General features: G+C 56.7%; 54 protein-coding genes, 1 tRNA gene and 1 pseudogene (1 of these 56 cut by a window edge). 36 read left to right on the top strand and 20 right to left on the bottom strand.

Translation table 11 applies throughout. From position 1 onward, the window contains the following. The 10 genes in view from AC2FLJ_RS17435 to radC are tightly spaced (at most 35 nt apart) and all read left to right on the top strand, a layout consistent with a single transcriptional unit that may run on beyond the window. A protein-coding gene (locus AC2FLJ_RS17435; protein ID WP_496706947.1) for an FAD-dependent oxidoreductase crosses the window boundary here: on the top strand, positions 1 to 618 show its 3' portion. 360 nt of this gene lie to the left of the window's left edge; 618 of the gene's 978 nt are visible here — the last part of the coding sequence; its start codon lies beyond the left edge, outside the window; the stop codon is at positions 616 to 618. After that, the gene (thiS, locus tag AC2FLJ_RS17430) at positions 602 to 796 is read left to right on the top strand and encodes a sulfur carrier protein ThiS (RefSeq protein WP_282170615.1); all 195 of its coding nucleotides are present in this window, start codon (positions 602 to 604) and stop codon (positions 794 to 796) included. Before AC2FLJ_RS17435 ends, thiS begins: the two co-directional genes overlap by 17 nt. A gap of 3 nt (positions 797 to 799) precedes the next feature. Next, positions 800 to 1,564, top strand: coding sequence for a thiazole synthase (locus tag AC2FLJ_RS17425; RefSeq protein WP_496697529.1), 765 nt, complete (start codon positions 800 to 802; stop codon positions 1,562 to 1,564). Next, positions 1,561 to 2,157 carry a thiamine phosphate synthase gene (locus AC2FLJ_RS17420; protein WP_496697527.1) on the top strand — a complete coding sequence of 199 codons (597 nt, stop codon included), beginning with the start codon at positions 1,561 to 1,563 and terminating at the stop codon, positions 2,155 to 2,157. The genes AC2FLJ_RS17425 and AC2FLJ_RS17420 overlap by 4 nt, the downstream gene beginning before the upstream one ends. Continuing rightward, positions 2,154 to 3,116: a HesA/MoeB/ThiF family protein gene (locus AC2FLJ_RS17415; protein ID WP_496706944.1), complete on the top strand. Its 963-nt coding sequence runs from the start codon at positions 2,154 to 2,156 to the stop codon at positions 3,114 to 3,116. Before AC2FLJ_RS17420 ends, AC2FLJ_RS17415 begins: the two co-directional genes overlap by 4 nt. 20 nt (positions 3,117 to 3,136) lie before the next feature. Beyond that, a complete protein-coding gene (locus AC2FLJ_RS17410) occupies positions 3,137 to 4,072 on the top strand; it encodes an ABC transporter substrate-binding protein (protein ID WP_108860560.1) in 936 nt (311 codons plus the stop codon). After that, on the top strand, positions 4,069 to 4,743 hold the full coding sequence (tenA, locus tag AC2FLJ_RS17405) for a thiaminase II (protein WP_496697523.1): 675 nt from the start codon (positions 4,069 to 4,071) through the stop codon (positions 4,741 to 4,743). Before AC2FLJ_RS17410 ends, tenA begins: the two co-directional genes overlap by 4 nt. Next, complete coding sequence (locus tag AC2FLJ_RS17400; protein ID WP_496697521.1) at positions 4,740 to 5,468, top strand: ABC transporter ATP-binding protein; 729 nt, start codon at positions 4,740 to 4,742, stop codon at positions 5,466 to 5,468. Before tenA ends, AC2FLJ_RS17400 begins: the two co-directional genes overlap by 4 nt. Further along, positions 5,465 to 6,199 (top strand): ABC transporter permease, encoded by a 735-nt coding sequence (locus AC2FLJ_RS17395; protein WP_496706941.1) that lies wholly within the window; start codon positions 5,465 to 5,467, stop codon positions 6,197 to 6,199. The genes AC2FLJ_RS17400 and AC2FLJ_RS17395 overlap by 4 nt, the downstream gene beginning before the upstream one ends. A gap of 35 nt (positions 6,200 to 6,234) precedes the next feature. Beyond that, positions 6,235 to 6,990 carry a RadC family protein gene (gene radC, locus AC2FLJ_RS17390; protein ID WP_496706940.1) on the top strand — a complete coding sequence of 252 codons (756 nt, stop codon included), beginning with the start codon at positions 6,235 to 6,237 and terminating at the stop codon, positions 6,988 to 6,990. Positions 6,991 to 6,993: 3 nt separating this feature from the next. Here the strand turns inward: radC and AC2FLJ_RS17385 are convergent, their stop codons facing one another. From AC2FLJ_RS17385 to secA, 3 genes are all read right to left on the bottom strand, one after another. Next, the gene (locus AC2FLJ_RS17385) at positions 6,994 to 8,550 is read right to left on the bottom strand and encodes a phosphate ABC transporter substrate-binding/OmpA family protein (protein WP_496706938.1); all 1,557 of its coding nucleotides are present in this window, start codon (positions 8,548 to 8,550) and stop codon (positions 6,994 to 6,996) included. A 24-nt stretch (positions 8,551 to 8,574) separates the two neighbouring features. Then, the gene (locus AC2FLJ_RS17380) at positions 8,575 to 9,501 is read right to left on the bottom strand and encodes a hypothetical protein (protein ID WP_472722539.1); all 927 of its coding nucleotides are present in this window, start codon (positions 9,499 to 9,501) and stop codon (positions 8,575 to 8,577) included. Positions 9,502 to 9,601: 100 nt separating this feature from the next. After that, positions 9,602 to 12,319: a preprotein translocase subunit SecA gene (secA, locus tag AC2FLJ_RS17375; protein ID WP_496706936.1), complete on the bottom strand. Its 2,718-nt coding sequence runs from the start codon at positions 12,317 to 12,319 to the stop codon at positions 9,602 to 9,604. Positions 12,320 to 12,495: 176 nt separating this feature from the next. Here secA and AC2FLJ_RS17370 point away from each other — a divergent pair, with 176 nt between their 5' ends. The 13 genes from AC2FLJ_RS17370 (at position 12,496) to AC2FLJ_RS17310 (ending at position 26,778) form a co-directional block, all read left to right on the top strand. Next, the gene (locus tag AC2FLJ_RS17370) at positions 12,496 to 13,344 is read left to right on the top strand and encodes a peptidylprolyl isomerase (RefSeq protein WP_496706934.1); all 849 of its coding nucleotides are present in this window, start codon (positions 12,496 to 12,498) and stop codon (positions 13,342 to 13,344) included. A gap of 5 nt (positions 13,345 to 13,349) precedes the next feature. Next, complete coding sequence (gene argJ, locus AC2FLJ_RS17365; protein ID WP_496706932.1) at positions 13,350 to 14,576, top strand: bifunctional glutamate N-acetyltransferase/amino-acid acetyltransferase ArgJ; 1,227 nt, start codon at positions 13,350 to 13,352, stop codon at positions 14,574 to 14,576. After that, the gene (locus tag AC2FLJ_RS17360; RefSeq protein WP_496706930.1) at positions 14,573 to 14,971 is read left to right on the top strand and encodes a (deoxy)nucleoside triphosphate pyrophosphohydrolase; all 399 of its coding nucleotides are present in this window, start codon (positions 14,573 to 14,575) and stop codon (positions 14,969 to 14,971) included. Before argJ ends, AC2FLJ_RS17360 begins: the two co-directional genes overlap by 4 nt. A gap of 895 nt (positions 14,972 to 15,866) precedes the next feature. Continuing rightward, positions 15,867 to 17,810, top strand: a complete 1,944-nt coding sequence (locus AC2FLJ_RS17355; RefSeq protein ID WP_496706995.1) for an AMP-binding protein — start codon at positions 15,867 to 15,869, stop codon at positions 17,808 to 17,810. Between the two features lie 78 nt (positions 17,811 to 17,888). Further along, positions 17,889 to 18,707, top strand: coding sequence for an ABC transporter ATP-binding protein (locus AC2FLJ_RS17350; protein ID WP_058275088.1), 819 nt, complete (start codon positions 17,889 to 17,891; stop codon positions 18,705 to 18,707). Between the two features lie 29 nt (positions 18,708 to 18,736). Next, a complete protein-coding gene (locus AC2FLJ_RS17345; protein ID WP_496706928.1) occupies positions 18,737 to 19,723 on the top strand; it encodes a branched-chain amino acid ABC transporter permease in 987 nt (328 codons plus the stop codon). 4 nt (positions 19,724 to 19,727) lie between these two features. Further along, on the top strand, positions 19,728 to 19,985 hold the full coding sequence (locus AC2FLJ_RS17340; RefSeq protein WP_108860572.1) for a hypothetical protein: 258 nt from the start codon (positions 19,728 to 19,730) through the stop codon (positions 19,983 to 19,985). Positions 19,986 to 19,988: 3 nt separating this feature from the next. Further along, positions 19,989 to 21,065, top strand: coding sequence for a branched-chain amino acid ABC transporter permease (locus AC2FLJ_RS17335; protein ID WP_058275085.1), 1,077 nt, complete (start codon positions 19,989 to 19,991; stop codon positions 21,063 to 21,065). A gap of 75 nt (positions 21,066 to 21,140) precedes the next feature. Continuing rightward, positions 21,141 to 22,421, top strand: coding sequence for an ABC transporter substrate-binding protein (locus tag AC2FLJ_RS17330; protein WP_058275084.1), 1,281 nt, complete (start codon positions 21,141 to 21,143; stop codon positions 22,419 to 22,421). Between the two features lie 75 nt (positions 22,422 to 22,496). Further along, positions 22,497 to 23,330 carry an ABC transporter ATP-binding protein gene (locus AC2FLJ_RS17325; protein WP_058275083.1) on the top strand — a complete coding sequence of 278 codons (834 nt, stop codon included), beginning with the start codon at positions 22,497 to 22,499 and terminating at the stop codon, positions 23,328 to 23,330. Positions 23,331 to 23,349: 19 nt separating this feature from the next. Beyond that, positions 23,350 to 24,567, top strand: coding sequence for a phenylacetate--CoA ligase family protein (locus AC2FLJ_RS17320; protein WP_496706925.1), 1,218 nt, complete (start codon positions 23,350 to 23,352; stop codon positions 24,565 to 24,567). 119 nt (positions 24,568 to 24,686) lie between these two features. Further along, positions 24,687 to 26,351 (top strand): ABC transporter permease, encoded by a 1,665-nt coding sequence (locus tag AC2FLJ_RS17315; RefSeq protein ID WP_496706923.1) that lies wholly within the window; start codon positions 24,687 to 24,689, stop codon positions 26,349 to 26,351. Between the two features lie 76 nt (positions 26,352 to 26,427). Then, positions 26,428 to 26,778, top strand: a complete 351-nt coding sequence (locus AC2FLJ_RS17310) for a DUF2794 domain-containing protein (RefSeq protein ID WP_058275250.1) — start codon at positions 26,428 to 26,430, stop codon at positions 26,776 to 26,778. On the opposite strand, the gene AC2FLJ_RS17305 is transcribed toward AC2FLJ_RS17310, so the two are convergent. The 3 genes from AC2FLJ_RS17305 to AC2FLJ_RS17295 all read right to left on the bottom strand — a co-directional run bounded on the left by AC2FLJ_RS17305 (position 26,775) and on the right by AC2FLJ_RS17295 (position 29,335). After that, entirely contained in the window at positions 26,775 to 27,512 is a 738-nt protein-coding gene (locus tag AC2FLJ_RS17305) for a C40 family peptidase (RefSeq protein WP_496706921.1), read from the bottom strand. The two genes, AC2FLJ_RS17310 and AC2FLJ_RS17305, sit on opposite strands and share 4 nt — an antisense overlap. Beyond that, on the bottom strand, positions 27,509 to 28,891 hold the full coding sequence (locus AC2FLJ_RS17300) for a leucyl aminopeptidase family protein (protein WP_496706919.1): 1,383 nt from the start codon (positions 28,889 to 28,891) through the stop codon (positions 27,509 to 27,511). Before AC2FLJ_RS17300 ends, AC2FLJ_RS17305 begins: the two co-directional genes overlap by 4 nt. A 63-nt stretch (positions 28,892 to 28,954) precedes the next feature. Then, complete coding sequence (locus AC2FLJ_RS17295; RefSeq protein WP_472722548.1) at positions 28,955 to 29,335, bottom strand: hypothetical protein; 381 nt, start codon at positions 29,333 to 29,335, stop codon at positions 28,955 to 28,957. Between the two features lie 153 nt (positions 29,336 to 29,488). On the opposite strand from AC2FLJ_RS17295, the gene AC2FLJ_RS17290 reads away from it, so the two are divergent. After that, positions 29,489 to 30,139, top strand: a complete 651-nt coding sequence (locus tag AC2FLJ_RS17290; RefSeq protein ID WP_282119743.1) for a carbonic anhydrase — start codon at positions 29,489 to 29,491, stop codon at positions 30,137 to 30,139. Positions 30,140 to 30,243: 104 nt separating this feature from the next. Then, positions 30,244 to 30,780 (top strand): SRPBCC family protein, encoded by a 537-nt coding sequence (locus tag AC2FLJ_RS17285; RefSeq protein ID WP_472722549.1) that lies wholly within the window; start codon positions 30,244 to 30,246, stop codon positions 30,778 to 30,780. 48 nt (positions 30,781 to 30,828) lie between these two features. On the opposite strand, the gene AC2FLJ_RS17280 is transcribed toward AC2FLJ_RS17285, so the two are convergent. The 4 genes from AC2FLJ_RS17280 to AC2FLJ_RS17265 form a co-directional block, all read right to left on the bottom strand. Then, entirely contained in the window at positions 30,829 to 31,647 is an 819-nt protein-coding gene (locus AC2FLJ_RS17280) for a DUF2189 domain-containing protein (protein WP_496706917.1), read from the bottom strand. Positions 31,648 to 31,876: 229 nt separating this feature from the next. After that, the gene (locus tag AC2FLJ_RS17275; protein WP_058275078.1) at positions 31,877 to 32,899 is read right to left on the bottom strand and encodes an aspartate-semialdehyde dehydrogenase; all 1,023 of its coding nucleotides are present in this window, start codon (positions 32,897 to 32,899) and stop codon (positions 31,877 to 31,879) included. A 111-nt stretch (positions 32,900 to 33,010) separates the two neighbouring features. Next, entirely contained in the window at positions 33,011 to 34,045 is a 1,035-nt protein-coding gene (locus AC2FLJ_RS17270) for a glycosyltransferase family 4 protein (RefSeq protein ID WP_496706915.1), read from the bottom strand. A gap of 23 nt (positions 34,046 to 34,068) precedes the next feature. Next, on the bottom strand, positions 34,069 to 35,241 hold the full coding sequence (locus AC2FLJ_RS17265) for an MFS transporter (protein WP_496706913.1): 1,173 nt from the start codon (positions 35,239 to 35,241) through the stop codon (positions 34,069 to 34,071). Positions 35,242 to 35,380: 139 nt separating this feature from the next. Between AC2FLJ_RS17265 and AC2FLJ_RS17260 the strand changes: the two genes are divergently transcribed. Continuing rightward, positions 35,381 to 36,523: a DUF3095 domain-containing protein gene (locus AC2FLJ_RS17260; RefSeq protein ID WP_496706911.1), complete on the top strand. Its 1,143-nt coding sequence runs from the start codon at positions 35,381 to 35,383 to the stop codon at positions 36,521 to 36,523. Positions 36,524 to 36,527: 4 nt separating this feature from the next. Here AC2FLJ_RS17260 and AC2FLJ_RS17255 read toward each other — a convergent pair whose 3' ends face one another. Further along, positions 36,528 to 37,298 (bottom strand): HpcH/HpaI aldolase family protein, encoded by a 771-nt coding sequence (locus tag AC2FLJ_RS17255; protein ID WP_496706909.1) that lies wholly within the window; start codon positions 37,296 to 37,298, stop codon positions 36,528 to 36,530. Positions 37,299 to 37,313: 15 nt separating this feature from the next. Further along, positions 37,314 to 38,726, bottom strand: coding sequence for a pyridoxal phosphate-dependent decarboxylase family protein (locus AC2FLJ_RS17250; RefSeq protein ID WP_496706908.1), 1,413 nt, complete (start codon positions 38,724 to 38,726; stop codon positions 37,314 to 37,316). 240 nt (positions 38,727 to 38,966) lie between these two features. Between AC2FLJ_RS17250 and hpaR the strand changes: the two genes are divergently transcribed. Together hpaR and AC2FLJ_RS17240 are read left to right on the top strand one after the other, a co-directional pair. Next, the gene (hpaR, locus tag AC2FLJ_RS17245) at positions 38,967 to 39,401 is read left to right on the top strand and encodes a homoprotocatechuate degradation operon regulator HpaR (RefSeq protein WP_058275072.1); all 435 of its coding nucleotides are present in this window, start codon (positions 38,967 to 38,969) and stop codon (positions 39,399 to 39,401) included. Positions 39,402 to 39,889: 488 nt separating this feature from the next. Beyond that, a pseudogene (locus AC2FLJ_RS17240) lies at positions 39,890 to 40,579 on the top strand (fumarylacetoacetate hydrolase family protein). A 10-nt stretch (positions 40,580 to 40,589) separates the two neighbouring features. Here AC2FLJ_RS17240 and AC2FLJ_RS17235 read toward each other — a convergent pair. Then, positions 40,590 to 41,804 (bottom strand): winged helix-turn-helix domain-containing protein, encoded by a 1,215-nt coding sequence (locus tag AC2FLJ_RS17235; protein ID WP_496706906.1) that lies wholly within the window; start codon positions 41,802 to 41,804, stop codon positions 40,590 to 40,592. Positions 41,805 to 41,808: 4 nt separating this feature from the next. After that, positions 41,809 to 42,834, bottom strand: coding sequence for a LacI family DNA-binding transcriptional regulator (locus AC2FLJ_RS17230; RefSeq protein ID WP_108860587.1), 1,026 nt, complete (start codon positions 42,832 to 42,834; stop codon positions 41,809 to 41,811). A gap of 114 nt (positions 42,835 to 42,948) precedes the next feature. On the opposite strand from AC2FLJ_RS17230, the gene AC2FLJ_RS17225 reads away from it, so the two are divergent. From AC2FLJ_RS17225 to AC2FLJ_RS17210, 4 genes are all read left to right on the top strand, one after another. Then, a tRNA-Arg gene (locus AC2FLJ_RS17225) sits at positions 42,949 to 43,025 on the top strand. Between the two features lie 155 nt (positions 43,026 to 43,180). Beyond that, the gene (locus AC2FLJ_RS17220; protein ID WP_496706905.1) at positions 43,181 to 44,038 is read left to right on the top strand and encodes a hypothetical protein; all 858 of its coding nucleotides are present in this window, start codon (positions 43,181 to 43,183) and stop codon (positions 44,036 to 44,038) included. Next, positions 44,035 to 44,508 carry a plasmid mobilization protein gene (locus AC2FLJ_RS17215; protein WP_496706903.1) on the top strand — a complete coding sequence of 158 codons (474 nt, stop codon included), beginning with the start codon at positions 44,035 to 44,037 and terminating at the stop codon, positions 44,506 to 44,508. The genes AC2FLJ_RS17220 and AC2FLJ_RS17215 overlap by 4 nt, the downstream gene beginning before the upstream one ends. Then, entirely contained in the window at positions 44,505 to 46,058 is a 1,554-nt protein-coding gene (locus tag AC2FLJ_RS17210; RefSeq protein WP_496706901.1) for a relaxase family protein, read from the top strand. Before AC2FLJ_RS17215 ends, AC2FLJ_RS17210 begins: the two co-directional genes overlap by 4 nt. A 390-nt stretch (positions 46,059 to 46,448) precedes the next feature. Here AC2FLJ_RS17210 and AC2FLJ_RS17205 read toward each other — a convergent pair whose 3' ends face one another. The 6 genes from AC2FLJ_RS17205 to AC2FLJ_RS17180 form a co-directional block, all read right to left on the bottom strand. Next, entirely contained in the window at positions 46,449 to 49,460 is a 3,012-nt protein-coding gene (locus AC2FLJ_RS17205) for an autotransporter family protein (protein WP_496706899.1), read from the bottom strand. Positions 49,461 to 49,688: 228 nt separating this feature from the next. Next, entirely contained in the window at positions 49,689 to 50,441 is a 753-nt protein-coding gene (locus AC2FLJ_RS17200) for a hypothetical protein (protein WP_496706898.1), read from the bottom strand. A gap of 225 nt (positions 50,442 to 50,666) precedes the next feature. Next, a complete protein-coding gene (locus AC2FLJ_RS17195; protein WP_496706897.1) occupies positions 50,667 to 51,920 on the bottom strand; it encodes a serine hydrolase domain-containing protein in 1,254 nt (417 codons plus the stop codon). A 213-nt stretch (positions 51,921 to 52,133) separates the two neighbouring features. After that, positions 52,134 to 52,334 (bottom strand): DUF3955 domain-containing protein, encoded by a 201-nt coding sequence (locus AC2FLJ_RS17190; protein ID WP_496706895.1) that lies wholly within the window; start codon positions 52,332 to 52,334, stop codon positions 52,134 to 52,136. Positions 52,335 to 52,399: 65 nt separating this feature from the next. Next, positions 52,400 to 52,864 carry a SecDF P1 head subdomain-containing protein gene (locus AC2FLJ_RS17185; protein WP_496706894.1) on the bottom strand — a complete coding sequence of 155 codons (465 nt, stop codon included), beginning with the start codon at positions 52,862 to 52,864 and terminating at the stop codon, positions 52,400 to 52,402. A 90-nt stretch (positions 52,865 to 52,954) separates the two neighbouring features. Beyond that, positions 52,955 to 53,722 carry a DUF1835 domain-containing protein gene (locus AC2FLJ_RS17180; protein ID WP_496706893.1) on the bottom strand — a complete coding sequence of 256 codons (768 nt, stop codon included), beginning with the start codon at positions 53,720 to 53,722 and terminating at the stop codon, positions 52,955 to 52,957. Positions 53,723 to 53,928: 206 nt separating this feature from the next. On the opposite strand from AC2FLJ_RS17180, the gene AC2FLJ_RS17175 reads away from it, so the two are divergent. The 4 genes from AC2FLJ_RS17175 (at position 53,929) to AC2FLJ_RS17160 (ending at position 56,692) form a co-directional block, all read left to right on the top strand. After that, positions 53,929 to 54,441, top strand: a complete 513-nt coding sequence (locus AC2FLJ_RS17175; RefSeq protein ID WP_496706892.1) for a DUF805 domain-containing protein — start codon at positions 53,929 to 53,931, stop codon at positions 54,439 to 54,441. 78 nt (positions 54,442 to 54,519) lie between these two features. Beyond that, the gene (locus AC2FLJ_RS17170) at positions 54,520 to 55,293 is read left to right on the top strand and encodes a hypothetical protein (protein WP_496706891.1); all 774 of its coding nucleotides are present in this window, start codon (positions 54,520 to 54,522) and stop codon (positions 55,291 to 55,293) included. A 425-nt stretch (positions 55,294 to 55,718) separates the two neighbouring features. Beyond that, the gene (locus AC2FLJ_RS17165; RefSeq protein WP_496706889.1) at positions 55,719 to 56,363 is read left to right on the top strand and encodes a hypothetical protein; all 645 of its coding nucleotides are present in this window, start codon (positions 55,719 to 55,721) and stop codon (positions 56,361 to 56,363) included. 2 nt (positions 56,364 to 56,365) lie between these two features. After that, positions 56,366 to 56,692 (top strand): hypothetical protein, encoded by a 327-nt coding sequence (locus AC2FLJ_RS17160; protein ID WP_496706887.1) that lies wholly within the window; start codon positions 56,366 to 56,368, stop codon positions 56,690 to 56,692. Positions 56,693 to 57,094: the final 402 nt, after the last annotated feature.

The following is a 57,094-nucleotide window of genomic DNA, read 5'->3' as shown; positions in this document are numbered from 1 at the left end:
CTTCACGGTTTCGGAAAGGGTCTCTACTTTGATGCCGAGGCCCATTTGAACCCGCGTCAGGCCTTGTTGGATCTGTCACACCAGCTTCAGGATCACGGTGTTGAATTCCATCATGCGCGCGCGCCGACGGAATTGGACAACGCCATTGATTGCCGTGGTCTACACGCGCGCGAATACCTGCAGGACTTGCGCGGCGTGAAGGGTGAGATGCTGGTGATCCGGTGCCCAGACGTGACACTGACCCGGCCTATACGCCTGCTTCATCCACGCGTGCCGCTGTATATCGTTCCACGCGGCGACGGCGTCTACATGCTGGGCGCAACAATGATCGAATCCGAGGACAGCAGCCGAATTACCGCACGCTCGATGCTTGAGTTGCTGAGCGCAGCCTACGCCCTGAACCCCGCCTTTGGTGAGGCTGAAGTGTTGGAAATCGGTGTCGATCTGCGCCCCGCTTTCCCCGACAACCTGCCGCGTATTCGACGACTGGGACCGACAATCTACGCCAACGGCCTCTACCGCCACGGCTACCTGCTGGCCCCTGCACTGGCAAAGGGCGTGGCTGACCTGGCGTTGGACAACAAACATTCGGAGATGGTTGATGAAGATCGTACTTAATGGCGAGATGCGCGAGGTGCAGGCCGGAACTCTTGCCGATCTTTTGCAGGAATGTGGGTTTTCGGGCCGGGTGGCGACGGCTGTGAACGAGGGTTTTGTGCCCTCAAGCTTGCGCAAAGCTCGCAATATCAAGGATGGCGATCGGATCGAAGTCGTCGCCCCGATGCAGGGGGGCTGAACGATGAAGACGTTCTATGGCACACCTCTGTCGAACCCGTTGATGCTGGGCACAGCGCAATATTCAAGCCCTGCAATCTTGGAACAGGCATTTCGGGACAGCGGGGCCGGGGTGGCCACCGTATCTTTGCGACGCGAAGCAGGCGCAGGACAAACCTTTTGGCAGATGGTCCGCGATCTGAGCGTTCTTGTCCTGCCCAACACAGCAGGTTGCCATACGGTGAAAGAGGCTGTGACCACCGCTCATATGGCGCGAGAGGTGTTTGACACCAAATGGATCAAGCTGGAACTGATCGGGCATACCGACAGCCTGCAGCCCGACGTGTTCCAATTAGTCGAGGCCGCGCGCATTCTGAGCGAAGACGGGTTCGAGGTGTTTCCGTACACCACGGACGACCTGATCGTGGGTGAGCGCCTTTTGGCGGCAGGGTGTGAAGTTCTGATGCCTTGGGGGGCCCCGATTGGTTCGGGCCGCGGTCTGAACAACGAATACGCCCTGCGCGCAATGCGCGCTGAGTTTCCCGAAATACCACTGGTGATTGACGCTGGTATCGGCCTGCCCAGCCACGCCGCACATGCGATGGAGCTTGGGTATGATGCCGTTCTGCTGAACACCGCGGTGGCACGGGCCGGCGATCCCGCCGCAATGGCCAAGGCGATGAAGCTGGCCATCGAGGCCGGGCGATTGGCCTATCAGGCCGACCCGATCGAAGCGCGCGATATGGCCGAACCCTCGACCCCTGTTATTGGAAAGGCGTTTTTGTCATGAACCTCGACCGGTTTTATCCAATCTTCGACCATTCCGACTGGCTGCGCCGGATGCTGCCCTTGGGCGTGAAGCTGGTTCAGCTCCGGATCAAGGACCAGCCGGACAAGGTCGTACGCGAACAGATCGCGGTTTCGCGGGATCTGTGCCGTGCGCATGACGCTGTTCTGGTGGTGAATGACCATTGGCAGGTTGCCATCGACGCAGGCTGCGACTGGATTCATTTGGGACAAGAGGATCTGGATGACGCAGATCTGAAGGCGATCCGACGCGCAGGGCTGAAACTGGGTGTCTCGACCCATGACGATGACGAGCTTGAGCGTGTTCTGGCCATGAGCCCCGACTATGTTGCGCTTGGGCCGGTCTACCCAACGATCCTGAAAAAGATGAAATGGAAACAACAGGGCCTGCCGCGTGTCACTGAATGGAAAGCGCGCGTGGGGGAAGTCCCTTTGGTCGGTATTGGCGGGATGAGTGTCGAGCGCGTGCCGGGTGTGTTGCAGGCCGGGGCGGACATTGTCTCAGTCGTGACAGACATCACCTTGAATGCAGACCCAGAAGCCCGCGTACGTGCGTGGATCGAGGTCACCACATGAGCCGCTACGCCCGTCAGATGATCTTGCCGGAGGTCGACGCGCGTGGACAAGCCCGCTTATCCGACGCACGGGTTCTTGTGGTGGGGGCCGGGGGGCTGGCAGCGCCGGTTTTGCCTTTGCTTGCTGGGGCCGGGGTCGGGCATTTGACCATCATGGATCGCGATGAGGTCGCCCTGTCGAACCTCCATCGCCAGACCTTGTTTGCGGAGGGGGACTGTGGTCGCCCCAAAGCCGAAGTCGCGGCTGAGCGGTGTCAGGCCTTAAACTCTGAAATTACAATCTCCACGAAAAATCAGGCTCTAACCAACTTAAATTCGCAACGCTTTGTCTCACAAGCCGACGTCATTCTCGATTGCGCAGACAGTTATGCTGCAAGCTATTCGTTGTCGGACACGTGTCGCGCGCTTGGCAAACCGTTGATAAGCGCCTCGGTCCTGGGGTTGTCCGGTTATGTCGCCGGTTTCTGCGGCGGTGCCCCATCTTTGCGGGCGGTTTTTCCCGACGCGCCGGGCAGTGGTGCAAGCTGTGCCACCGCCGGTGTGTTGGGTCCCGTCGTCGGAATGATTGGCGCAATGCAGGCGCAAATGGCGCTGAGCGTTATTCTCGGGCTGGACCCTTCGCCCTTGGGGCAGATGGTACAGTTCGATGCCCGAACGATGCGAAGCACAACGTTCCGCTTTGACGATGCGCCCGAGCCCAACCATCACTTCCCGTTTGTGTCGGTCTGCCAACTGACCACGGATGATCTGATCATCGAGTTGCGCAGCCCGGATGAGGCCCCTGAACCCATTCATCCCAAAGCGTTCCGCGGGTCTTCTGAATTGGTAAAAATAGAGCCTAATAAAGGGAAAAGGCTGGCACTTTGCTGTTCAACCGGCCTGCGTGCGTGGCGTGCTGCCGAAAAATTGCAACCGGATTGGCCGGGCGAGATCGTTCTCGTCGCGGCCTCAACCTCGTGAACGAAAAGGATACGCGAGATATGAAAAAGCTGATGACAGCAATTGCCCTGCTGGCCGCTGCGCCGGCCTGGGCCGAAGACAAGATGACCGTTCTGCTGGACTGGTTCGTTAACCCCGACCACGGGCCCATCATCGTGGCGCAAGAGAACGGATACTTTGCCGACGAGGGGCTGGAGATTGAGATTGTGCCACCCGCGGATCCATCGGCCCCTCCGCGTCTGGTTGCCGCCGGTCAAGCCGATCTGGCGGTCTCCTACCAGCCGCAACTTCACCTGCAAATCCATGAGGGTCTGCCGCTTAAGCGCGTCGGCACCTTGGTCGCGACGCCGTTGAACTGCCTGCTGGTGCTACAGGACGGTCCGATCAAAACGCTCGCCGACCTCAAGGGCAAAAAAATCGGCTTCTCGGTCGCGGGCGTTGAAGAGGCCGTTCTGGGCGCCATGCTGAACGCCCATGATGTCGCGCTGGATGATATTGAGATGGTCAACGTCAATTTCTCGCTGTCGCCCTCGCTGATGACGGGACAGGTGGATGCGGTGATCGGTGCCTTCCGGAACTTTGAGCTGAACCAGATGGACATCGAAGGCGTCGCGGGCCGTTGTTTCTACATCGAGGAAGAAGGGGTACCGTCTTATGATGAGCTGATCTATGTCGCCAATCCCGACACGATGGATGCCGACAAGGTCGCCCGTTTCCTGGCTGCGACCGAAAAGGCGACCCAGTTCATCGTTAACAACCCGGAAAAAAGCTGGGATATCTTTGCCGCCACCTCACCCGAACTGCAGGATGAACTGAACGCGCGCGCTTGGGTGGATACACTGCCCCGCTTCGCGCTGCGCCCGGCGGGCTTTGATGCAGGTCGCTATGCCCGTTTCGAGGCGTTCCTGAAAGACAGCGGCATGATCGACAGCATCAATCCGGTCAGCGACATCTCAGTAGATGTGACCGTGCAATGAGCGACTATGGCAAAGCATTCGCGCTGATGCGTGAGGCGGCGCAGGGGCCGTGGCAGGATTACACCTGCCACGCTTTTGTCGAAGGGATGAAGGACGGCTCACTGCCGCGCGCGGCGTTTCTGCACTATCTGCGGCAAGACTATGTGTTCCTGATTCATTTCTCTCGCGCATGGGCGCTGGCGGTTGTGAAGTCGGAAACGCATGAGGAAATGCTGGCAGCCTCGCGCACCGTGAACGGGTTGATCAGCGAAGAGATGAAGCTGCATATCGGGATCTGCGAGGCCGAAGGCATCCCGCAGGACCAGCTGTTTGCCACGCCGGAACGTGCCGGGAACTTGGCATATACGCGTTTCGTGCTAGAGGCTGGGTACAGCGGCGATCTACTTGATCTGCTGGCGGCTTTGGTACCTTGTGTGATGGGCTATGGTGAGATTGGCACAAGACTGGCGACCGAGGCGACGTCTGACACCTATCGCGATTGGATCGCCACCTATGCCAGCGATGACTACCAAGATGCTTGCGTGGCGGTTGGAGAATTGTTGGATATGGCTCTAACGAGGCGTATTGGCGAGAATTTCGAAGCATCCCCGCGTTGGACTCGTCTGTGCCACACCTTCCGTACCGCGACCGAGTTAGAGGTCAATTTTTGGCAAATGGGCCTGACCCCATGACCTCAGCCCCCGATCTGACCGTCCGTGGTTCGGCTGCGATTGGCGACGCGTTATTGTTCGCGCGGTTGACCCTGACGCTTGCAGCAGGGCGGTGGACGTGTCTGCTGGGTGGATCGGGGGTCGGCAAAACCACCATTCTGCGCCTGATTGCTGGCTTGGACACTGGCGCAGAGTTCACCGGTCAGATTACCGCCAGTGACGGGCAATCTGTGCGGGAGCGGGTAGCCTACATGGCGCAGGACGATCTGTTGTTGCCTTGGGCGACCGTGGCGCAGAACGTCCTGCTGGGTGCGCGGTTGCGCGGAGAAAAGCCAGATTTGCGCCGCCGTGATCAGCTGATCGAACGGATGCGCCTGCAGGATCATATGGCCAAGAAGCCTGGCGAACTCTCTGGTGGGCAACGTCAGCGCGTGGCTCTGGCCCGCACGTTGATGGAGGATCGGCCCATCGTTCTGCTGGACGAGCCGTTCTCGGCCCTGGACGCCCGCACCCGCGCGGATATGCAGGACCTTGCGGCCGAAGCGTTACAGGGCCGAACTGTTCTGCTGGTCACCCATGATCCGGGCGAGGCTGCGCGGTTGGGTCAATCCATCGTGGTCATGACGCAGAACGGCATAACGCCCTGCCAGCCCCCACATGCACCGGCCCCGCGCAAGGTGGACGATCTGGAAACGCTGGAAACGCAAGGCGCGCTACTGCTGCTGTTGCGGGAGGAGGCGGCATGAAACTGCTGTCGGGCCTTGCCGCCACTCTGTTCGCGTTGGCAATCTGGCAGGCAATCGTCTCGGCAACCGGCCTTCCGAAATTCATCCTTCCGGGCCCCGCTTTGGTGGCTGAGACCTGGTGGCAAAACCGCTGGATCATTGCTGAACACACATGGGTCACGGCCGTTGAGGTCATAATCGGCCTGGCCTGCGGGACGGTATTGGGGGTCGTTACCGCGCTGCAACTGGCCAATTCCCGCGCCACGCGGGTGCTGGTGCAGCCGATGCTGGTGTTCACGCAGGCGTTGCCGGTCTTCGCGCTGGCGCCCTTGCTGACCCTTTGGTTGGGTTACGGTCTATGGTCCAAGGTCGCGATGGCGGTATTGATTATTTATTTCCCGATCACTTCGTCCTTCTTTGACGGCTTGATGCGGACCCCACCCGGATATCTGGACCTTGCGCGCACGATGCAGGTTGGCCCGCGAGCGGTGTTGTGGCACATTCGTATTCCCGCAGCCTTGCCGTCGCTGGCCTCGGGCATGCGGCTGGCGGCCGTCTATGCCCCGATCGGAGCGGTGATCGGCGAATGGGTCGGGTCGTCGCAAGGATTGGGGTACCTAATGCTGCTAGCCAATGGGCGGGCCAAAACCGATTTGATGTTTGCGGCGATGCTGACTCTGGGGGTGTTTTCGATCCTGTTGCACATGGTTGTCCGACGGGCAACTGCAGGCATTGCGGGTGAGATGCGTTAACTATTCAGAAACCGATTCTGCGGCACGGTGGTCCCATGACTCAGGACGCCTTTGCCGAAGCCCCGATGCTGTTTGAAACCGACGAAGCCCCGGTGCAACCGCTGCCGTCTGGTCGCTTGCCGTCGTATATCAAAGATCACCGCAAACGTTTGCGCGAACGGTTCATGTCTGGTGGGTCGGCGGCAATGCCGGATTACGAATTGTTGGAACTTGCCCTGTTCCGCTCGATCCCCCGGCAGGATGTCAAACCCCTGGCCCGTGCGCTGATGGATACGTTTGGCGACTTTAACCGCGTGCTGACCGCACCCGAAGAACGGCTGCGGCAAATCAAAGGCGTAGGCGATACGGTGATCACCGACCTGAAAATCCTTGAAGCGTGTGCCCATCGGATGACCCGCTCGCGGGTCATGCAACGGCACGTCGTATCAGGCTGGGACGCGCTGCTGGATTATTGCCATACGACGATGGCGCATCGCGAGACTGAGCAGTTTCGCGTGTTCTACCTTGACCGCAAGAACGTACTTATCGCGGATGAAGAACAGGCCAAAGGCACTGTCGACCACGTTCCCGTCTATCCGCGTGAGGTAGCCAAACGCGCGCTGGAGCTGAATGCCTCGGCGCTAATCTTGGTACACAATCACCCATCGGGCGATCCGACACCTTCGCAATCGGATATCGATATGACCAACCGAATTCAGGATGCCTGCGTCGCGCTGGGCCTGACGCTGCATGACCATCTGATTATTGGCAAATCGAATGAGTTGAGCTTTCGGTCCGAGGGCTATTTGTAAGGGTTACTGAACCCAGACCTCGACCCTACGATTGACTTTGCGACCCCAGTCCGTGTCATCACAGGCCATAGGCATCGCCTCGCCAAATGCGTCCACGGCGATCTCGACGCTATCCGGAATGGCTGTTTCTACCGCCGATAGCACCGCGTTGCGCACGGTTTTTGCCCGCAGCAATGCGATCCTTGCATTGGCTGTGGCCGCGCCTTCGCCGTCGCTAAAGCCCACAAAAGTGAGCTTACGGGCGTCGATAGCCCCGGTTTCGAGGGCGTGGGCCAACTGCCGGATGTTGGAACGTGACTGCGCGTCGGGTCTGGAGGAACCGGCCTCGAAACGGAACGACAGAGACAGGCGCGATTGTGGGCGCAGCGTGTCGATCATGCGCTGTAACTCTTCCAACCCGACCTCGGCACCACCTGAAACCACTGCGTTGGCCAGACGATCCCCTTGCAACCCCATCCGCATGGTTTCGGGTTCTTGATCCACAAATCCGGCATCGCGGATCGCCATCTGTGCCTCGGCGCTTTGCGAATAGGCCAGGAATTGCCGTGCGATGCGGGGCAGGCGGATTTCCGGCAGATACAGGAACATCGGCGATGTCAGCGGATAGTCTTCGGTCTTGATGGATTGCCGCGTTGCGGTCAGCGCGTGACCGCAACCGCCGGTCAAAGGCAGGCCCCGGGCAGGCCCGACCTCGGCATGGCTGGCGATACCGATGGCAAAAGGGTCATCAGCAACAGCGCGAACCAGATCGCTGCTACGGGTGTGACGGACGATTCCCTCGGCCAGCGTGGATTGAGCGGGGGCCAGCAACCGATCCTCAACCCCTTGCGCCAAACCTGAACCGGCGTCTGGTAAGTGCAGGGAAACGGGCGCATCGGGTCCTCCTAATTCAGACCAGTTTTGGATCTCGCCGGAAAACACGCTCATCAGTTCCGCGGGCGAAATTTGCCGCGCCGGGTTTTCCCGGGCCACAATTGGGACCAGCGCGTCCAGCGCGATGACCCGGGAACGCCTTGCATCTGCCAAATCACCCAGACCAGCGGTCTGCGCAGCCTCCTGTTCCGATGGGCGAATTTCACGCAGTGCCATGACGATATCGGTCTCATCGGCGATCAGATCCGCAAAGCCGCTACCTGTGTTGTTGGGGGCGAAATAGAACCGTCCCAAAGGAGCATCGCGCCCGGTCTGGTGAAGCTCGTAGGTGAATGCGCCCGAATCCAAACGCTGCGGCGTCGCCGACATCCCCTCTTGCTGGGCGAAACCAACGATCAGGGCCGGCAGTACCTTTTCCGCCATGACGGAGGAACCAGAGAACCGAACCTCGGCCACGAAATCCGTAAGGTTGGGGCAGGCGGGTCCTTCGCAGGTCACACCCGACCCATCCACTGTCAGCTCACCGAACTGCGTATCCACGCGATAGAACTCGCCATCAAAGCTCAGCAGGTTGCCTGTGACCTCGACCTTGCCGTCTTGCGAGGTCAGCGTGATATCCTGTGCGTGCACATATGACGCCAGAGTCACCGAAATCAGTGTGGCCACTGCCACACGAAAAAATGTCATAAGAAAGTCGAGCCTGCCTGCGGTTTAATTTGCCGCGATTGTCAGGTCTTGGAGCAGATTATTCAACACCAGAAAATCACCGTCCTGCGTGCAATCCGGCATGGGCAGCGTCAAATCGCGCGACCGCAGGCGGCGATCGCCACGCAGCTCGAGTGATTGAACGGCCAAATCCCGGCCGCAATTTGCCTCGGTCACTTCGGCCTCCACCGTCAGTTCGATCGAACCGGTCTGGCTGGCTTCGCCTGCAGGGAAGGAATAAATTTCGATATTCTGCGCGTCGCCGAACGCCTGTTGGCCCAGATGCACGACCTTACCCGCACCTTTCGCGTCAGGGTTCGACGATACATGTCCGGCGGTTCCATAGCTGGCCCCAAATTCCAGCGCATGGATCTGCAGGTCTGTCTCACCCTGCCATTGCAGTGCGATGCGGTTGTAGTTGGCCAGGTCGGGGATGTGAGTGGTGGCTACGGTCCCGGTCTGATCATCTACCGAGATCAGAAAGATCGCATATTCCGACAGGGCCGGGATCGTCAGATCCAAAGCGCCGTTTTTGTCCGTTCGTTGGGTAACTGTTAGTCCGCTGTGATGGATTTCGATCCGTTCATTGCCGTGGCAGGGGGCTTTGACGGTCAGGCGCGCCGCAGCGCCGGGGACGGATTTTGCGCGGGCACTGAGAGTGCAGCTTTTCTGATCAGAGGGGGTCGATCGGGCGGGTTGCAGGGCTCGCCGCGATGCCTTGATGTCGGTGGTTGCATCAGCGGCCGGGAGCGAGGAGGTCAGAACAATTCCTTCCAGCCCGGCAATCACCGAGGACTGATTGGCGGCAGCCACAGTTACAGGAGCCTGCGCGCCATCCGATTGCGCTGGCGATCCATTTTGCATCAGGTAACCAATGGCTAAGGCACAAGCGACGGTGCCGCCAGTGGTCACGTAATTCTTTATTACAAACAAAACACCCTCCCCAGTTGAAGGAGCGAGTCGCATCCTGAAGTTGAATCACGGCCAATATGTGGCCGTGAAACGGACTCAATGTGTTTTGATCAAGGTGACGTCAGGTCAGTCGGCCGTGGCAATGTTTGAATTTCTTGCCCGATCCACACGGGCAGAGATCGTTGCGCGACGGGTTCCCCCAAGTCGAGGAATCGTCTTCGACAAAGCCGGGGCGTGCATCGCCTGAAGCCTGAGCTTCGGCCAGTGCTTCGGCCTTATCGGTGGCTTGATCCACTGCCTGTTGTGCCTGTGCTTGCTGTGCCTGCATCTGTGCCAGCATCTCGCGCTGTTCCTCTTCGGTCAGCGGACGGACGCGCGACAATTGCTGAGTCACGGTTTCGCGCAAACTGTCGAGCATGGATTCAAACAACTGGAAGCTCTCGTTCTTGTATTCGTTCAGCGGGTCGCGCTGGGCGTAACCGCGGAATCCAACGACCGAGCGCAGATGTTCCAGCGTCAGCAAGTGCTCGCGCCATTTACTGTCGATCGTCTGCAGCAGAACCTGCTTTTCGATGTTGCGCATATTTTCGGGACCAAAGGCCGCTGCCTTTTGCGCCATCATCTCATCGGCAGCATTGACCAGACGCTCGCGCACCTGTTCATCATCGACGCCTTCCTCGGCGGCCCAGTCCTGTACGGGCGCATCGATGGTCAGCTTTTCCTTGATCGCCTCGTGAAGGCCGTCGGTGTCCCACTGATCGGCATAGGTTTTTGGCGGCATGTGTTCGTCGATCAGATCGTCGATCACCTGTTCGCGCATGTCCGAGACGATCTCGGACAAGTCATCGGTAGACATGATCTCGCGCCGCTGGCTGAACACCACTTTACGCTGGTCGTTCATCACGTCGTCGAATTTCAGAACGTTTTTGCGCATGTCAAAGTTGCGACCTTCGACCTTGGACTGTGCGCGTTCCAGCGACTTGTTCACCCAAGGATGAACAATTGCCTCGCCTTCTTTCATGCCCAGCGTGGTCAGAACCTTGTCCAGCCGCTCTGATCCGAAGATGCGCATCAGGTCGTCTTCGAGGCTCAGGTAGAACACGGTGCGGCCCGGGTCACCCTGACGGCCCGAACGACCGCGCAGCTGGTTGTCGATCCGACGGCTTTCGTGACGTTCGGATGCCATGACATATAGACCACCGGCCGCCAGAACCTTTTCCTTTTCTTCGGCGTGGCGGGCCTCTTCCTTCGCGCGCAGTTCGGCAGGATCGGCCTCGGGGTTTTCGGCCAGCGCCTGCAGCACATTCATCTCGACATTGCCGCCCAGCTGAATGTCGGTGCCGCGGCCAGCCATGTTGGTGGCAATGGTCACCGCACCATACCGGCCGGCATCGGCCACGATCTGTGCCTCTTGCTCGTGCTGGCGGGCGTTCAGAACGTTATGTTCGATGCCTTCCTTTTGCAGCAGCTGGCTTAGCAGTTCGGATTTCTCGATCGAGGTTGTGCCCAAAAGAACCGGCTGGCCCTTTTCCTGCGCTTCTTTGGTCTCATTGATCATCGCGCCGTATTTCTCATCGGCAGTGCGATAAACCTGATCGTCTTCGTCAAGACGGGCAATCGGCCTGTTGGTCGGAACCTCGACCACGCCCAGACCGTAGATTTCGGCGAATTCTTCGGCCTCGGTCAGCGCGGTGCCGGTCATGCCGCCCAGCTTGTCATACAGGCGGAAGTAGTTCTGGAAGGTCACACTGGCCAGTGTCACGTTTTCAGGTTGAATCTGCACGCCTTCCTTGGCTTCGATGGCTTGATGCAGGCCTTCGGACAGGCGGCGACCTGGCATCATCCGGCCAGTGAATTCGTCGATCAGAATGACGTTGCCGTCACGGACGATATAGTCTTTGTCACGTGTAAACAGCTTGTGCGCGCGCAGACCCTGGTTGACGTGGTGCACGACAGTGGTGCTTTCCGGATCATACAAAGTATGGCCTTCCGGGATCAGACCGTTGGCGTTCAGCTGTTGTTCCAGGAATTCGTTTCCCTCATCCGTAAAGGTCACGTTCCGGGACTTTTCGTCCAACGAGAAATGGTCGTCCTGTAGCGACGGGATCAGGGCGTCGATGGTGGTGTACAGGTCCGAGCGGTCCTCGGAAGGGCCCGAGATGATCAGCGGCGTCCGCGCCTCGTCGATCAGGATCGAGTCGACCTCGTCCACAATCGCGAAATTGTGGTATTTTTGGTAAATCTGATCCAGTTCCGCCTTCATATTATCGCGCAGATAATCAAAGCCTAACTCGTTGTTGGTGGCATAGGTGACGTCACAGGCGTAGGCGGCTTTTTTCTCGGCGTCCGGCTGACCAGACCAAATCACACCGGTGGTCATGCCAAGGGCACCAAACACCTTGCCCATCCATTCGGCGTCACGCTTGGCCAGGTACTCGTTTACCGTGACCACGTGCACGCCCTTGCCGGTCAGTGCGTTCAGATAGGCGGGGAAGGTCGCAACCAACGTCTTGCCCTCACCCGTTTTCATCTCCGAGATATTGCCCTGATGCAGGAACGCGCCGCCCATCAGCTGTACGTCAAAGGCGCGCAGACCCAGCGCGCGTCTGGCACCTTCGCGCACGTTGGAAAAGGCTTCGGGCAGCAGGTCGTCCAGCGCCTCACCATCAAGTGCGCGTTTGCGCAGTTCGGCGGTCTTTTCGATCAGGCCCTCATCGGACAGCTTTTCGAACTCAGGTTCCAGCGCATTGATCTTTTCGACCAGCGGGCGGGTCGCCTTGATCTTGCGGTCGTTCGGTGTTCCGAACACCTTTTTGGCGAGCGTTCCGAGTCCCAGCATGTTCACTCCAGCGGATCTGTTCTTGTCTTGGTTGCGACAGGCTTGCCCACCTTGCTTGCAACCCATAGATACGGGGGATGAAAGGCGGCCCTGTCCAAGGCTTCAAAGCGATGTAAGCGGCAGGTCCCAGAGTGTCAACGCCACGCCCCGTCGCGGCAAAGAAATAGGATGATTCCATGCCCAAAGGCCTCACTTTTCTGCCATCGCTGGCTCTGGCTGCCGTGATGGCGATGCCGGTTGCCGCCGAAACCAAGCCGGACGCGGATACGGTTGTCGCCAATGTGAACGGGGATGAAATCACACTGGGTCACGTTATCGCATCTGTCGCGGCGCTGCCGCCGAATTACTCCGAGGTCGAAGATGATGTTCTGTACGAATTCGTCATCGAGCAATTGATCCAGCAGCAATTGCTGGCGCAGCAGCAGGACGATCTGAACCGGCTGAACCAGTTGGGACTGGAAAACGAAGGCCGGTCCATGCGGGCGGTGCAGACAGTAAATGCGTTGCTGGGCGATGTCGTGACCGAAGAGTCAATTCAGGCAGCCTATGATGCGGAATTTGGCAACTTCGAAGGCGAAGATGAGTTCGACGCCAGCCATATTCTTGTAGCGACCGAAGAAGAAGCCAAGGAAATCAAAACCCTGCTGGATGACGGCGGCGATTTTGCCGAGACGGCCAAGGAAAAGTCGACCGGCCCATCGGGTCCGAATGGCGGGTCATTGGGATGGTTTGGCAAGGGCCAGATGGTTCCGGAATTCGAAAACGCCGTTGTTGCGCTGGAAAAGGGCCAGATCTCGGATCCGGTGCAAACACAGTTCGGCTGGCACCTGATCATTCTCAACGACACACGCAAATCCGAAGCGCCGGGGCTTGATGCCGTACGTGAACAGCTGGCTCAGTCTCTTCAGCAGGACGCGATTCAAGCCAAGATCGACGAGTTGACGCAGCAGTCGCAGATCGAACGCCCTGCTTTGGACGGTGTTGGCCCCGAAGTCATCCGTCAGATCGACCTGATTCAGGAGTAACCCCAGTGGCCGCGATCACCAAGGTTTCGCCGCTCGCGCCAGCGGGTTTTCCCGATCTGCCTGCCATTGACGGTGTGCGTTTTGCCACCGTCGAGGCTGGCGTGCGTTATCAGGGCCGCACCGACGTAATGTTGGCGGTTCTAGATCCGGGCACATCTGTGGCCGGGGTGTTTACCCGATCGGCCACACGCGCAGCCCCCGTGCTGGACTGTCAGGACAAGATCGGCGGGTCCAGCGATGGGCCTGCGGCGATTTTGGTGAACTCGGGCAATGCCAATGCCTTTACCGGTCACTATGGCCAGACCTCGGTGGCCGAGGTCACGCAAGCTGTGTCCACAGCGACCGGCGTTGCAGTCGAACGCGTCTTCACCTCTTCCACCGGCGTAATTGGTGAGCCGCTGCCCCATGACCGCATCGTGGCACAGCTTGAGGCGTTGAAGGCGGGCCTCAGCCGACACGCGATCGAGGACGCAGCGCGGGCGATCATGACCACGGATACCTTTCCAAAAGGGTCCAGTGTGCAGGTCGAGATTGACGGAAAGACAGTCTCTATTGCAGGGATTGCCAAGGGGTCAGGCATGATCGCGCCGGATATGGCGACCATGCTGGTCTACATCTTTACCGATGCACAGCTCGAACAGTCCGCCCTGCAGGCGATGCTGAGCGCCCAAACCGACCGGACATTCAACTGCATCACCGTCGACAGCGACACCTCGACCTCGGACAGCCTGTTGCTCTGTGCAACTGGAGCTTCGGGCGTAGATGCCACCGGCAACGCGGCGTTTGCCGAGGCGCTGGAAAGCGTGATGCTGGATCTGGCGCAACAGGTGGTGCGCGATGGTGAGGGCGCCACGAAATTCGTGGAAATCAGCGTGACCAGCGCCGCCTCGGACGCGGACGCCAAGGTGCATGGGCTGGCGATTGCCAACTCACCGCTGGTGAAAACGGCCATTGCTGGTGAAGACCCGAACTGGGGCCGGATCGTCATGGCTATCGGTAAATCCGGTGCCGCCGCTGACCGCGACCTGCTGAGCATTTCCTTCGGGGATATTCTGGTTGCCGAAAAGGGCTGGGTCAGCCCGGATTACCGTGAGGATGACGCCGCCGCCTATATGAAAGGTCAAGACCTTGTGATTGCGGTTGATCTTGGGTTGGGCGAAGGCAAATCCACCGTTTGGACCTGCGACCTGACCCACGGCTATATCGAGATAAACGCGGATTATCGCTCGTGAAGACTTTACTGGTGTCTGCTGTCGCCCTGATCGACATCGAGGGCCGGGTGCTTCTGGCCCAACGACCCGAAGGCAAATCCATGGCCGGTCTCTGGGAATTCCCCGGTGGCAAAATCGAACCCGGCGAAATCCCCGAGGCCGCCCTGATCCGTGAATTGCACGAAGAACTGGGCATCGACACCTGGGCCTCATGTCTCGCCCCGCTGACCTTTGCCAGCCACAGCTATGACGATTTCCATCTGTTGATGCCGCTGTTTGCCTGCCGAAAGTGGGAGGGCATCCCCCAATCCAAGGAAGGTCAGGCGCTGAAATGGGCCCGTGCGAATGAGTTGCGGAACTACCCGATGCCTGCGGCGGATGTACCGCTGATCCCGATTTTGCGGGATTGGTTGTAATTCGGCCAGCCTATTGATTGTTGCTGTCAAACTTTTAAAGGCCTGTCTAGCTCGCATCATCTTACATGGCGTAAGGCCCCTCGTCACAAGCTACTCACCGTGTAGATCATTTTTAGCTGAGTTCTCACTGCCAAGCCGAATGCCAGATCTGACGCAGGAACGAACTTGTTCATCGCCTCGCCCAAGAGAATGTGAATGTAGCGTGAACGATATGTTGCTTCTGTATTAATCGTTAATAGTGCAATCTCAATCTACTCATGGCGAGTAGAAAAGAAGTTTGTGTGCCTGCCTGAGAGAGATATGCAAAATTGCCCAAAGATCAGATCAGGTACGGTTGCGTTAAAAGATGGCACTGGCTGGAATGGTGATGTTATGAAAAGTGATTCAAGTTCCACTGACGATGACCTGCAGAAAAAGTGGGCGACGTGGACAATGAAGCCTGAAAAGAAACAGTATAGTTTCAGGTATTTCGCCTCTGCGATGGTCATTGCGGTATCGACATTTGTTGTCGTGGGCGTTCATCAACCTTTTATCTTCTAAGAAATTTTAGACCCTAAACTCCGCTACTGACGCATTAATCCAAAAAGACCAAAAAAACGATCTCCTCGAAACAGACGTCCGAGGCGGCTAAGCCTTTATTGAGATTGCAGTATCCAATTTTCATTCAAAGCGATTTGTATGTTTTTCAGTCTATTGAGGTTGACCGCGCCTCCACTGTTACAATTTGTAAGAATTGAGAAAACATCAGGAAAAAGTTGACGCTGATCTTTCCTGCGTCCCTTATCGGGGCGTTGGCGTCCGGGGTTGATCCTTGGGTTTGCCATTTCCGGCTCGGAGGAGGGGTCGGATGGGGAGGAGAAAGAGATTGGCTCAGACGCAGTCGGGCGCTGAAGGGATGCACTCGCTTCCGGCGCTGCTACACCGCAATGCGACCCAGTTCGGGGACGCCCCGGCCTACCGGGAAAAGGAATTCGGAATCTGGCAATGCTGGACCTGGGCCGAAACGGCCAAGGAAGTCCGTTCGATTGCCCTGGGCTTTCTGGAACTTGGCGTAGAAAAAGGCGACCACATCGCCGTGATCGGACGCAACCGTCCGGCGCATTACTGGTCGATGGTTGCGGCTCAGATGGTGGGTGCCGTGCCGGTGCCGCTTTATCAGGACGCAGTCGCCGAAGAGATGGCTTATGTGCTGGATCATTGCGGCGCAAAATACGTCGTCTGCGGTGATCAGGAGCAGGTCGACAAGGTCATCGAGATTCAGGAGAACCTGCATCAGGTCAAACACATCCTCTACACCGACAAACGGGGGATGCGGAAATACGATCACAGCCAGATGAACGCGCTGGACGACCTGATGGCTGAGGGCAGTGCCGGTCATGCGCGTTTTGATGCGGAACTGGATCGTCGGATTGCCGAGATCGATTACGACGGCACCTGCGTCATGTTGTATACGTCGGGCACCACGGGTAAACCCAAAGGCGTGGTGCTGTCGAACCGGAATGTGATCGAAAGCGCCAAGAACTCCGCCGAGTTCGATCATTTGAACCGGAACGAAGACATCCTGTCTTACCTGCCGATGGCCTGGGTTGGCGATTTCATCTTTTCAATCGGTCAGGCCTATTGGTGCGGCTTTTGCGTAAACTGCCCCGAAAGCGCCGACACGATGATGACCGATCTGCGCGAAATCGGGCCGACTTATTTCTTCGCTCCGCCGCGGGTTTTTGAGACTCAGCTGACCAATGTGATGATCCGGATGGAGGACGCTGGCAAACTGAAGCAACGGATGTTCCACCACTTCATGGCGCATGCCAAGAAAGTTGGTGGGCTGCTGCTGGACGGTAAGCCGGTGGGGTTCGGCGACCGCGTGAAATATGCACTGGGCAATCTGCTGGTTTACGGGCCACTCAAGGATACGCTGGGTTATGGCCGCTTTCGCGTTGGCTATACGGCGGGTGAGGCGATCGGGCCGGAGATTTTTGATTTCTACCGCTCGCTCGGCATCAACCTGAAACAACTTTACGGTCAGACCGAAGCGACGGTTTTCATCACCGTTCAGCCGGATGGTGAGGTGCGCGCCGATACAGTTGGTGTGCCCGCCCCGGACGTTGAGTTGAAGATCGACGACAAGGGTGAGATTCACTATCGCTCACCCGGTGTTTTCGTCGAGTATTACAACAACCCAGATTCCACGGCATCGACCAAAGATGCGGAAGGCTGGGTGGCCACTGGGGATGCGGGGTTCATCGAGGAAAGTTCGGGCCATCTGCGGATCATCGACCGCGCCAAGGACGTCGGCAAAATGGCCGACGGGTCGATGTTTGCGCCGAAATACGTCGAGAACAAGCTGAAATTCTATCCCGATATCCTCGAGGTTGTCCTGTTCGGAAACGGCAAAGACCGCTGCGTCGCGTTTATCAATATCGACCTGACGGCTGTTGGGAACTGGGCAGAACGCAACAACGTGGCCTATGCATCCTATCAGGAACTAACAGCGAATCCCCGTGTATTAGAGACGATTCGTAGCCATGTCGAAGAGGTGAACAAATCTGTAGCCGCTGATGAGATGTTGTCGGGCTGTCAGGTGCATCGCTTTGTGGTTCTGCACAAAGAACTGGACGCGGATGACGGTGAGATGACCCGTACGCGGAAGGTGCGACGCGGATTTGTCGAGGACAAGTTCAGTGACATCATCGATGCGCTTTATGACGGGTCCAAGCAGATCTCGACCACGACCGAAGTGACTTATGAGGACGGGCGAAAGGGTTCGATCAGCGCAACGCTTGAGATTATCGATGCACCGGTCGTGCCGGTTGCGCAGCACAAGGTGGCGGCGGAATGAGGGCGGGTCATGCGCCACTCGACCTGTGGTCATCGCCCCGCCCACCGTCCCGTTTTTCCGCAAGTCAGGGAGTGACTGATGCTGGATAACTCCGAAGGATATGTCACCGAAGATGGCCGCAAGATCGGCGGCGTGGTGATGGAGATGAAGAACATCACCCTGCGTTTTGGCGGTGTGGTGGCGATCAAGGATATCTCGTTCGATATCCGTGAGGGCGAGATCCGCGCCATCATCGGCCCGAACGGGGCCGGTAAATCCTCGATGCTGAACGTGATTTCGGGGTTCTACATCCCGCAGGAGGGCGAGGTCTGGTTCCATGGTGCCAAGCGTCCGCAGATGCGCCCTTATGAAGTTGCGCGGCAAGGTATCGCTAGGACGTTCCAGAACATTGCCCTTTTCGAAGGCATGAGCGTGCTGGACAACGTCATGACCGGGCGGCTGAACTATATGAAAACCAACCTCTTTCAGCAGGCCATGTGGAAGGGCAAGGCTGAGGCCGAAGAGGTTGAAAACCGCGAAGCGGTCGAGAAAATCATCGACTTTCTCGAAATCCAGCACATCCGCAAGACGCCGGTTTCCCGCCTGCCTTACGGGTTGAAAAAGCGGGTCGAGTTAGCCCGCGCTTTGGCGGCCGAGCCTAAGCTGTTGCTGCTGGACGAACCAATGGCCGGCATGAACGTTGAAGAGAAAGAGGACATGAGTCGCTTTATCCTCGACGTGAATGACGAGTTTGGCACCACCATCGCCCTGATCGAGCATGACATGGGCGTTGTGATGGACCTGAGCGACCGCGTGGTCGTGATGGATTACGGCAAAAAGATCGGCGACGGCACCCCGGACGAGGTGCGCAGCAATCAGGAAGTCATCGACGCCTATCTGGGGGTGAGCCATGACTGAGCAACTGACAGACATGAGAGGGGGCACACATGCCTGATCAGCTGATTTTCGCGATGGAGGTTTTCCTCAACGGTCTTATGGCCGGTGTGCTGTACGCTCTGGTCGCGCTGGGCTTTGTTTTGATCTACAAGGCGTCTGGGATTTTCAACTATGCTCAAGGGGTTATGGCCCTGTTTGCCGCCATGACGCTGGTCGGGATCATGAACGGGCAGGTCCCGTTTGCCCACCTGATCAACGCGACTTTCGGGACGCATATCCACAAGTTCGGATGGAATGTACCTGCGTTTGTGGCGATTATCCTGACGATGGGTGTCATGGTTCTGCTGGCCTGGGCGGTGCAGCGCTTTGTGATGCGGCATCTGGTCGGGCAAGAGCCAATCATCCTGTTCATGGCGACCATCGGTCTGGCCTATTTCCTTGAGGGCGTAGCTGACCTGATGTGGGGATCCGAGATCAAGACGTTGGATGTCGGCCTGCCGCAGGGTATCAACTTGTGGATTGATGAGACCACGTTCAACATCTTTGGCTATGGCTTCTTTATCGACAATCTGGACCTTGTGGCGACGGTGATTGCCGCGCTGCTGGTGACCGCACTGGTCGCGTTCAGTCAATACACCAAGCAGGGCCGGGCGATGCGCGCCGTGGCGGATGACCACCAGGCGGCTCTTTCGGTCGGCATCTCGCTGAACTTCATCTGGATCATGGTGTGGTCGGTTGCGGGTTTTGTCGCACTGGTTGCAGGCATCATGTGGGGTACCAAGTCGGGCGTGCAGTTCTCACTGTCACTGATTGCGCTCAAGGCGCTGCCGGTACTGATGCTGGGCGGGTTCACCTCGATCCCTGGTGCCATCGTCGGCGGACTGATCATCGGTGTGGGCGAAAAACTGTTCGAATTTGCCATCGGCTCGCTGGTCGGCGGAGCGACCGAAAACTGGTTTGCGTACGTACTGGCGTTGATCTTCCTCGTGTTCAGGCCGCAAGGTCTGTTCGGTGAGAAGATCATCGAGAGGGTCTAGCGGCATGACCAAGCTGATCGCCATCATCAACGTGATCGCGTGGGCCGGGTTCTGGGCTTTTGGCTACATTGCGTTCACCTCCGACGACCTGACCGATGGACAATTGGTGATTGCGGCGATCCTGGCGTTTGCCGGGCTGGTCATGGGCATCTTGGCTTACATGAAACTTGTGCGCGCCTCAGAGGCGAGCGGATATGCAAAAGGCTCCAGGCAGCTGGACGCTGAGGCCCGCAACCGGGCGCAGGAAGAATGGGGAAAGTAAGACATGTTTTATCGTGAGGCCGGGGATTTCAAAACCTCCTACACAGATGACAGCCAGACCTTTCCGATCAAGTTCGACCGGTATCGGTATTATGTGGTTCTGGCGGTGGCTTTCGGGATAATTCCCTTCGTCATCAATGACTATTGGGCCAATGCGCTGTTACTGCCCTTTTTGATTTATGCCATTGCGGCGATCGGGTTGAACATCCTTGTGGGGTACTGCGGGCAGGTATCCTTGGGTACCGGTGGCTTCATGGCTGTGGGTGCCTATGCCTGCTACAAGCTGATGACCTCATTCCCGGATGTCAGCATGTTCATCCATGTCATTCTGGCTGGCGGCATAACGGCCATTGTCGGTGTGCTGTTCGGCCTGCCAAGCCTGCGGATCAAGGGGTTTTATCTGGCGGTGGCCACGCTAGCGGCGCAGTTCTTCCTTGTGTGGCTCTTTAACCGGGTGCCCTGGTTTTACAACTATTCGGCCTCGGGTCAGATCAATGCGCCGGAACGGGATGTGTTTGGCATCATCATCACCGGTCCGAATGCCCCTGCCTGGGCCACCTATCTGTTCTGCCTGATCTTCCTGGCCGTCAGCGCCCTGATCGCACGCAATCTGACGCGCGGCACCACGGGCCGGACATGGATGGCGATCCGCGATATGGACATCGCAGCCGAGATCATCGGGGTGAACCCGCTAAAGGCCAAGATGAGCGCCTTTGCCGTCAGCTCGTTCTTCATCGGCATCGCGGGCGCGCTGTTCTTTGCAGTCTATCTTGGCGCGGTCGAGGTTGGCGAAGTCTTTGGCATCCAGAAATCGTTCCTGGTCCTGTTCATGATCATTATCGGCGGGTTAGGGTCTATTTTCGGATCGTTCGCCGGTGCCGCTTTCCTTGTTTTGCTGCCGGTGGTCCTGAAAGTGGTGGGCGTCGACGTTCTGGGCTGGCCCACGGATATCGTGGCGCATCTACAGCTGGTGATCGTCGGCGCGCTGATCATCATGTTCCTGATCCTGGAACCGCACGGGCTGGCGCAGCTGTGGCGTGTGGCGAAAGAAAAACTCAGACTATGGCCGTTCCCACACTAAGGGATCGGCCCAATGAAAAAACGGGCGGCACAAGCCCGAACGCAACATCGGACTAACCAAGGGAGGAGACACCCGATGAAATTGAAACTGGCAACCGCGGCGCTGAGCGCCCTGATGGCTGCAGGACCCGCTCTGGCGGATCTTGTGATCCCCGATCTGAGCTATCGTACCGGGCCTTACGCCGCTGGCGGTATTCCGTTCTCGGATGGCTATAACGACTATTTCACCCTGCTGAACGAGCGCGATGGCGGCATCGGCGGTGTTCCGATCCGGATGGTCGAGTGCGAAACCGGCTACAACACCGAAAAAGGTGTGGAATGCTATGAAGCCACCAAAGGCGAAGGCGCTTTGGTTTATCAGCCGCTGTCCACAGGTATTACGTACCAGCTGATCCCAAAAGTCACTGCAGACGACATTCCGCTGCACACGATGGGATATGGCCGGACCTCGGCCAAGAACGGCGACGTGTTCAGCCACACCTTCAACTATCCTGCCAACTACTGGGACGGGGCCTCGGGCGCGGTCAATTACCTGCTTGAGGAGAATGGTGGCGATCTGAGCGGCAAGAAAATCGCGCTGGTCTACCACAACTCGGCCTATGGTAAGGAACCGATCCGTACGCTGGAAGAGCTGTCAAAAAAGCACGGCTTTGAACTGGTCGCCCTGCCGGTCGATCACCCGGGTCAGGAACAGAAGTCGCAGTGGCTGCAAATCCGCCGTGATCGTCCCGACTATGTCCTGATGTGGGGCTGGGGGGTTATGAACCAGGTTGCCGTGCAAGAGGCCGCCAACATCCGGTTCCCGATGGAAAACTTCATCGGCATCTGGTGGTCCGGTTCTGAAAACGACGTGCTGCCAGCGGGCGAAGCTGCCAATGGGTACAAAGCGCTGACTTTCCACAACGTTGGCACGGACTTCCCGGTCTTTGACGATCTGCAGAAACACGTTGTCGATGCAGGTAAGGCTGCAGGCGCGGGTGATCAGGTTGGCACGGTTCTGTATAACCGTGGTCTCTATGCGGCTGTTCTGGCTGCCGAAGCGATCAAGAAAGCCCAGGAAATCTCGGGCAATGCGGAAATCACCCCGTCTGAGATGCGTGCCGGTATGGAAGCACTGGAGATGACAGAAGAGAAGATGGCCGAACTGGGCCTGGCGAACTTTGGTCCGACCTTCTCGGTCTCATGCGAAAACCACGGCGGTGACGCCCTTGTGGGTGTGACGCAGTGGGATGCAGCAAACAAGACCTGGACGCTGATCTCGGACTTCAAGCAGACCGATGGTGAAGTGATCGGCGCGCTGATCGATGAAGATTCTGCGGCCTATGCAGCAGAAAACAACATTGAAGGGCGTTGCTGATACAGCGCTTTGAACAAACCGGGGCGGCGGCAGACCGCCGTCCCGAACCCCACACTCGCTTAAGGACACGCGCAGATGCTGGATGCGGCACAAACCACTGACACCAAGTCGGAAACTCTGCTTGAGGTCAACAATATCGAGGTGATCTACAATCACGTGATCCTCGTTCTGAAAGGCGTCAGCCTGACTGTGCCCAAGGGCGGTATCACGGCCCTGCTGGGCGGCAACGGCGCAGGAAAAACGACGACGCTCAAGGCTGTGTCGAACCTGCTGCATTCCGAGCGCGGTGAAGTCACCAAGGGAACGATCGAATATCGCGGCACCAGCGTGCATGAAAGCGATCCCGCCGATCTGGTGGAAAAGGGCGTCATCCAGGTGATGGAAGGCCGCCATTGTTTCGAACACCTGACGGTTGAAGAAAACCTGCTGACGGGCGCCTATACCCGCAAGGATGGCAAGGCCGCCATCCAGCAGGACCTTGAACTGGTCTACACATATTTTCCCCGTCTGAAAGAACGCCGCCGGTCGCAGGCAGGCTACACTTCGGGTGGTGAGCAACAGATGGTTGCAATGGGCCGAGCTTTGATGTCCCGACCCGAAACGATCCTGCTGGACGAACCCTCGATGGGACTTGCGCCGCAGCTGGTCGAAGAGATTTTCGGCATTGTTAAGGATCTAAACGAGAAAGAAGGTGTGTCCTTCTTGCTGGCCGAACAGAACACAAATGTGGCTCTAAGGTTTGCCCATTACGGCTATATTCTGGAATCCGGGCGCGTCGTGATGGATGGTCCGGCAGCAGATTTGCGCGAAAACCCAGACGTGAAAGAGTTCTATCTGGGCATGTCCGACGAAGGCCGCAAAAGCTTCCGTGATGTGCGATCTTACCGCCGCCGCAAGAGGTGGTTGTAAGCGAATGGAGGATCTGGCGATGACCTACTACGACGCTCTCGAAACCCGATCAGCCGATGAACGCTCCGCCGATCAGGTGCAGGCGCTGCGTACTCAGATTGACCGCGCCCTGTCCGCTCCGGGCTTTGCCGCGCATCTGGCCGATGCAGATACTAACTCGGTGACCTCGGTCGACGATCTGGTGAAACTGCCTGTATTGCGGAAATCGGACTTGGCGGCGGCGCAGGCGTCCCGCCCGCCATTTGGCGGATTCACGGTCAAGCCAGCGCGGCACTTCCATCATGTGTTTCAGTCGCCCGGTCCGATTTATGAGCCCGGCAGCACGGATCATGATTGGTGGCGCATGGGGCGTTTCCTGAACGCCGCCGGCGTCGGACCCGGAGATATCGTGCAAAACTGTTTCGGCTATCACCTCACGCCAGCTGGTATGATTTTTGAAAGCGGCGCGCGCGCGGTAGGTGCCGCTGTGCTGCCAGCGGGTACCGGCCAGACCGAATTGCAGGTGACCGCGGCGCGTGATGTGCGCTGCACCTCTTATGCGGGCACGCCGGATTATCTGAAGGTCATTCTAGACAAGGCAGATGAGATGGGCGTGGCCCTGAACTTCTCGAAGGCTGTTGTGGGCGGCGGCGCGCTGTTCCCATCTTTGCGTCAGGACTATGCTGATCGGGGTATTTCCTGCCTGCAATGCTATGCCACGGCCGATCTTGGCAACATCGCCTACGAAAGCGCCGCGATGGAAGGGATGATCATCGACGAACATGTCATTATCGAGGTCGTCACCCCTGGCACCGGAACACCGGTAGAGCCGGGTGAGGTGGGTGAGGTTGTCGTGACCTCTCTGAACCCTGATTACCCGCTGATCCGCTTTGCCACGGGTGATCTGTCTGCGATCATGCCGGGCGTGTCGCCCTGTGGGCGGACCAATCTGCGTATTAAAGGCTGGATGGGTCGCGCAGATCAGACCACCAAGATCAAGGGCATGTTTGTGCGCCCTGAACAGGTGGCGGCATTGGTCGATAAGCACGAGGAAATCGTCAAAGCCCGCGTCATCGCCGCCCGTCAGGGTGAGATGGACACGATGACCGTCCAGATCGAAAGCGCGGGAGGCGACGATATGGCCTATGCCAAATCCGTGGTCGAAGTGCTGAAACTGAAAGGCGCAATCGAGGTCGTAACCCCCGGATCACTGCCGAAGGACGGGTTGGTGATCGAGGATCAGCGCGTTTACGAATAACCCTGAGCCATGTCTGCGGCAGTATGTGCCGCAGATTTGTTTTTCCTGCACTGGTGTTTCTTAGCATTTTGGTCGATTAAAGGCTGATCAATAGCCAACGCCAGTTACAATCCAGGTCCATGGCCGAAATCGACTATTCAGAACACGGGAAACGCAATCGTGGCGCGCTGGGCACCCGGTTGGTGGCCACTGTGGCTTATATGGTAGCAGCCGCTTGTCTTCTGCCCATGGTTGCTGTTGTTCTGGCGGCGGTGACGGGCGGTACGGATACGGTCTCGCATCTGTTTGAGACGGTTTTACCCGGCTATGCGCTGACAACCGTGATCCTTGTCTTTTTGGTAGCGATCGGCACGTTCTCTATCGGGGTCGGCGCGGCGTGGCTAGTGACGATGACGCGCTTTCCTGGGGTGCGCTTTCTGGAAATTGCACTGGTCCTGCCGTTGGCTTTTCCGGCCTATGTTCTGGCTTATGCCTATACGTTCATTCTGGATCATCCCGGTATCGTGCAGACCACGCTGCGCGACGTGACGGGTTGGGGGCCGCGCGATTATTGGTTCCCGGAAATCCGCTCAACCGAGGGCGCGGCGGTGATGCTGATCCTAGTGCTCTACCCTTATGTTTATCTGCTGGCGCGGGCCGCGTTTCTGCAGCAAAGTGCCACCGCTTTTCTGGCCGCTCGTGCGCTGGGCAAAAGCCCGTGGTTGGCGTTCTGGCACGTGTCTTTGCCGATGGCCCGCCCGGCCATTGCCGGTGGTGTCCTGCTGGCCATCATGGAAACCATCGCCGATTTTGGAACCGTCGCCTATTTTGGCGTTCAGACCTTTGCCACGGGCATCTACACAAGCTGGTTCTCGATCGGCGACCGGGCGGGTGCGGCGCAGTTGGCCTTGTGCCTGCTGGGCTTTGCGCTGGTCATGGCCGTAGCCGAGCGGACGCAGCGCGGCAAGGCAAAGTACTATCAGGCAGGCAAAAGCCATGCCTCGCTGCCTTCGGCGCAACTTAAGGGCTGGCAATCCGCAGCTGCCATAACCTTGTGCGCTATTCCAGTGGTGCTGGGGTTCTTGCTGCCGGTATTTATCTTGATCCAGATGGGCCTGACCTCGGAACAAAACCTGCTGTCTCGGCGATACATCGGGTTCATTCAAAACTCGCTGACACTTGCAGGAGTGGCCGCCGTGGTTACGGTCTGCGCCGCGATCTGTGTTGGGTTCTTTCAGCGCCTTCGCCCAGGTCGGGGATCATCGACCACAGGCTATCTGGCGCGGTTGGGCTATGCGGTGCCCGGCGGCGTAATCGCCGTTGGTCTGATGGTACCCTTCGCCAGATTCGACAACGCGCTGGATTCGTGGATGCGCCAGACGTTCGACGTCTCGACGGGTCTGCTGGTGACCGGGTCGATTTGGTTGCTGGTGGCGGCTTACATGGTGCGCTTTCTTGCGGCAGCGCTCAGCGCGTATGAAGGCGGGCAGAGTACTGTGCACGCCAATATGGATGCCGCGTCCCGGTCTTTGGGCCAATCGCCGCTGGGCACCTTGCGCCGTGTGCATCTACCAATACTGACACCCTCATTGCTGACGGCCTTGCTGATCGTATTTGTGGATGTGATGAAAGAGCTGCCCGCGACCTTGATCATGCGCCCCTTCAACTTTGATACGCTTGCGGTCCAGGCCTATCGTCTGGCCTCGGACGAACGGTTGGAGGGGGCAGCGGTTCCCTCGCTTGTGATCCTGGCAGTTGGGCTTTTGCCGGTGATTCTGATCTGCCGGCAAGTTGGGCGGCGGTAGGACGAAACGATTCAAAATTACCACACCTGTTGGCACCGGACTTGATTCAAATGCGTTTTCCGGCAAGGCTGAGGGTATGAACATGCAGCCTCCCAGCCGGTTTTCTGCAAACTCGGCCCAGATGCCCGTCGCGTTCGACCGGCGCGAGATGTCACATATACTGTCTGTCTATGGCAAGATGGTCGCCGCCGGAGAATGGCGTGACTATGGCATTTCCAACCTGCGCGATATGGCGGTTTTTTCCATTTTCAGACGTACGGCAGAGCATCCGATCTACCGGGTCGAAAAACACCCTCGTCTGCGGTCCAAACAGGGGATGTATTCAGTGATCGGCATGGATGGGCGTATCTTGAAGCGAGGCCATGACCTGCGCACCGTGCTGCGCGTGTTGGAACGCAAGCTGATCCGGTCGGTTGACCTTGATTAGAGCCTTTTGTGGGCTGTTACAGACCCGTCGCCCTGCTCCAGAATCCGTGTGATTGCTTGATCCATCGGCTCGAACGTCACGTCCATGTGGTAGGCGTTGGCATGAAGCAGCATGTTCTCGCCATAGACCCATGCCACGTGGCCTTTCCAGAACAACAGATCCCCACGCTTTGGTTCAGTCCCGGCAGGAAGCGCCGTACCCAGTTCGCGTTCCTGATCATTGCTATCACCGGGGCAGGGTATGCCGCAGGACAGCAAACCGGCCTGAACCAACCCGGAACAATCAATACCGAAGCGACTGTTTCCCCCCCAAAGATAGGGTGTGCCCAGAAACAGCTCGGCCACCGCTACGGGATCAGTCAGGTGAGTTGCGCTGAGTTTGGCGTGAAACGCCGGAATGAACCCCAGTTCTGTTTCCAGAAACCTATTCTGTTCCGACAGCACGCATAATTTGCTGCCGAAACTCAGCGATACGCGGTCCTGGCTTTTCATGTCGGGCTGTTTATAGGCATGTGTCGCGGGCGCGGTGACCCAGTGGGTCTGTTGCGCCTCAGATCCCAACTGATCGGACCTGACCCAACCGGGATAGCCGTCCTTGTCCGAGGTGATCCGGCTCCACCCATCAGTTTTGTCAACAACATCTATCGGGTCGCCAAACAACAGCTGCCGGTCCCTAGGGCCATTCGGGCTGCGCAACAGATCAACAACCGGCTTTATGACGCGCAGGCGGGTCATAGGTTCAGAATCTCGGGCAGGGCGGTCAGCACGGCACGCGGCCCTTGGCCCAGACCGCCTTTGCTGCGTCCGGGGGCCTTGCTGGGCTGCCAGGAATAGATGTCGAAATGCATATAGCGGCTGTCACCCACAAAGCGGCGCAGGAACAGGGCCGCAGTGATCGAGCCTGCGAACCCACCTAATGGAGCATTGTCCAAATCAGCAATGCCGGGTTCGATCATCGCCTCATAGGGTTCATGGAAAGGCATCCGCCAGACAGGGTCGGCCGATTGCCGACCAGCGTTGGCCAGTGCGTCTGCCGCGCCATCGTCATCGGTGTAAAAGGGCGCCAGATCGGGGCCAACCGCCACGCGCGCGGCACCGGTCAGCGTCGCCATCGAGATGATCAGGTCAGGTTCACCCTCATCCGCCAGCGCCAATGCGTCGGCCAGAACCAGCCGCCCTTCGGCGTCGGTGTTGTTGATCTCAACCGTCAGACCCTTGCGCGAGGTCAGGATATCCCCCGGACGGAAGGCATTCCCCGCGACCGAGTTCTCGACCGCCGGGATCAGCACGCGCAGTTGCACAGGCAGCTTTGTTGCCATGACCATCCGCGCCAAACCCAGCACATTGGCCGCACCGCCCATGTCCTTTTTCATTAGGGACATCGAATTCCCTGGTTTCAGATTCAGTCCGCCAGTGTCAAAGCACACACCCTTGCCGACAAGGGTCAGTTTGGGTCCGGTGTTGCCCCATGTCATCTCGATCAAGCGCGGAGCTTGCGCGGCGGCGCGTCCGACCGTGTGAATTAGCGGGAAATTTTGATTCAACAGGTCGTCGTCTTTGATTACCGAACAGGACGCGGCGAATTCCTGCGCCAAATCCTCGGCTGCGGCCTGCAGCTGATCCGGTCCCATGTCCGAGGCCGGTGTGTTGACCAAATCGCGGGTCAGCGCCTCGGCTCTGACCAGTGCCTCAATTCGCACGGCATCAACACCCTCGGGTGCAACGAGTCGCGCCTTGGCGGGTGATTGATTGGCGTAACGGCTAAAGGCATATCCTGTGAGCAACCAACCAAGGCACTCGTTGCTTATCGCATCAGCCGGCACACCTGATGCGATGTGATAGGTTCCCTTCCGCAAGGCTTCTGCCGTCGCTGCCAACGGGAACCGTTTGCGCGCGCGCTTGTTGCTATTTCCGTAACCCGCCAAGGCCATTTCGGGCGCACCATCTGATTGCGGGATCAGCAGTGCCTGTCCCATGGCCCCGGTGAATCCATTGGCCTCGACCCACGATGCGATGTGGCTTGGCTGGTCTTGCAGCCAATTGTCGAGATCGGGTTGCGAAATGACATACAGCGGAACAGAGGGTTCGGACGGCGAAGCGAAGGACAGGGTCATGTGTATCTCGGCTGGTTCGAATTGCGCCCAGCCTAGCCGCCCACGATCCGTCCGCAAGCCCCGTCAGAGGGAAAGATCCTGCTGATCCCAGATCACGGTCAGCGATTTCTCACCTACACGGATCAGGCGCGACAGGGTGGCCCCCGTCGCGACTGCATCCCCGGCATCCACAGATTGCGCCACATCACCGGCGACACGGGCCAGCGCGGTCATGCCAATCTGTTCGGCTATGGCCACCAATGACCGGGCGCATTTGCGCAGCCCGGCCCAGTCGCGCTGACGCCAAAATCGCTCGCAGTTTGACAGGCGCACGGCCAATTCCTCGACCGTACGGCACAAAACATCCAATGCGTTCTTGTCGCCCAATTGGTGATACAGCCCGTTCAAGCGGTCCGTATCCAGCCGAACAGTTTCCTTTTGTTCAAGCGTGACTATTTTATCCACCACATCTACCCCAACTCTCTACGCCCCCACGGCATAGTTGGACATTGGCGGTAGAATCCTTTGCAAAACCTTGCGTCGATGCTGGAAAATGGGTCGAATTTTCTGCGAATTCAGGTTACAGCAGCCGACAGACAAAAGAACGGGGACATGAGAATGGACTTAGCCAAACCTCTGCCGACCTATCTGGTCAAGCGGTACCACGGATGGAAAGCCACCACCTATTCGGAGAACCAGGTCTGGTATCGCCGCCTGGCCACTGAAGGGCAGCGCCCGCGTGCGATGGTGATTTCGTGCTGCGACAGCCGGGTTCACGTAACATCGATCTTCGGTGCCGATCAGGGCGAGTTCTTTATTCACCGCAATATCGCAAACCTTGTGCCGCCTTACGCCCCTGACGGCGATCACCACGGCACCAGTGCGGCAATCGAATATGCGGTCACGGCACTGAAAGTCGCGCACCTGATCGTTCTAGGCCACTCGCAATGCGGAGGTGTTCAGGGCTGCATCGACATGTGCAAGGGAAAAGCCCCGCAACTGGAGGCGAAAGAAAGCTTTGTTGGCCGCTGGATGGACATCCTGAAACCGAAATATGATTTGGTTGCCGATGTTGAAGACAGCGTCGATCAGGCACGGCAGTTTGAACGGCAGGCAGTCGTGGCATCGCTGGAGAACCTGATGACCTTTCCCTTCGTTTCTTCTGCGGTAGATGACGGCTCGCTGAGCTTGCATGGGCTGTGGACCGACATCGGTGAAGGTGGCCTGCAATGCTATGACCCGGCTGAGAAGAAATTCGTGGTTGTCTAAACGGGCTGACATCTGAGAGTTTTCGAATGGCGCGGATCAGGTCTCTGATTTCGCGCCATTTTTTGCTATGATCGGAACCACAATCTTTCGATCAGGAGCGCGTCATGCGATTCATAAAACGTATTTTCATCACTCTGCTTGTTCTTATTCTGGTTCTGGTTGGCGTGTCTTATCTTTTGCCGGGCAAGGCCGAACTGTCCCGCAGCATTACGATCAACGCACCCGCCAGCGCGATCTTTCCTTACGTGAATTCGATGCAGGAAACTGAAAAATGGTCACCTTGGTTGACGCGCGATCCCGAAACCCAGCTGTCCTACAGCGGCCCTGAGGCGGGCGTCGGCAACACCTTGAATTGGGCATCTGAACACCCGCAGGTTGGTACTGGGTCACAGGAAATCGTCGAAAGCGTTCCGGATCAAACCGTCAAAACAGCGCTTGATTTCGGTCCGATGGGGTCCGCATCGGCCTCCTTCGATCTGACACCCGAGGGTGATCAGACTCAGGTGACCTGGGGGTTCGAATCCGATCTAGGCATGAACCCCATGTCACGCTGGATGGGTCTGATGATGGATAAATGGGTCGGAGGAGATTACGAGCGCGGTCTGACAAACCTCAAAGCATTGGTCGAGGGGCAGGGGTAAATCAGGCGCTTCGATGCATTTCGCGACGGCTGGGTTTGATCGGTCTGATCACCCCTCGGCTGGGGAAACAGCCCTTTGGTAAAGATGCCATGTGGTGTGGCCCAGAATCGGAAGGGTGAAGATCAGGCCTAGAAATGCAGGTAACATCGACAGCAACATCGTGATCGAGATAATCGCTGCCCAGCTGAGCATGACCACTGGGTTTCCGGTGACAACCCGGATGGATGTGATCATCGCGGAAATGAAGTTCGTCTCTCGGTCCAACAGCATTGGCATGGCGACGACCGTTACCGAGAACAGGACTGCCGACAAAAATGCGCCCACACAGGTACCTATGACAAGGAACGTCCAGCCCTGCGGCGTAAAGAAGACGATGTTCAGAAAACGGTCAAAATCAGAAAACGATGCATTTTGCAGCGTGATCGCCAGCCAAAGCCTTATTTGATAGGTCCAAACCCAGAAAATGAACAGGGTTACAAAGGCCATCCAGCCCATTTCACGCTTTCGCTGGTTGGCCATGACGGTGAGGATATCAGACCATCCGAAATCCTCGTTGTTTTGCATCCGCCGAGACATCTCATAGAGCCCGGCGGCGGCAAAAGGCGCAACCAACGGAAAGCCAACAGCCGCGGGAATGATCATCCAGATTTTGCCAAGCCAGATCAGACACCAGACAAACAGAATCCCAAAAATTGCATAGAATAGGCCAAAAAAGCCGCTCATGACTGGGCGTGCCAGAAAATCGGCTAATCCGGCTTTTAGCGATGCGCTGATATCTGTCGCCGTCAATGTGTTCACCTCGGGCATGGCTTGCTGCTGCGGCGTCAGGTTTTCCGGGGGCGAGGACCCATTGGTTTTGGATGTCATGACACACTCCTCCAAAAGGACGGAATCGTACTTGTCGGTTCGACAACAGGCATTGCGGCGAAAGTAGCCACTGCTGCGTATCGAAGTGTGTATCAGCTAAAGGATAAGAGCAAGGTTTCCGGGCGATCCTGGACGCCCTTCGAGGTAGCGAAGACTCCGCGTCCCGCCAAAAATAAACCCCACTGACAGCGCAGCAGGGTTTAAACAATCCGCAGCTTCGGGTCGGGGCTTAGCCCTTCTTCAGAACCTCACGGCCCAGCAGTTCCGCAATCTGCACCGCGTTCAGCGCTGCACCTTTGCGCAGGTTGTCCGAAACGCACCACAGGTTGATGCCATTTTCCACGGTCGAGTCCTGGCGGATACGGCTGATGAACGTGGCAAAATCGCCCGCGCATTCGATCGGCGAGACGTAGCCGCCGGGTTCGCGCTTGTCGATCACCATGATGCCCGGAGCCTCACGCAGGATGTCACGGGCCTCGTCTTCGTCCAGAAATTCTTCGAACTCGATGTTCACGGCCTCAGAGTGGCCGACGAAAACCGGAACGCGAACGCATGTGGCTGTGACCTTGATCGACGGATCGACGATCTTTTTGGTCTCAACAACCATCTTCCACTCTTCCTTGGTCGAGCCGTCTTCCATGAAGACGTCGATCTGGGGAATGACGTTGAAGGCGATCTGTTTCTGGAACTTGTTTGGCGGCACGTCCGTAGTGGGATTATAGATCGCTTTGGTCTGATCCCACAGCTCGTCCATGCCTTCCTTACCGGCACCAGACACCGACTGATAGGTCGACACGACAACCCGCTTGATGCGTGCGCGGTCGTGCAGCGGCTTCAGCGCGACAACCATCTGCGCGGTCGAGCAGTTGGGGTTGGCGATGATGTTCTTGTTTTTGTAGTCGTGGATCGCCTGCGGGTTACATTCCGGCACGATCAGCGGAATGTCCGGGTCATAACGATAGAGCGACGAGTTATCGATCACCACGCAGCCAGCTTTGGCCGCCTTGGGGGCGTAGACCTTGGTCGCCTCGGACCCTACGGCAAACAGCGCCATGTCCCAGCCGGTGAAATCGAACGTGTCCAGATCCTTGGTCGTGAGTGTCGTGTCGCCAAAGCTTACTTCGGTGCCCAGCGAACGACGGCTTGCCAAAACAGCAAGTTCATCAACGGGGAACTGGCGTTCAGCCAGAATGTTCAGCATTTCGCGGCCCACGTTACCCGTGGCGCCGACGACTACGACGCGATAGCCCATTTCATGTCTCCAATGTTAAGGACGCGCGTTCATAGCCGCGTTGCAGCAAATAAAAAAGAGTTTTCGGGGTTTATTTCGCGCAACGGCACCGATTTGACGTGGCGCATCGCCTCAGGTGTCGGTCAAAAGGCGTTCATAGAGCGCGACAAGCGTCTTTGCCTCACCACTGATGTCGAAATTCTGCTCGACATGGGTGCGGGCTGCGATACCGGAATGGGCAAGGGAATCGCGGTCGGACAACATCTCGGCGGCCGCTTCGGCCAGCGCGGGGATATCACCAGGTTCGACCACTCGGCCCAGCGACGGGTCGGTGACGATCTCGGAGAACGCGCCTACATCGGTCGCAACAACCGGCACGCCGCAGGCCATTGCTTCCAGCGGCGTCAGGCCGAACCCTTCCCACCGTTGCGGGGCGATGAACAGGTCCAGCACCTGATACCATTCGGCGATCTGATCGACGGTCACCTCGGGCATGAACAGAATGCGGTCGGACAGGCCCGCCTCGGCGACCTTGTCTTTCAGTTCGGTCAGGAAGCTGGTGTGCTTTTCCGTGGCGCGGCCCATGACGATGCCATGGACGTCGTCAAAGCGGCCGCAAAGTTCGATCATTGCATCGACGAAAGCATCGGTGCCCTTCTGGTGACGAATGCGGCCGTAGCAGCCCAGCAATAGACCATCTGGCAAACCCAGTCGCGCCCGAACAGCTGCTTTGTCTTCGGGCGGTGTGAAATCCTGCAAGTTGATGCCATGCATGATGACCTGCGCATCTCTCTCCAGATACTCGGCGGTTTTGCGCGAAGTCGCGACGACCGCGTCCATTTTGTCGATCAGCCATTTGGTGTAGCCGCTATGCGCGCGTTGCGAGGCGCTGGTGAACAGCAGCTTCAATCGCAGCCGCAGCACATTGCGCAGGATCAGGCCCAGCAGCATCTCTGTATTGCGGCGCGCGTGCCAGACGCGCAATGTTTTGCGCGACAAAAAGGGTAGGCGGCCCAGCGGGATATGTGGGATGTCATCCGGCAGACCCGGCCCGGTGGCCGCGATGTCGATCCATTGCACTTGCAACGGCACCAACCGGGCAATTGTCGCGGTCACACCCGAAAGTCTGCGTTTGAGGTTGGGGGCAATGACGCGCGGGTCGGACATGGACACTCCTGGCAGTTCCAGCGTCAGTCGACGCTGTCGCGGCTGAACAGATAGATCACGCAGCCGATGGCCAGCGTGACCGCAAAAAAGCCGAATATCGCTGTGTAGGGCGCGGTCGGGCTGATGTCCACCGTGGCGGCATGGATGCGGCCGGTGACGAATTGCGCCAGTCCTACACCGCCAATGCCGAAGAGGTTCAGCAGGGTCATGCCGCGCCCAACCAGATGCGGTGGCACAAAGGCCCGTCCATGAGCCATGATGACCGGAAAGCTGGCCCCAAGAAACCCGATCGCTGCCATCAGGACAACCGCCAGCCAAATTGCGTTGTCGACCCAAAGGCATATCAGAACCAGCCCCACTGTGCCCAGCGCGTTGCCGCCAAAGATCACCCATTTTCGCGTGCCCAGCATTCGATCGAGCGGCCCATACGCAAAGGTACCTGCAATCATCGCCGCCCCCATGATCAGGGTCGCTGTCCCGATCTGGGTGGTGCTAAGGCCGAAGATATCGCTGAGGTATGGCCCGGCCCAAAGGCCGCGCGTTGCCGCCGACGGGGCATAGGCCACCAGCATCAGCGGCAAGATCGCCCACAGGGCGGGCTCTTTCAGCAGGTCCAGCACCGATCCCCTGTGTTCGGTCTCGACACGTTTGGGATCATGCACGCTGAACCAGATGCCCAACGCGATCGCGGCGGAAAAAACGGCCAGCGTCCCCATCGTGGCCCGCCAACCCATCAGCTCAACCGCCAGCGCAGTAGGGTACGAGGCAACCAGATTGCCGACCGATCCAACGCCCAGCATGACAGCCGCCAAAGTGGCGAAGCGGGCAGGTGGGAATTCGCGGGCGAAGATATAGTAAGATGCCATCAACACCGGTGAGCAGCCGACCCCGATCAATCCCATGGCGATGGCGATGTGAAATGGGGAGCTGGATAGGGCAAACAATGCCGCTCCGCCGGCACCACCGACCAGCAGCAAGACCGCCGCCGTCAGGCGCGGTCCAACTCGGTCCAGTGCCCAGCCTACGGGCAACTGCATGGCAGCAAAGATCAGAAACCAAAGACCGGACGCAAAGGCCAGATCCTCGGGTGTGGCCCCGATATCGCGCCCCAGATCAACACTGAGAACCGCGAGAAAGGCGCGAAAGAACTGGCTGAGCACATAGCCCAGGCACAACACCACCAGACCTGCCTTCATGAAAACCCTCTCCCCCAAACCGGCGAAGAAATGCTTGGCACGTCACGGTGCCACACACAAGCGCGTGTGCTATACTGATTTTGCCGGACAGTGATCACATTCGGGCTATCCTTGTCCTTACCGATTATCCGAGGTGCCAATGAAAGACGCCCAGGCCGCGTTCTATGACAGTCTTCCCCTGTTGCGGGACTTTACCCGTTTGGTGGATCCGGCGCGTTTCTCTGCTGTTCCGGGCGATTGGGCGTTGGGCGTGGCAGATATCGTCGACTCCACCGGTGAGATTGCAAAAGGGCGCTACAAGACGGTGAATATGGTCGGCGCGGCGGTGATCTCGGGCATGATCAACGCGCTCCACGGCAAGGATTTTCCATATGTTTTTGGCGGTGACGGCGCAGGGTTCGCCGTGCCCGCAAGTGAAATCGACACCGCAAAAGCGGTATTGGCAGACCTCAGGCGCTGGGCGGAAGAAGAATTCTCGATCTCGCTGCGCGCGGCGTTGGTTCCGGTTGCCGAAATTCGTAAGGCAGGTAAGGACCTGCGGGTCGCGCGTTATGCGCCGTCTGATGGGGTGGATTACGCCATGTTCTCGGGTGGCGGGTTGGCCTGGGCTGAGGCGCAGATGAAGGCTGGTACCTTTATGGTGCCGCCTGCCAAACCTGGTGCACAGCCCGACCTAACCGGTTTGTCCTGCCGGTGGTCCAACAGCAAGGCACGCAATGGTCAAATCGTCTCGGTCGTCGTTCAGCCCACAGCAAATGCGACCGAGAGTGACTTTGCGGATTTGGCCCGCTCGGTTCTGTCAGCTTCGGAGGGGTTGGAGCGTTCGGGTCATCCAGTACCAGAAGATGGCCCGCCGATCAGCTGGCCACCGCCGGATGTTGGCCTGGATGCCCGCGTATCACGAGCCGGGAACAATTTGTTGCTGCAGCGGATCAAATTGCTGGGCCAGAACTTTTTGATTGCCCTGTTGTTCACATCGGGCAAACGGTTGGGCAATTTCGAACCCGGTCACTACAAGCGCATGGTCAGCCGCAACGCCGACTACCGTAAATTCGATGATGGGCTGAAAATGACGCTGGATTGTGACGCTGCCACGTTGACGCAAATCCGGATGATGCTTGAACAGGCACGCGGACAGGGCAAGATCCGCTATGGGCTGCATGCGCAAGACGAGGCAATGATGACCTGTATCGTCCCCTCGGCGACGCGCGACGATCATGTTCACTTTGTGGATGGGGCATCGGGTGGTTATGCGCAGGCCGCGGCCACCATGTACGCCTGACGCGCTATTTCGCCTTCCATTTCGCCGCCAGCGCCCGGGATGCCCGCGCCAGCAACATCACATCAATGCCGACCGCAAGAAACTGTGCGCCCATTTCATAATAGGCTTGGCTGGCCTCGTCATTGGTGCCCAGAATGCCGGGCGCTTTGCCCGCGGCCTCGATCTTTGTGATGGCGTCCGCAATGACAGCGCGCACTTCGGGTGCTGCGCTGTTTCCCTGAAACCCCATGTCGGTGGACAGGTCCGCAGGGCCGATAAACACTCCCTCGATGCCTTCGACCTTCAGGATATCATCCAGCGCGGCCATCCCGGCGCGGTTTTCCACCTGAACCAAAAGGCAGATCTGGTCGTCTGCAGATTGAATGTACTCGGGGATTGAGCCGTACATTGTCGCCCGGGCCGCACCGGCCCCAACGCCACGCACACCCGTCGGGGGATAGCGGCAGTCCCGAACCAATTGTCGCGCCTGATCGGCGGTTTCAACCATCGGTACCAGAACGGTTTGCGCCCCGGCATCCAGCACCATCTTGATCAAAGCGGTGTCGCCAACCGGAACCCGCACCACCGGATGCGAGGAGCTGGCAGCCAACGCCATAAGCTGATCACGGATTGATCGGATATCGTTCGGAGCGTGTTCACCATCAATGACCAGCCAGTCGAATCCGGCGGTGCCCATAATTTCGGTAGTGATGGATTCCGCAAAACTCATCCAGCAGCCTATCTGCCGATCACCCTGTATTAGAGCCTGTTTGAAGCTGTTTTTTGGGACTGGCATGGCCGGACCTCCTGTTTATGTCAGCGAGCGGGCGATTTCGGTTATGACGTCATAGGCCATTCGAACATCGTCTTCGGTGGTTTCGAACTGACCGGCCTGAAAACGGATCACCAGATCGCCATCCACGCGGGTTTGCGTCAAATAGATGCGGCCGTTGTCATTGATGGCGTTCACCAAACGCAGGTTCAGGTCGTCCAGATCCGCATGACCTTCCGGCGCATAGCGGAACGTCCACAATGACCACATGGGCTGAGTGACGATTTGGAAATCCCCCTCGGCCGCCAGCCGATCATGCAGCGCTACGGACCAGTTCACGTGATTGCGCAGGCGTTGGCGCAACCCTTCCAGCCCATATGCCCGGATCACGAACCATAGCTTGAGCGCCCGGAACCGACGGCCAAGTGGCACAGACCATTCCGAATAGTTGATGATACCGTCCTTGCCATGGGTCTTGAGGTATTCAGGGCTGATCGCCAGCGTCTGCACCAGATCATCGGGGTCTTTCAGGAAATGCGCACAGCAATCGAACTGCACACCCAGCCATTTATGCGGGTTGAACACGATGCTGTCGGCCTGATCCACGCCGGGCCAGTAGTGGCGGTATTCCGGGCAGATCATGGCCGATCCGGCCCAGGCCGCATCTACGTGGGAATAAAGCCCGTATTTCCGGGCAATTTTCAAACATTCATCCACGGGATCGGTTGCACCTGTTCCTGTACCGCCAACGCAAAGGATGACGCCCGCCGGATGCAAACCAGAGTCTAAATCGGCCTGGATCGCTGCCTCCAATGCTGCGGGATCCATCCCGCGCCAATCTCCCTTGATCGGAATCCGCACCAGATTGTCTTGCCCGATCCCCGCAACCCAAATGGCACGATCGACCGAGGTGTGCACTTCGGCCGAGCAATAGACGCGCAGGGGTTTCTGACCAAACAGACCCTGTTGATTTCCCTTCCACTTCAACGCCTTCTCGCGCATCGTTAGCACGGCAGCCAATGTCGCTGACGAGGCGGAGTCTTGAATAACGCCAGCAAATCCCTCGGGCAGGTCTAGCGCATGGCGCAACCAGTCCATCATCCGTGTTTCCATCTCGGTCGCAGCCGGTGACGTTTGCCACAACATACATTGCGGTGCGATGGCGCTGGCCAGAAACTCGGCTAGGACCGATGGGGCAGAGGCGTTCGAATTGAAATAGGCAAAGAACCTTGGATGTTGCCAATGGGTGATCCCCGGCATCACGATCTGTTCGAAATCCTGAAAAACGTCCTCCAGCGGCTGTGCGTGCTCGGGTGGCAGCGCGGGCAGGGCATTGAGGATATCCCCCGGCTCAGTCCGGGCGCGGACGGGTTTGTCACCTACAGTCAGGTGGTAATCCTGCGTCCACTCGGCAATTCGTTTGCCCCAATCCGAAAACTCATCCCACTTCATCGCAACCCTCAGATTTCTGCCAACCCCGGGATCGGACCGGGACTTAGTTTCTTTGTGCGTCCAGTGATCGTCATTCTGAAGAAAACGTCAATATTAATTGCTTTGTTTACTAATTTTGAGATGACGCTCGAAGCTGCGATATGCCTAAAAGGGCCATATAATACATGGTCAAGTACTTGATATAATTAGTGAAATTATTAGCCAGTTGCGGTTTGATCCAATTTGGGCAAAAATTCTACTATGACCAGAGACCTGCCTAATACGTCCCGCTCATTGCCGATTGCACTGCTGCGGGCGCGCGAAAGGGTCATGGGGCCCATTCGAAATATGCTGGCTGATGCGGGTGTTACGGAACAGCAATGGCGCGTTCTGCGTGTTCTGAAAGAAGAAGGTCCTCAAGAGCCAACGCATATAGCGGATCGATCGTGCCTTTTGCTGCCCAGTCTGACGCGCATTCTGCAAAAACTGGAAGCCAAGGATTTGATCCGGCGCCGGGTCCATCCCGAGGATAAGCGTCGTCAGATCATCGATATCACGGCCAAAGGCGAAAAGATCATCCAAGACAACATGCAGGTGACACTACGTTTGGCTGAAGAGATCAAGACCCAGCTAGGCCCGGATCGGCACGAAGCGCTGCTGGACCTGCTGAACGATCTGCATGATCTGAAGACCTGATCGCACGTCGCGCATGCAAAGGCTTTTGTCCCCGCCAGAGAAGTATGGGTATCCTCCGGCGGGGTGGCCAGACTTTGACTGGACTGCGTGTCTGGCCCGCGGCCGGATGGATTTATCCGGCTCACACCTCAGAGAAACAGCCACCTGAAAATAAGCGGACATCCGGACGCAAAGACCGTGTGGGGGTACAGGTCTTTGGCCGTCGCTCTCTGATTCAGTTGCACTCGCCTACAGGCAAATCACCTGATCAGCGACGAGTGGATTTCGGATATCGCCAGGGAATGAGTGTCAAAACGATGGTGGCGTGATCCATGATACAACCAAAGGTAGCGCGCACCCAAGGCTTTCCAAGGCAAAACTTTGAATTGTGAACAGCCAGCCACGGGGCTAGTTCGCGTGATAATGATGCCTGGCGCGAACCTGCATGGCTTGTTCAACTGGTCCCGCCAACTTAGAAACAAGCTGCAAGTTGCAGTTAGGGGGCTTTGATACCGGACAGCTTGTTTTCCTTACCCGACCCGATTTCGATCCCGGTTGAGGGTGAATTGTCGACCTAACCCGTGGGGCGCATTTTCTGTGTCGGCCGAAATTATGCGGCCCATGCGGCCGAAATGGGAAATGAGGTCGATCGTGAGGCGTCTTTCTACTTGGCAAAATCTGCTCCGAACGCGGTTCTGTTGGGTGCAACCGTGCCTTATCCGCCTGGAACTGAGAATTTTCACCACGAGATGGAACTGGCGGTCGCGATCGGCAAACCCGTTTTCCGTGCGACGCGTGCCGATGCGCTGGATGCGGTTTATGGCTATGGTTGTTCGTTGGACATGACGCGCCGTGACCTGCAAGTCCGCGAACGGAATAAACAGCGCCCGTGGCATTTGGGCAAGGATCTGGAAAACGGCACTGTGTTGGCCGCTTTGACCCGCAGGGCAGATTGGTCCCCGGACGACAATAAACGCATTTATCATAACGCGAACGGGGAAACGCGACAGGACGCGACGCTGGAAGAACTGATCTGGAAGATAGATGAGGTCATCTGCCATTTGTCCGGATACTATCACCTGCGGCCCGGTGATCTGATCCTGACTGGTACACCGGCTGGAGTTGGCCCGGTGTTGGCGGGCGATTTCCTGGAAGGCGGGATAGACGGGTTACAGTCTATCAGCCTGAGTCTGATCTGAAAAAAAGACCCTATTTAGGGTCATTTAACCAATCACGGGCGAATTCCACGTTGTCCAGCCCGGCAAATCGTCGGACTCGGTCGAGCTCTGACTGCAACCTTTTGGTTCTGGCATCGGACCAGCGAACGGATCGTTCCGGCCATAAGGCGCTGATTTGCAGCGCCCCGCAATCCCGGTTGGCTTTCATGTCAATCCGCCCGATCAATCGGTCGCCCTCAAGCAACGGGAACACATAGTAACCGTAAGTGCGCTTTGGGGCAGGTACAAAAACCTCGATGCGATAGTGAAAGCCGAACAACCGTTCGGCACGGTTACGGTCGCGCAGCATGGGATCAAATGGGCTAAGGACCCGAATGCGGCCTGGGGGACGGGGTGCAACCTCTGCATCCTCGGAAATGTTTGGTCGGGCGATCACTTTGCGCAGCTTGCCGTCCGCGCAGGTCACCTCAATCTCTTCCAATTTTCCCTGAATTAGACCCTGTTCACACCAGAATTTTGCCTCGCTTGTCGTGACAGTGTCCCAAAACGCAGCCAATTCGCCCGAGGTTGCAAACCCCAACCGATCAAGCGCCGCGTTGCACAGCCAATCCACCGTCTCCTCGGCATCACAGGGCATATTGCCCAGGCAAAGATGCGTTTCGATCACCCGCTCAGTCAGATCATAGCGCTTTTGAAATCCTTGCCGCCCTATGACCGTCAGTGCGCCCGAACGCCAAAGAAACTCCAGCGCCGTTTTTGACGGATGCCAGTCCCACCAGCCGCCGGACCCCTTTTTCTCGTCCTTGCCAACATCGGACGAGGATACTGGCCCGTGATCCCGGATATGTTGCAGAACGGTTTCAAATCGCTGCTCGAACCCGTCGCGGCGCCAGTTTTTCCATCGGGACTTCAGCAGATCTGCATCGCGCTGAAACCGCAAATGCCAGTGCGGATAAAACGCCATCGGAATGACAGCGGCGTCATGGGTCCAGTGTTCAAACAGCGCCTTGTCGCTTTCGTACAAGCGTTTGAGATTGCCTGCGCGATAGGATGGGCGCCGCGAAAACAGGATCATGTCATGGGCGCGCGCAACCGTGTTGATGCTGTCCAATTGCACAAAGCCAAGACGATGGATCAGGTCCAGCAATTCCGCGCCTTTTGCGCCGCCCGATGGCGGCTCGGCCAATGCATGACGATCCATGAACAGCGCGCGAGCTGTTCGGTTGTCCAGCCGTTGCAGCGCCACGCGTTCAGCGCCGCTTTAGGGTGTCGCCAAAGCTGATCTTGGGGGTCAGGGTCACACGCGTGTCGACCTCGGCATTGGGATCAGCCAATTGCGCCGCGATGATCTCTGCGGCTGTGCGTCCGATCTCCAACCTGCAGGCGTCCATTGTGGCCAGCTTGCGCGGCAGACCCTGCAAAAGCTCGACGTTATTGAACCCGGCCAGGCCGATCTGTCCCGGCACATCAATACCCTGATCCAGCAAATACAGCAGCCCACCTGCACCGATCATGTCATTGGAGTAATAGAGGAAATCCAGATCGGGGGACCGTTCCAGCATGGTCTGGGTCATCTCACGCCCTTTGGCCAGAGCCGATCCACCAGAGTAGAATTCGCGATCCTCGATCTCAACCCCGTGTTTGCCCAGAACTTCGGTGAAGCCTTCGAACCGTTTGCGAGCCCGGTGATCCAGCGGCATTTTGGTGCCCATGAACCCGATATGCTCATATCCGGCCTTCAGGATCGCCTGCGCCATTTCGCGCCCGGCACGACGATGGGAAATCCCAACCATCGCGTCGACCGGTTTGCCGTCGGTGTCCATGATCTCGACCACTGGAATACCCGCGGAATCCAACATGGCGCGCGCGGCCTCGGTGTGTTCGAGGCCAGCAATGATCACTCCGGACGGCCGCCACGAGAGCATCTCGTACAGCACTTTTTCTTCTTTTTCCGGCATATAGTCGGTGACGCCCACAACCGGTTGCAACTCGGTGTCTTCCAGCACCTGATTGATACCTGTCAGAACCTCGGGGAAGACCATGTTCGACAGCGAGGGGATAATCACCGCCACCAAATTCACCCGGCTAGATGCCAATGCGCCCGCGATTTTGTTTGGTACATACCCCAGCTCTTTCGCGGCGGCCAAGACGCGGGTGCGCGTGGCGTCCGAAACATCGCCCCTGTTGCGCAGAACCCGACTGACCGTCATTTCCGACACTCCGGACGCTTCCGATACATCACGAAGGGTAAGCGGGCGTTTGGTTTCTGTTGTCACTGAGGCACCTGCGATGTTGTTTTGCCCGATGGTAGCGTGAACAGCGCAAGTTTTACAACCGTCGCGCAAAGGTCATGACAAGGTTGAAAAACCCGGCTAAAGAGAGCGTCGCGCGGCCCCGTGGCTCAACTGGATAGAGCAGCCCCCTCCTAAGGGGCAGGTTGCAGGTTCGAATCCTGCCGGGGTCGCCAAAAACACCTGAAAAATATGGCTTATTTGCAAGGGGTTCTGCAGAAGCTTGCAGAAACGCCCGTTTCGTTTTCTGCCGAATTCTCCGAAAACGACCGAAATCTCGTACAAAACCTGTACAAAATTCGCGCGTTTGTGCGTATTTCGGTGGCCAATCATGAGCCGCCATAGCTTTGATCCCGAAATCGCCGGGCGTGTGGGTCTCAATGCAGCGGTGATTTTCCAAAACATCACCTTCTGGATCGAGAAGAACCAAGCCAATCGCCGCAACCTTCGAGACGGGCGGTATTGGACTTACAATTCGATCTCGGCCTTTGGTGAGTTGTTCCCCTATCTGAGCGAAAAGCAGATCCGAACAGCGCTCGAAAAGCTGGTCAGCGCAGAGCTGCTAATCAAGGGCAATTTCAGCGATGATCGTTATGATCGGACCTGCTGGTATGCCCTAGGCAACTCCATTTTCCCAAATGGGCAAATGGATCCGACCGAAAGGGAAATTGATGCATTTGCCCCTGAGGGCAAGCCATCTGCCCCAGAGGGCAAATCCTATGAGAACAGATATAAACCATATCAAAAACCAAATCCTTCGCACGCGAAGGCGGCGGTTGAGGATGAGGTTTCTGAAAGGATTTTGTCGGCCTATCCGGAGGATCGCATTCGCGGCAAAGCGGTTTGCCTTTCGCAGATCCGCCAAGCCCTGGCCGACGGTGTGGACGCGAAAGACCTCGAGGACGCCGTGCGGGCATATGCGAGCGAGAGCGAAGGATTCACTCGATCCAAGGTGTGCTTCTCCGACAATTGGTTCAGCACTGGCCGTTGGTTGAAATACCTTCACGACGTTGAGGAGGCGCGGGAAGCGGGCAAGGCAAAAGAGGTGGAATTGCTGAAAGGCTTGGCCGACTGGGTCACGGACCGCCATCCACTGTGCCGCCACATCACACCCGGCCAAGTGACAGCCTTGCTGGCTGCAAAGCTTGTCAGCCCTGCTGAAATCGAAGCGGCGGGGCTCAGAGCATGAGTGCGACCGATCCCCACAAAGAGCAGAGAGCAAGGTTACCCACCGATTACATCGGCGGGACTTGTGAGGGGCGGCAAGCCTCCCCTTCAAACCCCAACCAGACGCGCGCAAGCAACGTCAAAGAGGGCCTTTCCGAGAGCGTGATCTTTCGATGCACCCCGTCGGAAAAGGCAGCGCTTGTGGCCAAAGCGCGCGCCGCTGGCCTGCCCAATGCCACGCTGATGCGAGAGGCCTTGGGGCTGGTCGAGGCACGTCGTCGCAAGCTCGTCCCTCGCGTTGATCCGAAGTTGACCTTTGCGATTGCCCGTGTCGGCGGCAACCTCAATCAACTGTCACGCTGGATCAACGGCGCGGTCAAATCTGGTCGCGCGAGCCAGATCGACACGCTTAAGGTCGCGACGCAGCTGGTGGCCATCGAACGGCAGTTGGCGCAGATCGTGGCGGCACACACAGGCGGTAACTGCGTATGATCATCTCATTCTTCTCTACCGGCACAGGCGGCGGTGCGGCCCCCGTAGACTACCTGACAGCGCGTGAAGTTCTGGCCTATGACGAGAACCGCAATCTGATCCGCGACGACAACGGCCAGCCGCAAACCAAGCTCCGCGACCCGCTGCCCGAGGTGCTGCACGGCAACCCCGACCAAACCCGCGACCTGATCGACGCGAGCCCCAACAGGTGGAGCTACACGGCAGGCGTGATCAGCTTTGCCGATAGCGATGATCCCAGTCCCGACGCCCAGCAAGAGGCCATTGAGCTATTTGAGGCTCTGGCCTTTGCTGGACTGGACAGGGATCAATATGATTGCCTTTGGGTGCGCCACTCGCATGAAGGCAACATCGAGCTGCACTTCTGCACGCCACGCCTTGAGCTCAGCACCGGCAAGGCACTGAACATCGCGCCGCCAGGGCATGAGAACGCATTTTCCAGCCTGCGCGATCTTTTGAACAAGAGGCTCGGTTGGGCAGACCCTTTGGACCCAGAACGCGCCCGCGAAGTGAGGGCAACGAGTGAAGCACCGACGCGCGCGCAGGGTCGCGAAGCGCTGCACGATTGGATCCTCGATCAGATCAGCGTCGGCATTATCACGGATCGCGCCAGCATGATCGATGCTTTGGCCGATGCGGGCTTCGAGATCCCCCGCACCAGCAAAAACTACATCACCGCCAAAGACCCCGACACCGGTGAGCGCTGGCGTTTGAAAGGAGAGATTTTCCATGACGACTGGCAAGCCGAATCGCCTCGCCGAGAAATTGAACGCGGACCTGGAGACGATTCGGCGCGACCACGCCGCCTTGATGGAGTCTCAGCTGGAGAGCTTCAGGAGCGATTTCAGCAGCATTGCGACCAGCGCGCTGCATACAATCGAGACCGATATCAGGTTCTTTCTCAGCGACAGCAAGAGCGAGTTGGAGAGGCGGAGCGAGACGATCCGCCGCTGGTTGACGATCTCCCCCTGGGTGATCGTGGCGATGGCCTCAGTCTGGATCGTGACGGTACTGATCACGAGTTGGTTTTGGACGGGTTTGATCTCGCATTCGGAGATGACGGAACTTGGCCTGACACGGATCGAGCAGGCCGGGCAGACATGGGTGGCGCTGGACCAGAGCCGGACCGATTTAAAAACCTGCACGATCGCGGGGACGCCGATCATCTGCATCAAGATCAAGGAACCTTAGATGACAAAGACCCTGACAGCATTGGAACGCGAATTGCTCACATCCGTCGAACGGTTGGTGACGGCCTGCGAGAGCTCAGCCAAGGAATTGCACGCCTTGGAGAAACGCTCGACCAGCAGGATCGAAAGCAAGGTGAATGGATTGGCGCATTGCGTGGCGCTATTGATGAAATCACATCTCACGTCCGTCACCACATTGGCCGACTTGCTGCGCGAGGAGCAGAATTACGACACGCTTCAGGTGGGATTACAGACCAGCTGGAAACTAGCGAAAGACGCCGAGAAGCGGCTGAACGAGAGCTAGATGCCCGCATTAATCACCGTAGCGGTCACTCGCTTTAATCTTACTGCAAGTGTTAGCGCGTTTAGGAGATCTGTAGCGGCATTCCTAAACGCGTTCTGCAGCATTCAGCGACATGCCTGCAATGTACTCCATGGATGCACATGCGGGAAAACCAGCCATTCAGGCCCTCGGGGTTGTACGACCGTGTTGCGGACAAAACCGACCTAGAAATCGCCGAGGTCAATGGCTGCTTTCGAAATACTGCGCCTGCAGAAAAAAGCACCGTGGGCGAAAAGGAGACCTACGCTGCGGAACGCACCAAAGTCCGAATTGGAGTGTTCGCGCCTTAGGGAAACGTGTGAATTGGCCTAATTGGGCACGGTGAAACGTGTTAGCTAAGGCTCAAGTGGCTGTGTAAAATTGGCGACGTTAGCTGCATCCCATATTGCCTAAAAATTCCAGCTAACCTTAATTCCTCCACCGAACTCTTCACCATAAGTGTTGATTGTGTATACAAGGCCGGCGGATACGTCCCACGCACTACCGGGTGCGGCCCGAAGACCAAGGCCAACGGACAGTGAATCCGGCCCGCGATGTGTGCCAACGAACGATTGGGAAACTCCGGGTGTGGAGGCAAAGCCGGCGTTGATACCATGCGTTCTTTGTGAGGAAGCGAGGAAATCGTGCTCGTAGCGCGCAAATCCGATTGGGATAAGTCCGCCGCCAAACTCCGGCCCGGAAAAATTCAACCCGACACTTGCGACGAGGCTTTCTGCAGAAGTATCGTAAACCTTTAGAGCTGTAGATGCATCACCAGTTTCAGTGAAACCATCCTGACTATAATGGGCATAGCCCAATCCAAATTCAGGTGCGAAACTAAATGCTCCTAATGGTTGCCAACCATTGTATTCGGCACGAACGGCGGCTTCGATTGTGCGGCTGCTATAATCTGCATTGTGCGTATTTGCGCCACTCCCAGTGATGGCTGTGCGTGTGCCATCCGTCTGTGCCCAAGACATACCGGCCATCCCTGTTAGCGACCAGTCGTCAACATCGTAGGCACCGTATGCACCGAGGTGAAATGCGGTGGATGAAAGATCCGACGCAAAGGCGGACGTATGTTCATCCAAAGAATACGTGCCATAGCCAACATATGCGCCGATCCGCCCTTCCGCAGAACTCCACAGGTCAGAGCCCAAAATAATTTCTCCCAGATTGTAACCGAAACCAGCAAGATTACCGTCTGAATCCACAGTACCCTCGGAAATTGCCGCATCAATCCAAAAGCGCCGACCGTCATCCGTGAAGCCTTCGGTTCGTCCATCGGCTACACCCGTTCCTCGGGCATTCGACAAAACCATATTACGACGTAAGTCGCTGTGCTCCAACGCCACGGTTATGTAAGATGCGTAGATTTCAGGGTGAAGCGTTTCAACTTGCTGTAGATCCGCATGCGTCAAGGTCTTGTTGCTGTTCACAACCAGATTTCCGTAATTCATCGTGTTGGTCGTGCCCGTGGCAATCAATGGGTGATTCAGCAAACCAATATCCACAAAAGAAATGTCCACACGGTCATCAGCCACCGGATTGTTCACAATGGTATAGACAAGATTTGCAGGCAGATCAGAGCCAGCGGCACTAAGCTGTGTGGCCGTTGCTGCCATCGGGGCCGCGTCAAAACCTTGTACATTGGACGTCAGGTCCGGATTATTGTCCGCCCTCGCAACAGTGTAAATACCGCTGTTTCCCCCTGTGATGTAGTCTGCGGAAACTGCCGTCGGATCAGTGGCAAAAGGAATGAAAAAAACTGTATCGAAGCCTGTCAGTTGTGAGGTAGGCGATCCACCAACATTGGCAACAAGCTCCCCAGCGTAAGTGATGACTCCCGGGACGCAAACGCCGCCAATGCATTCTCCGGCAGGGCTGATGCCAACCAAAACTTGGTTGGTGCCTGCAAATTCAAGGTTTTGTGCATTCAACACCACCGATTGCAATCCAGGTGACACGCCGCCGCTTCCTGCGCCCAACGGCGATGCTGAGACCAGATCGATTGTGCTGTTCGTAAATCGCGCAACGTCAATGCCATCGGCGACCCCAAAGTCGCCAAAACTGGAACGCGTTCGCAGTGTACCGGAGTCAACGATCAGTCTGTCGAGGTTGTTGTAGAATTGGAAACGGTCGTAAAACGTACCACCGTTCTGAACTCTGAGGTCAAGCCATGCGTCGGGTACGTCTGTTCTTACCGTATAGCCGGTTGTGTCCAAAGTGCCGCCGTCAATCCATACCTGGTCGACTTGCAGGCCGCGCCCCAGGTTATTCGCACCGGTCGAGGTTATTGTCGTCGTGCCAGCGCCAACTTCCAATAACACGGCTTGCGGGTTGGCAGAGGCTCCCAATACAGCCGCTTCCGCACTTCCAAAGTTCAAAGTACTGTCGCCGCTAAACGATAGGGTGCTGCGTACGCCATTGCGTTGCTCGATGCGCAGTGTACCGCCATTTTCAAGTGAAACCGTACTGTTGTTGAAAACGGGTGCCGTTAGGCGAAGTTCGGAGGACAAGCCATCCACCGTAACATTGCCGCCATTCACCGTGGACTGTGGCAAGCCGGAGCCCACGTTACTGAGCAGCCCTAAAACGGAGTTTTTTTCGACTACCAGGTTTGCCCCTGAGCCAACTGTCAGATTCCCTTCGGTGCGCGGCGTGATTGCCGTTCCATCGAATGTTAGATTCGCGCCATCGTCGACCACCACCGACAAACGGTTCAAGTTCGTTGACTGATTGCCAAGTTGGAGGAGGTTGTCGCCTGTTTCAGCGCGAATGACAGGCGTGCCGCCACGCGGTGCTGCCATGAACAAGTCTGTGCTGTCCTCAAACGTCAGCGAGGCATTGCGCAGCGCCAAAACGCCGCCGCGCCCAACGGATCCATCCCCTATCAGCAGGTAACTAATTTGACCCGTGTGTGCTCCATCATCGCTTGCGCCATCTCTCAGCGTTACAGCAGTATTTTCAAGGGTAAGCCGGTCAAACTCCAACTCAACGACTGTATTGCTTGGGACGGTATTTTCTGTTGGTATATCATACGCGGTGATTTCTAAGGCTGTTTTCCCGCCGTCAGTTCGCGCAGAGCCGAAATAGGTATTCGCCCAACTGCTATTAAGCCCCCTTGTAAAACTTACGTTGCCGGCAAACCTCAGATGCCCCCCACGCGCAGAATTTGCAATCCAGTCGGAATCAAAAACCAGCCCATCATGCGATCCAATTATTGGATTGATCAAGCGGTTCGCGGGGTTTAACCCCAATAAAAGACTTGCATCAACAAGCGTTCGTGCGCAGCCCAAACTCAAGCCTGGCTCGGAAGCGACAGAGCAGTAGCCCTGCGCCGACGCCGTTGAAGCGCCCACGAGTTGAATGGTTGCAAGCGCGCAAGAGGTCAAAAGACCTGTTCTGAGTTTACTAGCCATTTGAAGTTCCTTTGCGCCCAACTTGATTTAAACATTTCCAAAATAACATCGTATACATTCACAGAGTCATAACGCTGCCTATTTCCGGTCAACAAAATTGCGAAACCGATTCATTTTTGGATTAACCGCTGCAACCTTACACAGCTTTTTCAGCTATTAGGCTCCGTCAACTATTAGGCTCCGTCAATTGAAAAATGACACCATCCAATCCGTTGTTCTGTCACTTTTTCAGTTCTCGCGACGCCAGCTTGGATCGAGAGCGATCAAATTTTTCATTGTTCCCGTGCCATGGGCCGCGCCGTAAAGCACTATGACACTACTCTGTGCTTCATTGATCGCCCTCGCTAAGTGCCAGTTTCTCTGATCGATTGTGACATTGGTAAGTTGCGTGACATCCGCAGTTGGCATGACGAACTCCTCAATTGGTACGGTGAGGTTCTCGTCACTGATGTCAAGCGGACCAACCAAATTCTCGTAGGCGTCTGCCAGCTCGGCCGGAGTCAGATCGACGTTGACGTCTCTGCCACCCGGAAAACCCAAGAACATCGCGTTATCCTGCCCTATCAAGCCGTCAGATGCATTCTGCGCATAAAATGCTGGTGTGGGAATGATACCATACATAGCCCTGATCCTACGCTTGTCTGCGAGGGTCGCTGCTTCGAAGTCGATGAACTCATAGAAAAGGTCGCTACCCTGCGCTTTAAGACGCTTCACCTCGCCAGCCACCGCCTCATAAAACGCGGGCTCGGCTTGGTGAATCATAGGAATAAAATGAAGAGACCGAGTTCCGTTGGAGAACGTGAACACTCTGGCGCTGGAGGCAGTACCGTCTATGTAGAACTGGCCTTCCGTCAGCGTCTCGATTTCGCCCCCGGGCCCTTCTTGCACCCCCTCCAGAGTGAGGTGACCTGACGCGTTTGCGCAAACCGCCGCCAAAAAGAACGCGATGCCGGCGGCCAGTCGTAGTCGAAGAGACTTCATGTGAAACCTTCCATATCTTCATCCAAAGCTCGGATATTATGCTAAACAGCGCCGGTAAATTAGTCACTCATTTCCGAATCTGATGATGCATTGTCGTCGGAGTTTTGGTTGGCCTTGCTGCCGCTTTGGGCGCAAAATATTTAGACAGCTATCACGAATGTCCCCAAAGTGAATGCTTGGCCATTTCAATCCTAAAGCCAGTCCAATTTAGAAGGTGTGATGCTCTCAATTTGGTTGAATATCTGACTTACTTAGAGCGTCTGCTACGGACGCAGCGCCGAGAACCATAATGTTGCTAGAAGACGACGCCCATCCCACGATGGATACATCACTGTCCTGAAATGCCGCAATGTCGGATTCGAAACCCAGTGTTTGCCCGCCGTGGCCCCAGAGACCGGTGGTCTTTTCCACAAGTCCAATTCCGTAAAGCGGCACAGTCAAACTCCCAACCCACAAGGTATCTTGCATCACGGCCAGTGTTTGAGGTGAGTTGAAAAGTTCACCACCTACGAGCGCGTCAATAAAGATGTGCATGTCCTCGATAGTAGAAATTACAGCGCCAGCAGCCCAACCTTGGGACATGTTCCATTTCGAGGTTTCATAGTCAAAGGGAGCTTCGAGATACGCTCGCGGCAAACCAAACTCGGGGAGCGGGACGTCGTTCCAGAAGAAAGTATCCCCCATGCCCAACGGAGCAAAGATACGAGTTTCGAATATGTCGGCGAGTGGTTTGTCTTCGATTTTTTCAATAATGAGTCCAATAAGGATGTATCCCGTATGGCTATAAGCCCAGGCATCTTCTGTTCCGGGTGCAAAGGTCGGCGAGCCATGATCGACCGCAAACTGCACAAGCTCTAGCGGACTGAAACCGGCTGTAAGCGCGACAGGATCAGTCAACCCGGCCTCCATGATGCCCGGTGTGCCGTCGGGCGCGTTGTCTGTATAGCTGAAGATACCGGAGGTGTGCTGGGCGAGTTGGCGCAAGGTGATCCTATTGCCCTCCGGCAATTGCCGCGCAATTTCAGGCAGATGACTTGAGAGCAGATCATCAAGCGATAGCTTCCCTTCTTCTTGCAACTGGAGGAGCACGGCTGCCGTCATCATTTTCGTGTTGCTGCCAATTTGAAATGGCATTTGACAGTCAATGGTAATCGAAGCATCCGGGTCGGCTAGGCCCACTGACTTGGCATAACGCCAACCGGTAGATCTCACAGAGAGAACGGCACCGGGTGCAGTGCCAAAGGCCAACCCATTGGGAGAAGTCAAATCGACCGCTGAAGACAGCAGTGCGTCGAGGGCCTCTGTGACGGCTTCGGGCGCATTCGTTTCTATCGCGCATGTGCCGAATTCCGCAGCGACAGCCGGCAATCCAACCAATGAAGTCGTTGCCAGCGCGATCGCCCCAAATGGCCTAACCAAAAATCGGCAAACTCGTCTAAAAAGACTCTTAATTACATCTGAATTCTGTGGAATGTACATTCTTTGCGGCCTCCGTTCGCAACAAGATCAAGCCCCAGACCTATCCGGAAGCATATCAACCAAAGCCGATGCTCGCATAGTCGGCTTTCGCAGGAGAGTTACAAAACTCGGCTTTTGCCTCCTTAGATCCAACAATCACGTGCGCGAACGATTGGCTTGTCGGCATCCAAGTCACGATGGCCCGAAGTCGGCGGTCGAACACCAACGAAGATTCTATTTGCGCCGCTTAACCAAAAGCGAAACAAATATCAAAATCAATCCCAGTGCAGCCAGTATGAAAGTCAGGGGAAGGAAAAAGCTCTCCTGCAGGACACCGTTTGCATCTACATCGCCATAAAAAGCTGTCTCAGACAACCATGACAAGCCGGCGAGAACCAGAGCTATAAATCCTGAAATACGAAGTTTAGAATCCATGATGAACTTTCCAATCTGTATTAATTTTGGATACGAGACAGCTACGCTATTGGGGTACCTTTCGATCAGTTGGTGTTTCGATCGAGTAGTGATTTTAGTTTTTCGGCCTGTCCATTAGACAACGCCAAGATGAAGCTCGTGCCCTGGATCGCACCGGCGATTTGCACAGAGTTGACCAATTGGCCACCAATACGAATGTCCATATTCTTACCAATAGATTGCTCTGTGAAGGCAGCCAGAGGGCTTGCGATCTCAGGTGTCAACTCAAGTCGAACCTGCGACTGCCCATCCTCCCCGCGTTGAATCTCTAGTTCGACAACATCATTTTGAGTGACCCTGATCGGCCCCAGCCAAAGCGCTGCGTTTTGCTGTTCAACGACGCAAATAGGGTGCTGTCCGGGATTTTGCCCCCCGCCAAGATCAAGGCACACATCATTATATTGTGCCTTCTGAAAATTGAGCCCAGCCCAGAACGACATAGCTCCAATCACTATGGCCGCCGCGACGATCATCAAATTATTCTTTGTCATTCGCAGGCCCTCAAAAAGGTTCTCAGTTGCCCCAGAGTCAATAAGTCTTCGCCACATTGGAGGTGCGAATTGCGGCAAGGTTCAGCAACATTATCTAAGGCGCACATCATAGTCACGCAAGCTTGCCTGAGGGCCGGATGCTTCAACCGCCCCCTTAGCAATCAGGTACTGAAGCCTGCCGGACAGAAACACATCATTCAACAAGTTGTTTTCATCGCAACGCCCCATCGCCGTTCCGACAACACGTGCAGCAGAAACCCAGTCTTTTGAACAACAGGCCAACAACAGGCTGTCATAGTAATCCGCGGGAACATCGGCGATCTTGCCTGCTTCCCATTTACGCAGTGTCGCTCCGCTGTCTCGCTGATGCAGAAAATCAGAAGACAGCGCTGCTTTTGTCATAGAGTCTACCGCTTCTCGTTGATCAAAAAGGCTCGCCAGTAAAGCCGGGGTTTGCGGACCAATATAGGGCAGTGACTTTAGACCCGTCTTGCCAACGCGCATCACCGGCCCTCTGAAATCGCGCAGACTATAACAAGCCATCCCGAGAAAGGTCTTTTCCGACGCATTCTCGCCGGCCCAAATGCAAACTTCTGGCGCAAGATCCTGCGCCAAGTGGACTGAGAGGCTGTCGAAATCGGCCAATGAAGGAACCGGGTCCTCAGGCACCTGGCCATAGTTTTGGAAAAGCGCTCCGAAATATGCCGCCCGCGCTTGTTTGTCGTTCAAAGGCCCGTGGCTCAGGTCATCATCGAACACATGAACGTGCCCTGTCAGGCCGTAAGTTGCAACTGCCGCGCGCAGACACCCTCCCGCACTTCCTCCCAAAACCAGATGTATGTATGCGGGCTGTATCATTGTTTACCTTTGACTTTAAAACACGATTGGATTGTCAGGCTACACGTCCCGGCGTGAGGACACGCTGCTTGAAGTAAATCACTTTCCGCGCGGTTTCCCAGTCTGAATATTTTTAATTTGAACAAAAAGCTTGCCGCGCCACAGCCTAATTGTAACTCTAATAACGTGAGAAATAGGGCTGCCAAAGTAAAACGAGGAGTTTAAGAATGGGTTTCACGCAATCGGTCAAGACCTGCCTGTCCAAGTATGTCGTGTTTTCGGGCCGCGCGCAGAGATCAGAGTATTGGTGGTTTGTTCTGTTCGTTGTCCTGGTCAGCGTCGGGTTGGCGGTACTCAGTTCGGTCCTTTTTGGCACTGATCCGGAAACAGGACAGGGATCGAACTTGCTGAATTCGGTTTTCCAGTTGGCGATCTTGCTACCCTTGCTTGCTGCGGGATGGCGTCGTTTACATGATACAGGCCGTCCTGGATGGTATCTTCTCCTTCCAATGGCCTTCAGTATCGCAACGATGTTCATGCTGCTGACCGGGGTTGCAGTTTTTTCAGCGCTCGAAACTGGCGTTGAAGACCCTGAGACTTTGAGAGGACCAGCAGCCTTTCTTGGTGCAACCGGTTTGATGGTCATGTACGCGATTCAACTTGGCCTTTCGGTCTTGATGATTTGGTGGCTTTCTCGACCTTCGCAAGAGGGCACGAATGCTTATGGAGCACAGTCGTAAGCGGGTGATCAATCGCCTTTACCTCTACACCGCATGACGGTTATCACCCCAGAAATCGGGGATTTTTAGGAGTTAAGAATGAAGAACACTTTCCTTTCTGGGTGTCTACTGTTTTGCATATCCGCTGCACCTGCATTTGCTGAATGGGGATTTAGCGGTGGCCAGACCCCAAATGCGTTTATTCAGACCGGCGACATGACGCTGGAATTGCAATGTGACCGATTGCGCTTTGCACCTGCCGGGTATCCCGACAGCGAAGATATCGTCGGGAAGCAAAGCCTTTCAATTCGGTTTATGAAAAATGGCTCGACAGAAGTCGGATCTTTCCAAGCGGGTCAAGGGAACGCCACCCTGCGGATTGTCGATAACTATCCTGTCGAAGTTGTGTTCCAAGACTCCGCTGACTACCAGTTCATTCTGGATCAGATTGCAGCCAACGCCGTCCTCAATCTATCCATGGCGGATCAAGATGTGAGCTATGGGCTTTTTGACCTTAAAGGGTCGGGCAAGGCTATTCGATCACTGCGGTCCTCTTGCGGTTCTGCACCCCAAGCAGGCAACAACACCATGGAGGCCCCAGAGGGGGTGGTGTACTGCGGCGGTGGCCAAGTAAAACGCCAGATCGAGTACCTGATCCTTGATAAAGCACAGGGCGAATGGGACGCTATCGTGACAGTCAACGGCGACACCACGCGTGCAATGACGGCCTATAGCTACTTTGGCAATGCACAGCCGCCACAAGGTTTTGTGGTCGCGTTGTTGGGAGAGGACCGGTCTGAGTTCCTCATCTTCAAAGATGGCAACAAGAACTGGCTCGAATACGGAGACTACCAATACAACCAGTGCAATTGACTTAGGGGCTCGGTGTCTTCCGGGCTCAAGTTTGGCCAGTCTCATTTCTTTTGCCGCGCCTTTAATTCATTCTACTAAAATGACTTCATTAAACCCAGAAAGGTAACAGACATGAACACAACATTTAAACTGGCTTCCTGCGTGATATTCGGCACTTTTTTGTCAGCATGCGTGGAAGATACTGGCTCTATGACGTCATCGCCTACTCCGGCAGACCAGGCTTGTCTAAATGCGGTTGCACAGTCGACCGGCAATAGCCAAGTGCGACTTTTGTCATCTGAGTTTTCTGAAGCGGGAACTTTGGTTACAGTTGGTGTTGGCCCAGATGCAGCACCCTGGGAGTGCATTGCCTATAGCGACGGAACGACCACCGGTATCACGTCTTTGACAAACGAGGGCAGCGCTTAAGGAAAAGGGTCACGTCGGTGGGCGTGACCCGAAACACCTTGTGGGCTGCAGAGTTTGTTTCAACAAACACATTGAAACAGCAAAGACCTTTGGGCAAATACCACGGTGCGACTGAGGGCAAAGGTAAGGGAAGTGCAATGATCTCATGGTTTTTTGTCTCTGGCTACAAACAGCGCAACTGGCCATTTTCTTGGGTAAAAGCTCTATTCATAAGCGCGCTGACTTTTTCCACGCCGGCTTGGTCACAAGATGTCTCTAGATTGCCTCCAGCCCTTCAACGAATAGTCGATGAAGCTAAGATGGCGTGCGCCGAAGTAAACAACGGCGAATTTGCACTGGAATGGGGAAGTGTACAGAGGATCGATCTAAACGGAGACTTGCGTAGCGACTGGGTCTTAAATGATTTTGGGTTTGCATGTTCAAGCGCTGCATCGCTCTATTGTGGGACGGGAGGGTGCATGTCCCATTTTCTCATCGAAGATAATGTTGCCACGCTTCTAAATCAGGGATGGGAAATGGTGACCATCGGCCCAAGTCGGGTGCTTGTTGCAGAGGTACACGGGTCACAATGCAATGGGATCGGCCCCACGCAGTGTTTTGTCGCAAGCGTATGGGACCCCGAGGAAAAAACCTGGCGCAGCGCTGAAGCAGAGTGGGAGTAGAAATGTTCAACGGATGCAAGCAAATCATTTGCGGGTTATGGATACTTCCCGCGGCACTCAGCTTGGCAGGGTGTATAGAAACGGCACCGGAAATCGCGATCAGCGAACCTGATCCGGACCTTGTTTTCGTCCGCGGCCACCGTGGGCCAGCAGATGACTGCAAGCTTGTCGGCGAAAGTGCATTCACAGCGGACTTCCTGGATGATGCGGCCGATCTCGTGGCGTGCCCCACCGGCAGCGCCTCTATGGAAAGCCTCATGGCCGAAACGGGCGCACAGATGGTCACACAGACAAACAGCTTCACACTTTTCAGCATTCCCTACCGCTAAGCCTCTCTGCCTCAGACCAATAACCCCGTCCTATTGCGCGACTGGCCAACTTCTATTGTCCACTCAAGACGCCGCAAACTTGAGCCGAAAGTTCGAAAAGTCCACTGACCGACGATTACACCAATGAAATGCTGCGCCGTGCACGAACGTCTCCTTCCGCGAGCCGCACCGCCGCATTGCCGAGGGGCGGTAATGTCGGCTAGGGGCCGTGATTTCCCCGGCAATTTTGACCGTATCCCGAAAGCGGACTTTAGCTGCATCACAGAAAATTGGTAAAATGGGCTCATACCGGACCTTAGCTGCGCGATACCTGAAGGACCGGAGAGCGGACAAAACGGTCATTCGCAAAACCGTGCCTTCTGTCGCCATAGGCCCATTCACGACCTTATGAACTCTGTCAAA

The organism is Ruegeria sp. CDSA034 (assembly GCF_059612275.1).
This window is presented reverse-complemented; position numbering and strand designations above follow the sequence as displayed.

Coding starts and splice junctions, on each gene's coding strand:
- thiS (WP_282170615.1), top strand. CDS start 602: ATGAAGATCGTACTTAATGGCGAGATGCGCGAGGTGCAGGCCGGAACT.
- AC2FLJ_RS17425 (WP_496697529.1), top strand. CDS start 800: ATGAAGACGTTCTATGGCACACCTCTGTCGAACCCGTTGATGCTGGGC.
- AC2FLJ_RS17420 (WP_496697527.1), top strand. CDS start 1,561: ATGAACCTCGACCGGTTTTATCCAATCTTCGACCATTCCGACTGGCTG.
- AC2FLJ_RS17415 (WP_496706944.1), top strand. CDS start 2,154: ATGAGCCGCTACGCCCGTCAGATGATCTTGCCGGAGGTCGACGCGCGT.
- AC2FLJ_RS17410 (WP_108860560.1), top strand. CDS start 3,137: ATGAAAAAGCTGATGACAGCAATTGCCCTGCTGGCCGCTGCGCCGGCC.
- tenA (WP_496697523.1), top strand. CDS start 4,069: ATGAGCGACTATGGCAAAGCATTCGCGCTGATGCGTGAGGCGGCGCAG.
- AC2FLJ_RS17400 (WP_496697521.1), top strand. CDS start 4,740: ATGACCTCAGCCCCCGATCTGACCGTCCGTGGTTCGGCTGCGATTGGC.
- AC2FLJ_RS17395 (WP_496706941.1), top strand. CDS start 5,465: ATGAAACTGCTGTCGGGCCTTGCCGCCACTCTGTTCGCGTTGGCAATC.
- radC (WP_496706940.1), top strand. CDS start 6,235: ATGACTCAGGACGCCTTTGCCGAAGCCCCGATGCTGTTTGAAACCGAC.
- AC2FLJ_RS17385 (WP_496706938.1), bottom strand. CDS start 8,550: ATGACATTTTTTCGTGTGGCAGTGGCCACACTGATTTCGGTGACTCTG.
- secA (WP_496706936.1), bottom strand. CDS start 12,319: ATGCTGGGACTCGGAACGCTCGCCAAAAAGGTGTTCGGAACACCGAAC.
- AC2FLJ_RS17370 (WP_496706934.1), top strand. CDS start 12,496: ATGCCCAAAGGCCTCACTTTTCTGCCATCGCTGGCTCTGGCTGCCGTG.
- AC2FLJ_RS17355 (WP_496706995.1), top strand. CDS start 15,867: ATGCACTCGCTTCCGGCGCTGCTACACCGCAATGCGACCCAGTTCGGG.
- AC2FLJ_RS17350 (WP_058275088.1), top strand. CDS start 17,889: ATGCTGGATAACTCCGAAGGATATGTCACCGAAGATGGCCGCAAGATC.
- AC2FLJ_RS17345 (WP_496706928.1), top strand. CDS start 18,737: ATGCCTGATCAGCTGATTTTCGCGATGGAGGTTTTCCTCAACGGTCTT.
- AC2FLJ_RS17340 (WP_108860572.1), top strand. CDS start 19,728: ATGACCAAGCTGATCGCCATCATCAACGTGATCGCGTGGGCCGGGTTC.
- AC2FLJ_RS17335 (WP_058275085.1), top strand. CDS start 19,989: ATGTTTTATCGTGAGGCCGGGGATTTCAAAACCTCCTACACAGATGAC.
- AC2FLJ_RS17330 (WP_058275084.1), top strand. CDS start 21,141: ATGAAATTGAAACTGGCAACCGCGGCGCTGAGCGCCCTGATGGCTGCA.
- AC2FLJ_RS17325 (WP_058275083.1), top strand. CDS start 22,497: ATGCTGGATGCGGCACAAACCACTGACACCAAGTCGGAAACTCTGCTT.
- AC2FLJ_RS17320 (WP_496706925.1), top strand. CDS start 23,350: ATGACCTACTACGACGCTCTCGAAACCCGATCAGCCGATGAACGCTCC.
- AC2FLJ_RS17315 (WP_496706923.1), top strand. CDS start 24,687: ATGGCCGAAATCGACTATTCAGAACACGGGAAACGCAATCGTGGCGCG.
- AC2FLJ_RS17310 (WP_058275250.1), top strand. CDS start 26,428: ATGAACATGCAGCCTCCCAGCCGGTTTTCTGCAAACTCGGCCCAGATG.
- AC2FLJ_RS17305 (WP_496706921.1), bottom strand. CDS start 27,512: ATGACCCGCCTGCGCGTCATAAAGCCGGTTGTTGATCTGTTGCGCAGC.
- AC2FLJ_RS17300 (WP_496706919.1), bottom strand. CDS start 28,891: ATGACCCTGTCCTTCGCTTCGCCGTCCGAACCCTCTGTTCCGCTGTAT.
- AC2FLJ_RS17290 (WP_282119743.1), top strand. CDS start 29,489: ATGGACTTAGCCAAACCTCTGCCGACCTATCTGGTCAAGCGGTACCAC.
- AC2FLJ_RS17285 (WP_472722549.1), top strand. CDS start 30,244: ATGCGATTCATAAAACGTATTTTCATCACTCTGCTTGTTCTTATTCTG.
- AC2FLJ_RS17280 (WP_496706917.1), bottom strand. CDS start 31,647: ATGACATCCAAAACCAATGGGTCCTCGCCCCCGGAAAACCTGACGCCG.
- AC2FLJ_RS17275 (WP_058275078.1), bottom strand. CDS start 32,899: ATGGGCTATCGCGTCGTAGTCGTCGGCGCCACGGGTAACGTGGGCCGC.
- AC2FLJ_RS17270 (WP_496706915.1), bottom strand. CDS start 34,045: ATGTCCGACCCGCGCGTCATTGCCCCCAACCTCAAACGCAGACTTTCG.
- AC2FLJ_RS17265 (WP_496706913.1), bottom strand. CDS start 35,241: ATGAAGGCAGGTCTGGTGGTGTTGTGCCTGGGCTATGTGCTCAGCCAG.
- AC2FLJ_RS17260 (WP_496706911.1), top strand. CDS start 35,381: ATGAAAGACGCCCAGGCCGCGTTCTATGACAGTCTTCCCCTGTTGCGG.
- AC2FLJ_RS17255 (WP_496706909.1), bottom strand. CDS start 37,298: ATGCCAGTCCCAAAAAACAGCTTCAAACAGGCTCTAATACAGGGTGAT.
- AC2FLJ_RS17250 (WP_496706908.1), bottom strand. CDS start 38,726: ATGAAGTGGGATGAGTTTTCGGATTGGGGCAAACGAATTGCCGAGTGG.
- hpaR (WP_058275072.1), top strand. CDS start 38,967: ATGACCAGAGACCTGCCTAATACGTCCCGCTCATTGCCGATTGCACTG.
- AC2FLJ_RS17220 (WP_496706905.1), top strand. CDS start 43,181: ATGAGCCGCCATAGCTTTGATCCCGAAATCGCCGGGCGTGTGGGTCTC.
- AC2FLJ_RS17215 (WP_496706903.1), top strand. CDS start 44,035: ATGAGTGCGACCGATCCCCACAAAGAGCAGAGAGCAAGGTTACCCACC.
- AC2FLJ_RS17210 (WP_496706901.1), top strand. CDS start 44,505: ATGATCATCTCATTCTTCTCTACCGGCACAGGCGGCGGTGCGGCCCCC.
- AC2FLJ_RS17205 (WP_496706899.1), bottom strand. CDS start 49,460: ATGGCTAGTAAACTCAGAACAGGTCTTTTGACCTCTTGCGCGCTTGCA.
- AC2FLJ_RS17200 (WP_496706898.1), bottom strand. CDS start 50,441: ATGAAGTCTCTTCGACTACGACTGGCCGCCGGCATCGCGTTCTTTTTG.
- AC2FLJ_RS17195 (WP_496706897.1), bottom strand. CDS start 51,920: ATGTACATTCCACAGAATTCAGATGTAATTAAGAGTCTTTTTAGACGA.
- AC2FLJ_RS17190 (WP_496706895.1), bottom strand. CDS start 52,334: ATGGATTCTAAACTTCGTATTTCAGGATTTATAGCTCTGGTTCTCGCC.
- AC2FLJ_RS17185 (WP_496706894.1), bottom strand. CDS start 52,864: ATGACAAAGAATAATTTGATGATCGTCGCGGCGGCCATAGTGATTGGA.
- AC2FLJ_RS17180 (WP_496706893.1), bottom strand. CDS start 53,722: ATGATACAGCCCGCATACATACATCTGGTTTTGGGAGGAAGTGCGGGA.
- AC2FLJ_RS17175 (WP_496706892.1), top strand. CDS start 53,929: ATGGGTTTCACGCAATCGGTCAAGACCTGCCTGTCCAAGTATGTCGTG.
- AC2FLJ_RS17170 (WP_496706891.1), top strand. CDS start 54,520: ATGAAGAACACTTTCCTTTCTGGGTGTCTACTGTTTTGCATATCCGCT.
- AC2FLJ_RS17160 (WP_496706887.1), top strand. CDS start 56,366: ATGTTCAACGGATGCAAGCAAATCATTTGCGGGTTATGGATACTTCCC.